This is a genomic window from Alteromonas portus, assembly GCF_005117025.1.
Lineage (GTDB): Bacteria > Pseudomonadota > Gammaproteobacteria > Enterobacterales > Alteromonadaceae > Alteromonas > Alteromonas portus.
Genome location: NZ_SWCO01000001.1, coordinates 1 through 57,671, shown reverse-complemented (window position 1 = coordinate 57,671; position 57,671 = coordinate 1). Strand labels below are relative to the sequence as shown.

49 protein-coding genes (1 of these 49 running past the window's edge) are annotated in these 57,671 nt (G+C 45.1%); 26 read left to right on the top strand and 23 right to left on the bottom strand.

Annotated elements, in window-relative coordinates; genetic code table 11:
* From rluA to E5672_RS00230, 5 genes are all read left to right on the top strand, one after another.
* Positions 1-201: the 3' end of a bifunctional tRNA pseudouridine(32) synthase/23S rRNA pseudouridine(746) synthase RluA gene (gene rluA / locus E5672_RS00250; RefSeq protein WP_136780416.1), read on the top strand. 516 nt of this gene lie to the left of the window's left edge; the window shows 201 of its 717 coding nt (coding positions 517-717); its start codon lies off the left edge, out of view; the stop codon is at positions 199-201.
* 152 nt (positions 202-353) lie between these two features.
* Positions 354-1,241, top strand: coding sequence for a DUF3530 family protein (locus tag E5672_RS00245; protein WP_136780415.1), 888 nt, complete (start codon positions 354-356; stop codon positions 1,239-1,241).
* Positions 1,242-1,383: 142 nt separating this feature from the next.
* Complete coding sequence (locus E5672_RS00240) at positions 1,384-1,707, top strand: hypothetical protein (protein ID WP_136780414.1); 324 nt, start codon at positions 1,384-1,386, stop codon at positions 1,705-1,707.
* Positions 1,708-1,807: 100 nt separating this feature from the next.
* Positions 1,808-3,154: an AmpG family muropeptide MFS transporter gene (locus tag E5672_RS00235; RefSeq protein ID WP_136780413.1), complete on the top strand. Its 1,347-nt coding sequence runs from the start codon at positions 1,808-1,810 to the stop codon at positions 3,152-3,154.
* Positions 3,155-3,269: 115 nt separating this feature from the next.
* Positions 3,270-5,447 (top strand): response regulator, encoded by a 2,178-nt coding sequence (locus E5672_RS00230; protein WP_240692118.1) that lies wholly within the window; start codon positions 3,270-3,272, stop codon positions 5,445-5,447.
* 13 nt (positions 5,448-5,460) lie between these two features.
* Here E5672_RS00230 and E5672_RS00225 read toward each other — a convergent pair whose 3' ends face one another.
* The 7 genes from E5672_RS00225 to rppH form a co-directional block, all read right to left on the bottom strand.
* The gene (locus E5672_RS00225; RefSeq protein ID WP_136780412.1) at positions 5,461-6,435 is read right to left on the bottom strand and encodes a sensor domain-containing diguanylate cyclase; all 975 of its coding nucleotides are present in this window, start codon (positions 6,433-6,435) and stop codon (positions 5,461-5,463) included.
* Positions 6,432-7,502, bottom strand: coding sequence for a response regulator (locus E5672_RS00220; RefSeq protein ID WP_136780411.1), 1,071 nt, complete (start codon positions 7,500-7,502; stop codon positions 6,432-6,434). Before E5672_RS00220 ends, E5672_RS00225 begins: the two co-directional genes overlap by 4 nt.
* A gap of 9 nt (positions 7,503-7,511) precedes the next feature.
* Positions 7,512-8,345, bottom strand: coding sequence for a thymidylate synthase (locus tag E5672_RS00215; protein WP_136780410.1), 834 nt, complete (start codon positions 8,343-8,345; stop codon positions 7,512-7,514).
* An 8-nt stretch (positions 8,346-8,353) separates the two neighbouring features.
* Positions 8,354-9,166, bottom strand: a complete 813-nt coding sequence (lgt, locus tag E5672_RS00210) for a prolipoprotein diacylglyceryl transferase (RefSeq protein ID WP_136780409.1) — start codon at positions 9,164-9,166, stop codon at positions 8,354-8,356.
* A gap of 4 nt (positions 9,167-9,170) precedes the next feature.
* On the bottom strand, positions 9,171-9,977 hold the full coding sequence (locus tag E5672_RS00205) for a sulfite exporter TauE/SafE family protein (protein WP_136780408.1): 807 nt from the start codon (positions 9,975-9,977) through the stop codon (positions 9,171-9,173).
* 3 nt (positions 9,978-9,980) lie between these two features.
* The gene (gene ptsP / locus E5672_RS00200; protein ID WP_136781018.1) at positions 9,981-12,272 is read right to left on the bottom strand and encodes a phosphoenolpyruvate--protein phosphotransferase; all 2,292 of its coding nucleotides are present in this window, start codon (positions 12,270-12,272) and stop codon (positions 9,981-9,983) included.
* Positions 12,273-12,382: 110 nt separating this feature from the next.
* Positions 12,383-12,925, bottom strand: a complete 543-nt coding sequence (gene rppH, locus E5672_RS00195; RefSeq protein ID WP_136781017.1) for an RNA pyrophosphohydrolase — start codon at positions 12,923-12,925, stop codon at positions 12,383-12,385.
* Positions 12,926-13,037: 112 nt separating this feature from the next.
* Here rppH and mutH point away from each other — a divergent pair, with 112 nt between their 5' ends.
* Positions 13,038-13,715, top strand: coding sequence for a DNA mismatch repair endonuclease MutH (gene mutH, locus E5672_RS00190; RefSeq protein ID WP_136780407.1), 678 nt, complete (start codon positions 13,038-13,040; stop codon positions 13,713-13,715).
* Between the two features lie 31 nt (positions 13,716-13,746).
* Here the strand turns inward: mutH and E5672_RS00185 are convergent, their stop codons facing one another.
* Complete coding sequence (locus E5672_RS00185; RefSeq protein ID WP_136780406.1) at positions 13,747-14,826, bottom strand: helix-turn-helix domain-containing protein; 1,080 nt, start codon at positions 14,824-14,826, stop codon at positions 13,747-13,749.
* Between the two features lie 59 nt (positions 14,827-14,885).
* Positions 14,886-16,391 (bottom strand): CYTH domain-containing protein, encoded by a 1,506-nt coding sequence (locus E5672_RS00180; RefSeq protein WP_136780405.1) that lies wholly within the window; start codon positions 16,389-16,391, stop codon positions 14,886-14,888.
* A 256-nt stretch (positions 16,392-16,647) separates the two neighbouring features.
* Between E5672_RS00180 and E5672_RS00175 the strand changes: the two genes are divergently transcribed.
* The gene (locus E5672_RS00175; RefSeq protein WP_240692117.1) at positions 16,648-17,250 is read left to right on the top strand and encodes a TIGR04211 family SH3 domain-containing protein; all 603 of its coding nucleotides are present in this window, start codon (positions 16,648-16,650) and stop codon (positions 17,248-17,250) included.
* A 130-nt stretch (positions 17,251-17,380) separates the two neighbouring features.
* On the opposite strand, the gene E5672_RS00170 is transcribed toward E5672_RS00175, so the two are convergent.
* The 6 genes from E5672_RS00170 to putA form a co-directional block, all read right to left on the bottom strand.
* Positions 17,381-18,709, bottom strand: coding sequence for a sensor histidine kinase (locus E5672_RS00170; protein ID WP_136780403.1), 1,329 nt, complete (start codon positions 18,707-18,709; stop codon positions 17,381-17,383).
* On the bottom strand, positions 18,703-19,440 hold the full coding sequence (locus E5672_RS00165; RefSeq protein WP_136780402.1) for a response regulator transcription factor: 738 nt from the start codon (positions 19,438-19,440) through the stop codon (positions 18,703-18,705). Before E5672_RS00165 ends, E5672_RS00170 begins: the two co-directional genes overlap by 7 nt.
* Positions 19,412-22,639 (bottom strand): efflux RND transporter permease subunit, encoded by a 3,228-nt coding sequence (locus E5672_RS00160; RefSeq protein WP_136780401.1) that lies wholly within the window; start codon positions 22,637-22,639, stop codon positions 19,412-19,414. The genes E5672_RS00165 and E5672_RS00160 overlap by 29 nt, the downstream gene beginning before the upstream one ends.
* Entirely contained in the window at positions 22,629-24,044 is a 1,416-nt protein-coding gene (locus tag E5672_RS00155; RefSeq protein WP_136780400.1) for an efflux RND transporter periplasmic adaptor subunit, read from the bottom strand. The genes E5672_RS00160 and E5672_RS00155 overlap by 11 nt, the downstream gene beginning before the upstream one ends.
* On the bottom strand, positions 24,041-25,471 hold the full coding sequence (locus E5672_RS00150) for an efflux transporter outer membrane subunit (RefSeq protein WP_136780399.1): 1,431 nt from the start codon (positions 25,469-25,471) through the stop codon (positions 24,041-24,043). Before E5672_RS00150 ends, E5672_RS00155 begins: the two co-directional genes overlap by 4 nt.
* Before the next feature lie 299 nt (positions 25,472-25,770).
* Positions 25,771-29,568: a bifunctional proline dehydrogenase/L-glutamate gamma-semialdehyde dehydrogenase PutA gene (putA, locus tag E5672_RS00145; protein WP_136780398.1), complete on the bottom strand. Its 3,798-nt coding sequence runs from the start codon at positions 29,566-29,568 to the stop codon at positions 25,771-25,773.
* 566 nt (positions 29,569-30,134) lie between these two features.
* Here putA and E5672_RS00135 point away from each other — a divergent pair.
* The 10 genes from E5672_RS00135 (at position 30,135) to rpoS (ending at position 39,741) form a co-directional block, all read left to right on the top strand.
* Positions 30,135-31,757, top strand: a complete 1,623-nt coding sequence (locus tag E5672_RS00135) for a methyl-accepting chemotaxis protein (protein WP_136780396.1) — start codon at positions 30,135-30,137, stop codon at positions 31,755-31,757.
* A 329-nt stretch (positions 31,758-32,086) separates the two neighbouring features.
* Complete coding sequence (locus E5672_RS00130; protein WP_136780395.1) at positions 32,087-33,802, top strand: TIGR03545 family protein; 1,716 nt, start codon at positions 32,087-32,089, stop codon at positions 33,800-33,802.
* A 98-nt stretch (positions 33,803-33,900) separates the two neighbouring features.
* Positions 33,901-34,191 carry a cell division protein FtsB gene (ftsB, locus tag E5672_RS00125; RefSeq protein WP_136780394.1) on the top strand — a complete coding sequence of 97 codons (291 nt, stop codon included), beginning with the start codon at positions 33,901-33,903 and terminating at the stop codon, positions 34,189-34,191.
* Positions 34,192-34,196: 5 nt separating this feature from the next.
* Positions 34,197-34,958, top strand: coding sequence for a 2-C-methyl-D-erythritol 4-phosphate cytidylyltransferase (ispD, locus tag E5672_RS00120; RefSeq protein WP_136780393.1), 762 nt, complete (start codon positions 34,197-34,199; stop codon positions 34,956-34,958).
* Positions 34,958-35,431, top strand: a complete 474-nt coding sequence (ispF, locus tag E5672_RS00115; protein ID WP_136780392.1) for a 2-C-methyl-D-erythritol 2,4-cyclodiphosphate synthase — start codon at positions 34,958-34,960, stop codon at positions 35,429-35,431. The genes ispD and ispF overlap by 1 nt, the downstream gene beginning before the upstream one ends.
* Positions 35,428-36,513, top strand: a complete 1,086-nt coding sequence (truD, locus tag E5672_RS00110; RefSeq protein ID WP_136780391.1) for a tRNA pseudouridine(13) synthase TruD — start codon at positions 35,428-35,430, stop codon at positions 36,511-36,513. The genes ispF and truD overlap by 4 nt, the downstream gene beginning before the upstream one ends.
* 81 nt (positions 36,514-36,594) lie before the next feature.
* The gene (locus tag E5672_RS00105; protein ID WP_136780390.1) at positions 36,595-37,230 is read left to right on the top strand and encodes a protein-L-isoaspartate(D-aspartate) O-methyltransferase; all 636 of its coding nucleotides are present in this window, start codon (positions 36,595-36,597) and stop codon (positions 37,228-37,230) included.
* Positions 37,227-37,805, top strand: a complete 579-nt coding sequence (locus E5672_RS00100) for a YqaA family protein (protein WP_136780389.1) — start codon at positions 37,227-37,229, stop codon at positions 37,803-37,805. The genes E5672_RS00105 and E5672_RS00100 overlap by 4 nt, the downstream gene beginning before the upstream one ends.
* 1 nt (position 37,806) lies before the next feature.
* Entirely contained in the window at positions 37,807-38,676 is an 870-nt protein-coding gene (locus E5672_RS00095) for a peptidoglycan DD-metalloendopeptidase family protein (RefSeq protein ID WP_205676459.1), read from the top strand.
* 72 nt (positions 38,677-38,748) lie between these two features.
* Positions 38,749-39,741, top strand: coding sequence for an RNA polymerase sigma factor RpoS (rpoS, locus tag E5672_RS00090; protein ID WP_136781015.1), 993 nt, complete (start codon positions 38,749-38,751; stop codon positions 39,739-39,741).
* Between the two features lie 117 nt (positions 39,742-39,858).
* On the opposite strand, the gene folA is transcribed toward rpoS, so the two are convergent.
* The gene (gene folA, locus E5672_RS00085; protein WP_136781014.1) at positions 39,859-40,365 is read right to left on the bottom strand and encodes a type 3 dihydrofolate reductase; all 507 of its coding nucleotides are present in this window, start codon (positions 40,363-40,365) and stop codon (positions 39,859-39,861) included.
* Between the two features lie 164 nt (positions 40,366-40,529).
* Here folA and E5672_RS00080 point away from each other — a divergent pair, with 164 nt between their 5' ends.
* Positions 40,530-40,895, top strand: coding sequence for a hypothetical protein (locus E5672_RS00080; RefSeq protein ID WP_136780388.1), 366 nt, complete (start codon positions 40,530-40,532; stop codon positions 40,893-40,895).
* Positions 40,896-41,098: 203 nt separating this feature from the next.
* On the opposite strand, the gene cgtA is transcribed toward E5672_RS00080, so the two are convergent.
* From cgtA to rplU, 3 genes are all read right to left on the bottom strand, one after another.
* Positions 41,099-42,265 (bottom strand): Obg family GTPase CgtA, encoded by a 1,167-nt coding sequence (gene cgtA / locus E5672_RS00075; RefSeq protein WP_136780387.1) that lies wholly within the window; start codon positions 42,263-42,265, stop codon positions 41,099-41,101.
* A 259-nt stretch (positions 42,266-42,524) separates the two neighbouring features.
* Entirely contained in the window at positions 42,525-42,782 is a 258-nt protein-coding gene (rpmA, locus tag E5672_RS00070; protein WP_012517170.1) for a 50S ribosomal protein L27, read from the bottom strand.
* Positions 42,783-42,797: 15 nt separating this feature from the next.
* Complete coding sequence (gene rplU / locus E5672_RS00065) at positions 42,798-43,109, bottom strand: 50S ribosomal protein L21 (protein WP_012517169.1); 312 nt, start codon at positions 43,107-43,109, stop codon at positions 42,798-42,800.
* 853 nt (positions 43,110-43,962) lie between these two features.
* Between rplU and ispB the strand changes: the two genes are divergently transcribed.
* Positions 43,963-44,937 (top strand): octaprenyl diphosphate synthase, encoded by a 975-nt coding sequence (gene ispB / locus E5672_RS00060; protein WP_136780386.1) that lies wholly within the window; start codon positions 43,963-43,965, stop codon positions 44,935-44,937.
* 206 nt (positions 44,938-45,143) lie between these two features.
* Here the strand turns inward: ispB and E5672_RS00055 are convergent, their stop codons facing one another.
* The 3 genes from E5672_RS00055 to E5672_RS00045 form a co-directional block, all read right to left on the bottom strand.
* Positions 45,144-45,860, bottom strand: coding sequence for a ZIP family metal transporter (locus E5672_RS00055; protein WP_136780385.1), 717 nt, complete (start codon positions 45,858-45,860; stop codon positions 45,144-45,146).
* Positions 45,861-46,050: 190 nt separating this feature from the next.
* Positions 46,051-47,382 (bottom strand): Xaa-Pro dipeptidase, encoded by a 1,332-nt coding sequence (gene pepQ / locus E5672_RS00050; protein ID WP_136780384.1) that lies wholly within the window; start codon positions 47,380-47,382, stop codon positions 46,051-46,053.
* 166 nt (positions 47,383-47,548) lie between these two features.
* On the bottom strand, positions 47,549-49,612 hold the full coding sequence (locus E5672_RS00045) for a transglycosylase SLT domain-containing protein (protein WP_136780383.1): 2,064 nt from the start codon (positions 49,610-49,612) through the stop codon (positions 47,549-47,551).
* 495 nt (positions 49,613-50,107) lie between these two features.
* Here E5672_RS00045 and fadB point away from each other — a divergent pair, with 495 nt between their 5' ends.
* Both fadB and fadA read left to right on the top strand, forming a co-directional pair.
* Complete coding sequence (gene fadB, locus E5672_RS00040; protein WP_136780382.1) at positions 50,108-52,258, top strand: fatty acid oxidation complex subunit alpha FadB; 2,151 nt, start codon at positions 50,108-50,110, stop codon at positions 52,256-52,258.
* 18 nt (positions 52,259-52,276) lie between these two features.
* Positions 52,277-53,440, top strand: coding sequence for an acetyl-CoA C-acyltransferase FadA (fadA, locus tag E5672_RS00035; RefSeq protein ID WP_024015658.1), 1,164 nt, complete (start codon positions 52,277-52,279; stop codon positions 53,438-53,440).
* 81 nt (positions 53,441-53,521) lie between these two features.
* On the opposite strand, the gene E5672_RS00030 is transcribed toward fadA, so the two are convergent.
* Positions 53,522-54,490: an integron integrase gene (locus tag E5672_RS00030; RefSeq protein WP_136780381.1), complete on the bottom strand. Its 969-nt coding sequence runs from the start codon at positions 54,488-54,490 to the stop codon at positions 53,522-53,524.
* A gap of 230 nt (positions 54,491-54,720) precedes the next feature.
* Here E5672_RS00030 and E5672_RS00025 point away from each other — a divergent pair, with 230 nt between their 5' ends.
* The 5 genes from E5672_RS00025 to E5672_RS00005 all read left to right on the top strand — a co-directional run bounded on the left by E5672_RS00025 (position 54,721) and on the right by E5672_RS00005 (position 57,454).
* A complete protein-coding gene (locus tag E5672_RS00025) occupies positions 54,721-55,029 on the top strand; it encodes a hypothetical protein (RefSeq protein ID WP_136780380.1) in 309 nt (102 codons plus the stop codon).
* Between the two features lie 274 nt (positions 55,030-55,303).
* Positions 55,304-55,576 carry a hypothetical protein gene (locus E5672_RS00020; protein ID WP_240692116.1) on the top strand — a complete coding sequence of 91 codons (273 nt, stop codon included), beginning with the start codon at positions 55,304-55,306 and terminating at the stop codon, positions 55,574-55,576.
* 718 nt (positions 55,577-56,294) lie between these two features.
* A complete protein-coding gene (locus tag E5672_RS00015; RefSeq protein ID WP_136780379.1) occupies positions 56,295-56,567 on the top strand; it encodes a hypothetical protein in 273 nt (90 codons plus the stop codon).
* 130 nt (positions 56,568-56,697) lie between these two features.
* Positions 56,698-56,922 carry a hypothetical protein gene (locus E5672_RS00010; RefSeq protein ID WP_136780378.1) on the top strand — a complete coding sequence of 75 codons (225 nt, stop codon included), beginning with the start codon at positions 56,698-56,700 and terminating at the stop codon, positions 56,920-56,922.
* 127 nt (positions 56,923-57,049) lie between these two features.
* Positions 57,050-57,454, top strand: a complete 405-nt coding sequence (locus E5672_RS00005; protein WP_136780377.1) for a hypothetical protein — start codon at positions 57,050-57,052, stop codon at positions 57,452-57,454.
* Positions 57,455-57,671 lie beyond the last annotated feature (217 nt).

The following is a 57,671-nucleotide window of genomic DNA, read 5'->3' as shown; positions in this document are numbered from 1 at the left end:
CATATGCTTGCTTTGGGTCACCCTATTTTGGGAGATAGACTCTATGCCCATGAAGAAGCATTATCTATGGCACCTCGCTTACAGCTTCATGCTGAAAGCTTGAGTTTTTCCCACCCAACACTAGGACATTGGCTGCAGTTTAATGTCACCATCCCTTTTAGTCCGTATTGCCCACCTCCGCTTTCAGAGCGCATTGAGTAGCCCTTAATGCGTCTCGGCCTTAATTAAACAACATTATTTTAGTTTTAAAGGGCGTTGCCGATAATCTTAATAGAACGAATTCGTTTATAAACTGATTTGATGCTGGCACAACTGTCCGTATCGAGGTGATAGTTAAAGGCATACCATTTTTTATGAAAAGGCACGCTCTCCTTTTAACCTTTGCATTGATTGTTTCGCTGCTGCCTATGACGGCTCATTGCGACTTTTTTACGGACGTAAAAAATGCTTATCTGCCAGGTGAAGTAAAAGCCCTTATGGTAGGCGAATTGGAAGCCCCAATCATTGAAGTTGAGTCAAAAACACCGCTTCCCTTAGGTGTTACTATCATACTTACCGAACCCTTTCCATCTAGCCTTACTTTGGCGCAAGGAAATAGCCTTGCTAACATGCTTGCTGAAAAAGGCTGGAACGTCATTATAAGCCCTTTCAACATGCCCAAAAGCTCGTCTAACGCTGAAACCAGTAGTGAACAGGACAGCGAAATGTTGACAGAGGAAGCCTCGTCACCGACTGAAACTGCGCTAGCCATTCACCCTCGAAGTAACCAGCTGACGCAATACCTCAACTTTGAAGCGGCAACAGAAGCCCTGACGTTGCAGCTCAACGCTTTAGATAATTATTTACAAGACAGAACCGGGTATCGAATGGTAATCGCGCAAGGTATGCTTGCTACCACTTACCTGTCTTCTATAGAAACACAGCCTAATTTACAGCCTGACACGTTTGTGGCTATTTCACCGTTTTGGCCAGAGGAAAATACAAACAATTTGGTGATTGATACCATAGCGAAAGCGAACTTTCCTGTGCTCGACCTCTCCCTTAGCGACTTCAATGACTGGGAGACCATCACCACAATGAAAAGAAAAATCAGAGCAAAAAATGAACTAAAGTTGCACTATAGACAAGTCATCCTTCCAAATAATTCTTTAATCTTTAGTATAAAAGAAATAGAAAAAAACCCAAATATTCATATGGTTGCAAATAGCACAATAGGTTGGACAAGGCATCTAGGCTGGTAATTCTCTCTTCTTAAGATTACGCTAAATTAACATCCAAAACAGTTACCTACCCATAATAATGTAAATAACGGGTCAATGCAGTCATTGGTAACGATGTAATGGACTATACTAATTTAAGCAAACAGAGACGGTTGAGTTACTCGTGAATGTTCAAGATTTTGTAGATAACAAAGCAAAACAGCTGTGTTTCTATTTGAGAGCATTTTGGCAAGGAGAGCTTCCAATCGAGGAAATCGAGCTATTCTTTTGGGATAGTATGGAAGAATGGGGACAAATTGAATGCACTCTAACACAGCCCTATACGCAAAAAGAGCGTGTCTTTTGGCATTTACTTCACCAAGTACACTACTGGAATGAAGAAAAATTGATAAACGATCAGTTTCTCGTCGATGAGTTAACTAACTGCGTTAATTTCCTTGAAGGTTTAGGGCACTGTCCTTTGGATTGCGTCGGTATCCGCCCCTAACTTCTACTCATTTACAGCGGTATACCCTCAATTGGGTTATAAACGTATCGCTTAAAAATTAACAATGCCCCCACAGTTTTATTGCTAAACACAATGGTTCATGGCTCAATACACTTTTGAGTCAACGCCGAAGGCCGAAGTATTGCTAACTGCATTAAAAACGTTCAATGACAAACGCTACTTATCCATTTTTCTTTTTGGCGTTTCCAGTGGCTTCCCTTGGATCATGATTGGTTCAGTTTTATCAGCATGGTTAAAAGATGAGGGATTATCGCGTTCGGCAATTGGTTTGTTCGGTATCATCTTCGCCACCTATTCATTTAATTTTCTATGGTCTCCCTTTGTCGATAAAATCAAACCGCCACTATTGGGGCAGCGACGAGGCTGGATTTTTTTGATGCAAAGCAGTGTCGTACTGCTGTGCTTAGCGATGTCGCAACTAACCACCGACCATGACTTATTTTACGTTGCATTAGTGGGTTTATTAATTGCCATTGCTTCTGCTACACAGGATATTGCTATTGATGGCTTTCGGATTGACTGTATAGAAAAAGATGATAAAGACGGGATGTCAGCCGCCTCATCGGTAGCAACCGCCGGTTGGTGGACAGGCTATGGCGGCCTTGGCGCTATTCCCTTTTTCTTGGCCGATCTAACGACTTGGTCATGGCCAAATATCTACTTATTGCTCGGCGCTATTATGGCTTTATTGGCCTGTGCAACCTGTTTTGCTAATGAACCGAATGTAGATAGAGAGGCCCTGCTTGGCCGCATAACGAATTCTCACGAAAATAACTCAGCTGTGCTCAACTGGTTAAGAACAACGCTTATTACGCCATTTTCTGAGTTCTTTAGCCGAAATGGCATTAAGCTGGCCGCTTCATTTTTATTGTTCATTTTTCTTTTCAAAATCGGCGAGGCATTTTTAGGCCGTATGAGCATTGTATTCTATAAAGAAGTAGGGTTTTCAAATAGTGATATTGCCACTTACTCAAAGCTACTTAATTGGTGGGTGACGATTGTCTTTTCACTGCTTGGTGGGTTAGTCAATATTCGCTATGGTATTTATCGAGGGTTGATGATTGCAGGGGTTGCCATGGCAGCTTCAAACCTTCTTTTTGCGCTTATAGCACAAACCGGACCTTCAACGTCATTACTAGCTATTACTGTTATTGTAGACGGTTTCACGGGGGCATGGAGCACTGTTGCTATGGTCGCCTTTATATCGCTTTTGTGTAATCGTGCTTTTAGCGCTACCCAATATGCCCTGATGGCCTCACTCAGCGTTGCGGGGAGGACGTTAGTCGCATCTAGTAGTGGCTTAGTTGTCGATAGTCTACAAGGTAACTGGAGTCTATTCTTCATTTTAACGGCGCTTATGGTAGTACCAAGCCTTTGTTTTCTATACTCTATCAGGCATCACATAAAACGCGTTGAAACGTCATAGTTATCTATCACCAACCATCTCACTTCCAATTAATATGACGTTATTTCCTTGCAAGTTAGCGTTAGTTGCCTACATTTAAGAAAGGCACTAACGCAAACACTTGCAAGGAAGAAAGTTGAGCCCAACTGATGCTGCCAAGCCGCAGCGTAAGCCATCAAAAAACGCCACGGCATTGACTTTTTCGAAAGTAAATACAATTGCCTTGTTTTTTGGCATCGTTATTATTTCCTTTTTGCTGATATTAATGAGCAAGCAACAATCTTTTATCACCCGTTTGACCCAGCACAGTAACCTGCAAAACCACTTACTTATTTCTGAACATAGAATAAATCAATTTCATTCTCAGGCTCAAAACACTAATCGCCTTCGTACTGCCTTAGAACATGAATTACACATTGCCTTTCAAGGGTTAAAACAACATATACAGAATGAGTGGGGGGAATATGAAACGTCTTCTGTGCTTTCTAGTGCTGCGTTTATAGACGCATATAAGGGTCTGGGCAGAGCTTCAGCACAAGAAACCGCACAAACAACATTAATGCTGCTTTATACGCTTATTGAACTCCCCCCCGCAGAGGCAGTTCGTTACATACAAAATGGCTTTAGTTTACTTCCCCTTTTGAAAACCTTACAGGCGGAGGAAAAGGCCTTAATACTCCGTATACAGTCGCTACGGCACAAAACGTTACTAACAACACTATTTGCCGCGATTACGTTGGTCCTATGGTATTTTATCGCATGGCTCTTTAATAAAAGCGCTTCCAGTAGACCATTGCGAAAACTACGTAAGTCAAAGCTAAGACTCGCTATCGCTGAAGATGAGCAAGATTTGCAGGATAAAGAGTTCTTACAGCTAATCAGCCATGAATTTAGAGCCCCGATTAGCGCCATAATCAGTGCCTTAGAGCTTATTCCTAATTTAGAAGATCAACGTAGTCGGTTGATTCAGCAAGCTGAGCAATCCAGTTACCGACTACTAAATTTAACCAACAACCTTACTGATATACTCAATAATCACATAGAGGATGACCTTCAACTTTCAAAAGTAGACTTGATCAGCTTGTTGGACGAATGCATATCTCCTTTTTCGGTTAGAATTAAAGACAAAAAGCTTGAGTTCAATATGCATTGCAGTCATAGCGTACCCAGCTATGCCGAAACCGATCCTATCGCCCTTTTCAAAGTCATTACGAATATTCTCGACAATGCCGTCAAGTTCACGTCTACGGGCCTGATCGACGTAACCGTCACAACGTTCGTTAAAAACAAGAGGGTATTTCTAATAATCATCGTAAATGACACCGGCATTGGCATTGATGATACTACCCAGCAACGCATGTTTGAGCGCTTTTACCGAGGCGAACACTCACAAAGTCAGCGCTATCCGGGAGCTGGGATTGGCTTATCAGTGGCCAAACGCAGTAGTGATAGACTTGGCGGTACACTTCAAGTCAACAGTACCGTAGGCGTCGGCTCAGAATTTAAGATATCACTTCCTATAAAGCCGTTAGAAGACTCACCTTCGGTGTCGTCTACCCCGTCGAATGCCAAGTTTGCGGTTGTCGACGATTTAGAAATATCAAGGCTGCACTTACAGTCAATCATTACTAAAGAAGGGTTTAGCGTGCGGACTTTTTCCTCTGGCGCTAACCTTCTGAACCTTCACGAAGAAGTACTTCAGTTCGCGGGAATCATTGCCGATTTGTATATGCCAGGAATGAACGGGCTTGAACTGGTAAAAACACTGCGTGCCATTTACGGCGAGCGAGTACCGCCGGTCATTGTACTATCGGCAACACCGGATATTGCGAATATCATAGCCAATAGTGAGCTACCAATTTATCAGAGCTTTGTTAAACCCATCGATAGAAACCGGTTTGTCGATGCTATTCATCAATTAACAGCAAGCAACGCCAAAATTATCAAAGATTTAGCTAAAGCCAACGTTTTGGTTGTTGAAGATGAACCGATTAATGCAGAAATGGTAGAGTACATGCTACAAAGTATGGGGCACGAGGTGACCGTGAGCTACACCGGGGACGACGCCATTAGCAGGGTTAACGAAACCGCATTTGACTGCGTATTGCTCGACATTAACCTGCCAGATATTAACGGCTTAGAAGTGGCAAAAATTATGAAAGAAGGGCACCCTAACCTTCCTATCATTGCGCTTACCGCTAACGCCCACAGAAACGACAAAGAGGCTTCCCTACAAGCGGGCATTCGCTATCACCTAGTAAAGCCAGTCACTTTTCAAGAGCTCAGAAACACCTTACGCCTTGCACTATCGTAGAAGGCCCCTCGACTTAAGCGTAAATGCAGTACTGGTTTCGGCCACCCTCTTTGGCTTTATAAAGGGCCTGGTCAGCACACTCCAGCCATGCCATTGCACCTTTAAAATCGGGCGAGAATTGCGCCAAGCCAAGACTAACGGTAAAAGTTATCGACTCACCATCGTGTTCAACCACCAAACGCTGTGCCAGTTGTCGAATTCGCTCTGCTACCGCTTGAGCATCTTCAACAGATGAATCGTTAAGTACAATGGCAAACTCCTCACCGCCATAGCGCCCTGCCAGGTCGGTCTCGCGCACACAACGCTTGATCAATGCAGCGAGCATTTTAATCACTTTATCGCCTGCTTGGTGACCGTAGGTATCGTTAATGCGCTTAAAGTGATCGATATCCAGCATAAGGGCAGTGCTCGGCTTATCTCGACGAACACACAGTTTGTGCATCTCATCAAAACGCTCTTGCCAATAGCGACGGTTATATAGCCCGGTTAAGCCATCTACTCGGCTTGCGGTTTTCAACTCTTCGTTAAGATGCTCCATACCCAGTTTGCCAAGCGCCTGCTCAGTGACATCGTACACCAGCATACAAAATCGCTCTACATGGCCATTTTTGTCCACAATTGGAAATACCGTGACGTTTTGATACATGAATTCTGCAGCGCAGGTTACCGGGCGGTTGCAATCGAATTTAAATAGATAGGGGCGCTGCTCCCAGATAATAAATACCGGGCTTTTCAAATTAAATACGGGGTCAACTTTGGTTTTAAGCCATCTTTCTTCTATTTCAGGAAAGTGGGTGAACAGGCTGTCTCCAATAATAGCTTCAGCTTTTTTGGCACCATGGTTCTCTAAAAATTTGTTCCATACTTGCACGTTGAAATTGCGATCTAGTACCGCAATCCCAACTTCGATTGAATCGAGTAACTCAGAAGGTATATATGATGAGCCAATGTGCGCGTCGGCACTACTTATATCGGTTGGAGCATTCATAGACTTTCCTTGTCCTGCGTTACTAGGCCGTCATTGAACAATCGGGCGTAAATGTGATTCATTGCGTCGCCGGGAAACAGCAGTAAGAGGTCAAAAGCGATATCCTTTGATTTGATCGCATAACCAATTTCAATGGCCATTAATTTGCCCCAGCGCTGCACGTTATCACTTAAAAGCGTCGATAACCCTTGATGCTGCCCCAGTAATACGGGATGCGTATGGCTAAAGGCGACGTTAAGCTGTTCTGACAAACCGTTTAAACAAGCACCTATAAGAATATTTGAAACATCCATAAGGGCTTCAAGAGCGAGCTTATCTGAAGATGCCGACGGCGGGTACTTTAATAACTCTACAATATTCTGAGAGTTAGTATCATTAAAGATAACCAAAGCCTCACCGCTTATTCCCTCGCTAATAAACCCTTTTGAGACCGCTGAAACACTGTCGTTACGATTAATTTCAGCAATCGCCATCGACAGTTCGTTGCTTTCAATTAAGTTTACGTTTGGTATGGGTAAGTCGATAAACTCGCCAAGCAAGGCAGCAAGATTTTCACCCGCACGTCCCATGGCAATATTCACCATTTCACGGCATGCGTCTAACTGGTCTTCTTTACTTGTTGGGGCATTGGGTTTATCAGTACTGGCTTCATGCTGCGCCTGCGCTTTTTTCAAACGAGCGCCAGAAGAGTGACGTTCACCGCTATAAATACCGTACGATGATAAGATGTTACTAAGCTTGTCGTTATCTATCGGTTTTCGAATGAAGTCCAATGCACCTAGAGCAAGCATTTTTTCTCGCGCTTGTGCTTGAACATCGCCGGAAACCACTACCACTAAACATGGCAAATCCTGTTGACGGATAGCTTCCATGGTTTGATAGCCATCCATCACCGGCATGTTTAAATCGAGAAAAACCACGTCGCCTTTGCCTTGCCGAATAAGCTCAAGGGCTTGTTCGCCATTCTCTGCAAAGGATATATCTACGTCCCAGCCATCAGGAAGGCTACGCGCCATCTGCCTTCTTGCGAAGCCTGAGTCATCGCAAATCAAGATTGGAGTACTCATGGTAACTCCTTAAATAGCTACAGGGGCTTTAATGTGTGGGTGAGACTGGTAGTTTTTAAGCGTAAAGTCATCGAAAGAGAACCCAAAAATATCTTTAATCTCTGGGTTAAGCTCCATAGTTGGTCGCTCAAACGGTTCGCGACTAAGCTGCAACTCTACCTGTTCAAGATGATTTGAGTACAGGTGCGCGTCACCTAAAGTATGGATGAAATCACCTGGCTCTAGGTCACACACTTGGGCCATCATCATGGTTAGCAGGGCGTAGCTTGCAATGTTAAATGGCACGCCTAAGAAAATGTCGCCGCTACGCTGATAAAGTTGGCAACTAAGCTTACCATCTAGTACGTAAAACTGGAAAAGCGTATGACAAGGAGGTAGTGCTTGCTTGCCCATCGCTGCATTTTCTTTTGGTGAATAGCTAGTATCCGGCAACACCGCAGGGTTCCAGCCGCTAACGATAAGACGACGTGAATCAGGGTTATTTTTAATTTGCTCTACCACTTCGGCAATCTGGTCAACTGAGGTACCGTCACCGCGGTCCCAACTACGCCATTGATGGCCATATACAGGGCCAAGCTCGCCTTCATCGGTAGCCCATTCATCCCAAATTTTTACGCCATGCTCTTTTAAATAGGCGATATTTGTTTCGCCTTTTAAGAACCAAAGTAGTTCGTGAATGATTGATTTGAGGTGACATTTCTTTGTTGTCACCAAAGGGAAGCCTTCCTGTAAATTAAATCGCATCTGATAGCCGAATACACTTAACGTACCTGTACCAGTTCGATCTTCCTTTTTCACACCCGTATCACGTACATGGCGCATTAGAGCGAGATATTCTTTCATCGTTATTCTTATATTTTTTGCTGTTCAACATGGTCTTTTCCGCGCATGTATGCACGGACTATTAATCCTATTCCTAAAGCTATCATAGGTAAACAAAGAAGTTGTCCTTGGCTTAGGCCCATTTGATATAAGCCAATATGTGCGTCGGGCTCTCTGAAGTACTCCACAATAAATCGGAAACTTCCGTAGCCAAGCAAGAACAAACCACTCACCGCGCCTACCGGACGCTTCTTGGCAGAATAAAGCCACAGAATAATAAAGAGTAATACCCCTTCAAGAGCAAACTCGTACAACTGAGAAGGATGACGAGGAATATAGCCCGCATTGGGGAAAATCACCGCCCAAGGTACGTCTGTGCTGCGCCCCCAAAGTTCAGCGTTTAAGAAGTTACCAATTCGGCCTGCACCTAGGCCAATGGGCACTAGCGGAGCAACGAAATCCCCTAAACGAAGGAAAGTGGTATTCATACATTTGGCGCGCCAGAATAAGGCTGCTAGTACCCCTAACAACCCGCCGTGGAAAGACATTCCGCCAGCCCAAATTTTAAATAGATACAATGGATCGTCGAGGAACATGCCAAACTGATAGAAAAGCACATAGCCTATGCGGCCACCCAAAATCACACCCACAAAGCTCCAAAAAAGCAGGTCACTTAACTGCTCACGGCTCCAGTCAGTTTGTGATAGGCGCTTCTGCGCCAGCAAATATGCGGCGATAAAACCAACTAAATACATTAAGCCATACCAGCGTACACTTAATGGACCGACACTGAAGATAACGGGGTCGATACTGGGAAATACCAGATAACTGCTCTGTTCCATTACTTTATTCAATTCCTAAAATCATTCTAATGCTTACCAAAACAAGTAAGCATGCCAACATTGCTTTTAACACGCGAACATTTACTCGCTGTCCAAGCTTCGCCCCTATATTCGCGGTAAACATAGAGGTTGCAACAATACCAGCTGTAGCGGGCAGATAAACATAACCCATACTGTATTCTGGTACGTCTATCTCACCCCACCCGGCTACAACGAAACTCGTGGTTCCAAAAACGGCAATAATCAGTCCGCAAAAGGCGGCACAGCCAATAGCCGCGCGTACATTAACACGAAACCATACCAAGGCTGGCACTAATAAAGCACCGCCGCCAATCCCCATAAGTGCGCTGAGCAGCCCTGCACCGCCGCCAACAGTGGCCAGAGAGCCTTTAGACGCTTCGTTTTCAGACGCTTTTTGCTTACCGAAAATCATTTGCAATGCAATTAATATAACCAAAACGGCGAACACATCTTTAAGCAATTCGCCTGAAATGTGACTTGCCACCTGCGCACCGATGATTGCGCCAAACGCAATGCCCAAGCCAGTATAGAGCACAATATGCTTTTGGATATTACCCAACTTGTAATGTGCAAAGGCCGACGACATGCCCGTGAAAATAATGGTAGATAAAGAGGTGGCAATAGCGACAGGCATCACGGTTTCAGTGGTCATACCCAGAAAATGGATAAGCAAATATGACAGCGCAGGTACGATAATTAAACCGCCACCAATGCCCAACATTCCAGCTAAAACTCCAACCACAGCGCCTAAAATCAGGCAGCTGACAATAATCACAGAAAATGGGTCCATTTTTTAAGCACCTGCTCGGATAAGGCCTCCCAGGCCCTTTGTTTCAAGATACTGATTCAAGTGCACAAAAACTTCTTCTTGGCTTACAGAAGTGAGGGCCAATGATAGTAACTGCTTGCATTCATCCAGCGTGACTTTTCGGATAAGCCAATTTATTTTTCTTAAGTTAAAGCCGTTCATACTCAAACGGCGATACCCCATCCCCATGAGCAGTAATGCGCCAGCAGGCTCGCCTGCAATTTCACCACAGATAGTCACAGGCACTTGGCTCTGATTGGCTTTTTGAACCACATCATAAAGCGCCCCTAAAACGGCAGGATGATAGCTATTGTAAAGCCCCGCCACTCTCGTGTTGTTTCTATCAACCGCTAATAGATACTGCGTTAAGTCATTGCTACCTACTGAGAAGAAATCAACATGCTTAGCCAATTGAGGTAGCTGATAAAGTACCGACGGTACTTCAAGCATGATACCCAGTTTTGGCTTATTGAGCGTTTGTCCTGACTCAGCAATTTCGTCAGATATCTCATAAAATGCCTGATTAATTAATCGCTTAGACTCCTGTACTTCACATACAGTAGAAATCATAGGCAGCATAATTTGTAAATTGCTCAAACCCACACTTGCTCGAAGCATGGCGCGAACCTGAACTAAAAATATTTCTGGGTGATCTAGGGTTAAACGAATTCCACGCCAGCCCAAGAATGGGTTTTCTTCATTAATGGGGAAGTACGGCAGGGGTTTGTCACCACCCACATCAAGCGTACGCATAGTAATGGGTAGCGAGGGCGCAGCCTCAAGAACTTGCCGATACAGTTTTACTTGCTCTTGCTCGGAAGGAAAACGCTCGCGCAGCATAAATGGAATTTCTGTGCGATATAATCCTACACCAGCCCCAATTTGTTCAGCATTAAGCTCGACTTCAGCTGAAAGACCCGCGTTGATGTATAAAGACATTCTACAGCCATCTATACTCTCGCACGGTTTATCAGCCTCTGCATCTATCTTTTCTGCAATGGCCGATTCTTCGTCAATCAGCTGAATAAACTCAGACTTGATGTTTCGCTCAGGCGAGACAATAACCTCACCTGAATACCCATCAAGCAGAATCTCTTTGTCTTCAAGTAGCGCGGGCGTCACATTTTGACACCCCATGACAGCAGGCACGCCCATGGCCCTTGCCAATATTGCGGCATGAGAGTTGTTAGAGCCACGAATGGAAATAATGCCTTTAAGCTTATCGCGCGGGAACTCGGCAAGCATTGGTGCCGAAACTTCATCAGCCACGAGAATACTGGCTTCCGTCACGGCCTTATCAGCAACTTTTTGCCCGTTCGCTTCATACAAGATGTTGGCTAGAATACGGTCTGACAAGTCGACGATATCAATAGCACGCTCTTGCATGTAAGGGTCTTCCATAGCCTGAAAACGCGCGGCGTAGCTTTCCACTACCATTTTCAGCGACGAAGCAGCGTCCCAACCTTGGCGGATCTTTTCTTCTACTTCTCGACCTAAACTGTTGGCATCTAGAAGGTGGTGGTAAAGCTGGAAGATGGATTTAACGTCATCAGGGATACCATCATCTAACCGATTCGATAACGCATCGACATGTCCTCGTGTAACTTCAACCCCTTTGCGATAGAGTTGAATTTGATCCTGAGGAGATTGCGTACGCTTTACGACCCAGTTTTTAAGGTTAATAGATTTGTCCGGAGACACTCCCTTGCCAATAGCAAGGCCAGGCGAACCCGCAATACCGCGCACATTTTTTTGACGGGCAGTATTGTCGTTCGTGTTCGATAACGTCAATGCGCCCCGGATATCTGCATTCGTAATTTCTAGCGCAAGTTGGGCAGCAAGCGTAACGAGGAAGGCCTCTTCATCTTCGCTAAAACGGCGCATCTGTGACTGCTGAAGCGTGATGACACCAAGTACACGCCTTTGATTGATAATGGGCGTACCTAAAAAGGCGTTGTAGTTTTCTTCTTTTACTTCTGGATAGTGTTTAAATCGTGGGTGGTTGTGAGCATTAACAATATTAAGTGGTTCTTCACGTTGGCCGACCAGACCAATAAGTCCCTCTGAAAAACCAATGCGTACCTGCTCTACTGCATCGGGGTGCAAACCGTCAGTCGCTTTAAGAATAAACTCTTGTGTGTCGTAATCGGCAAGATAAATAGAGCATGAATCAACACTGAGCGTGTGTTTAACCCGTGAGGCTAGCTTAAACAACGCAGTATCGAGTGCAGGAATTTGATTCATTTCCTGCACGATACGTTTTAACGTGGTTAACATTGCACCTTGCTGGCTTTGAGGGCTCACCGATTTATCCTCACGTAATCGCTTTTTACTCGTCGCTTACCGTTATACATCGCTACCATTCACACAATTTTCCATCGCCAACTTTAACCTCGCCGGCGTTTCTTACCGCGTTTGTGCGGTGCGGCATTTTGACGCTGTTGAGGACGATGTTGCGCTGCCATAACGACAGGTGAGAACTCCTTCATAACTCGTCTATATACATCACGTTTAAACGATACAACGTTCCTTATGGGGTACCAGTAGCTTACCCACCTCCAATCATCAAATTCAGGATGCCCTGTTTTTAGCACATTAACATCGCGCTCGTTGCAATCTAGCTGCAACAAGAACCACTTCTGCTTTTGCCCTATACAAACAGGGTTGCTGCCTTGTCGAATTAATCGCTTTGGTAGCTTATATCTAAGCCAGTTACGGGTCACACTTAAAATGGTGACATCTTTCGGTGTCAGCCCTACTTCTTCGTGAAGCTCGCGGTACATAGCTTGTTCAGCAGATTCCCCTTCATCAATTCCGCCTTGAGGGAACTGCCATGAATGTTGACCATAACGTCTTGCCCAAAATACTTGACCCATTTTGTTGCAAATCACTATGCCCACATTCGCACGGAATCCATCGGCATCTATCACATAGACTCCCGGGCACACTATACTTGTATATGTTTTCATTCTTCCACAAACTATGCTCCAATCATAGTCTTAATGTTCGCCATCGCTTTCAAACAGGAAATTAACCACGTTTATGCAGCCTCCATCGTCGCCACCTTCCTCGCCAGACAGTCTTTTAGCACGGTGTCACGCTATTGCAGGTTTAACCCTGGGGGAGCTGGCTGACATGGCCAATGTTGCCATTCCCGCTAATTTACAGCGTCACAAAGGATGGCCAGGCATGCTTATTGAAAAATGGCTTGGCGCCAGTGCGGGTTCTAAACCACAGCAGGACTTCCCCGAGCTTGGTATTGAGCTTAAAACCATTCCTATAGATGCCCACTTTTCACCGCTAGAAACAACCTATGTATGTTTTGCCCCACTCTTAATGACGCCTGGTATTACGTGGGAAACGTCGAATGTAAGAAACAAATTACAGCAGGTATTGTGGCTACCTATTGAAGGAGATAGAGCTATTCCACTAGCGCACAGACGTGTAGCAACTGGGTTTTATTGGCGCCCTAACAACGATGAAGATGCCCTTCTTAGGCACGATTGGGAAGAATTAGTGGAGCAGATCGCTACAGGACAGGTGGAATCTATTACTTCTCGACAGGGCGAGGCGCTTCACATTCGCCCAAAAGCGGCCAATGGTAAAGTGCTAACAGACGCGTTAGGACCAGAAGGACAGCGCATTAAAACTCGCCCCCGAGGCTTTTACCTGCGCAAAACCTTCACACATCAAATACTGCTCAATGCATTCGGCGGCTAGCGCATGTAAAACGCCTGAGTTTACGCTTTAGTTACCTTGAAGAGCCCGAATTTAAGTGCTTAACCAAATACTCACTTAAGAATTTTTCTGAATTTATGCCCATTCGTTTTGCCACAGCTTCAAGTTTAGCGTCGCTGCGAAGCAACACGTTTTTTGCGTACTCTAAACGGTAGTGAAAAATAAACCGTCTAAAGTTTTTCTTTTCAGTAAGTTGCAATGCCATGGCCAGCGATGTGGGGTCAATATCGGCTCCTTTGCAAAACTCGCTGAGCGTGAGGAATCGGGTTTTATACGCTTTTGATTCAATGGTATAACGCTCAGCTTTAGAAATAATACTACTTATCTCATAAGGCGTTACTTTGCCTTCATCAAGTCGTTCATAATCTAGTGGCGATGGCGCTGTGCGGCGAATAAAGGTCAAAGAAAACAATACCACTAACAAAGCACAGCCAATCATAATGTGATGAAAGCTCTCCCAGAAAGGTACGGGAAAAAACCCAAAGGTCGCGGCAGTAACAAGCAATATACTCATGAATGCAACCCCAACTAAACTTCCCATCACACCTGCCAGTTTAGGCATTTTCAAGTTTTTAATATCCACTGCTTGTTCTGGTAAATGCCTGTGATACATCTGTATGTGTTCAGTGATAAGGATACCTATAAGCAATACACTGAAACCCGTTAAAAGTGAGGCCAAATAGGCTGGCCACAACAATAAAGGCTCGCCGCTGGGTGACGATGAAAGCCACTGCTGTTTATCATCTACGGGAACTAGCAGTATGGTGCACTGAAAAAGTGCTGTCACAACCGTAGGCCACCACAATCGCTTTCTTGCGGTGGGGTAAGCTAATAGCATGGGTTTTATGGCGCGATAACAGCATGTTATAGCCACGACAGCGAACACATCTGATAAACCATACAAGCTGGCTAATGACGTCGCGTGTGCAACTCGCAGCCATTCATCTAGCATGAATAGAGGCCAGCAGACGAATGCCCCCACTAACCAGCGCATGCTGCTTAAATTAACCTTCTGAAAAAGCAGGCGCGCAAAACAGAACAAGTAAACGCCCAATAATGAATAAAGAAAGTAGTCATAGTAGTTTGAAGTCATTACCGCCCTTCTTCCTTGAAATAAAATTTGCTAACGCAATACGTATCTACTGACATGGTTTACCAATAGATTTCACGTTGCATAGCCACTGTGCGCGTTCGCTCCATAATTCGAATAAGCGTGCTGAGTTTCTCTGCTGTCCATTTACGCACCTCGTCATGAGAATCCACCTCGGCATCATCGATCGACTGCTTTAACATAAGCAACGCGTTCAATTCGTCTATACCGGTCAGCAAATCTAACCAAGGCGCGCGAAAATTACCACGCTCTTCAACAAACAAGTCGCCAAGTAAAAAGCCGCTCCACAGTGTTTGTCTTAGCATTACTTCCACTGCATTGTAATTGGCCGGCCCCATAGTTTTACTTAGCGGCATACTTTGCTGCACCGTTTGCCAACCTTGCGACAGCCATCCTTTTGCATGGTCGAGGACCGGGTGAGAATAACCCGTTGCCACTTTTTGCCACGGTTTATTTTGAATAAGGCTTATCGCGTGCAGTTTAATATCTGTAGCATCGTTATCGAAAAACAGTTTCTCAGGCTGATGGGCCTGCATTAGACCGGTCTGCCGCCCTTGCAGGTAACTTACTACCGCAGGGTGCTTGCTCAGTGTCTTGTTAAACATGCTTTTTTTCGACAGCAAGTAGCGCAAACTTTGTAAGTCGTCTTGCCAGCCCCATTTCTGCGCATGGGTCACCAGCTTTTTATGCAACGAGAGTAGCTCTGGGCATTGTAAAACGGGCAAATAAAGGGACACACTTTGAAGTAATAAACGCACGCTTTTCGCTACTTCAGCAAGCATTTTAATTGAGCCACTTTCGCAAAACACATGTTCGTGGTGCTGCCAATGCGCCAATGCAGTTTGAACGGCTTGGCAGAAAGCTTCTTCCGTTGTGGTGGTATCTTCAAGTGCAAGAAAATCTGGCAGGTGTCGAACTTTAGCGTTGAAACCATGCAGTAATTGATATCCCTGTGCTGCTTTCGACACATCACTAAGACGTACTGGCATATTGTCGTTTATCAGCACGGCCAAAGAAAACAAACTGTTGATATCACCCGATATCAACTCAAGCTCAATCTCATTAATAAGCGAACTGGCTTTGTCTGTACTTGCTTCGCCACAGTCCAACACAATTTCAACCATGCTCTCACCTACGCTAACCACATAGGCATTGCGCGTAAAGTGAGTACTAAATTGTTTAGATAAGCTCGCATTCTTAGATGCAATGTCCCAACCTTCGGGCCATACACCTGAGTCAAATAACGTGAGATCCGGTCTTGAATTATCAAGACTTACGTTATATTCCATGCGTTTGTGTAAGCCACCGCTTACCACCCCGTTTGTCTTTAGCGTTTGTTCGTATTCACCATTGTTACCACGAACGCGAAAGCCCATTTTATTGTTTTGAAAATCGAGCTTATCTGTATCGTAATAATCATTCTCAAGGCGCATTTCACGATGAGAGTTAACCTGAATACTGTGTTTTTCGAAAAGAGGGAGTACTCGTTGCGTAAACGCTTGGTGAGCATTGTCACCCGTTACAAATTTTAATTCTATTTCTGACATGGTTGCGCTAAGCACAGCTTATGATGCTGACACCTTACCTTTGTCGCTCACTTTTCGCAATGCTGGTGGTGTTAAACGAGCCGCTTTAACTAAACCCGCTCGGCTACAGCACTGTTTCGCCATAAAAGAGCTTCCATTTAGACCGAAATTCGCACATCAAAGACCAACCGGCCTTAGACAAAAGTGGAACAAACTTGCCTTTATCGCGGTCAACCAATACCATCTTCACGTTTTAAATTCTAAAATTGGACTTCATATGATTCGAAAGTGGTTAGCAGCAGCCCTTATTGCATGCTCTTTTCAAGCATTTTCGCTACAAGATACCGCTGATTTAGAAGCGTCTTCTTCGCATTACATAAGAGATGACTTGTTTATCTTTATGCATACTGGACCTGGTCGTAACTACCGTATTCTAGGTTCAATTGAAGCAGGCACACCTATTACTGTGCTTGCACGCGATAACGATGCTGAATTCACGCAAATTACCGACAACGAAGGTCGCGAAGGCTGGGTTGAAAGCCGCTTTGTGTCAAATACCATGTCGCAGGCAGAGCAATTGCCAATCGTTAGCGAGAAGCTGGCTGAAAGCCAAAGCGCTCTGCAAACAGCGCAATCAGAAAACGCAAGACTTCGCCAACAGTTAAACGACGCGCGTCAGCAAGTATCGAAGCTGACAACCACTAGCGAAGAACAAGCTTCAGAGATAACCCGTCTTACCGCTAAAGTAGATAGTGCGAATAAAGATGAATTGGTTACCTGGTTTACACGCGGTGGTATGGTGGCCGGTGTGGGTATTTTACTGGGTGTAATGCTGACTTACCTTCCCAAGCGCAAACGCAGAAACAGCGAATGGATGTAGTGTAAAACTTATATTGGACCCGATAAAACAAAAAACGCCGATGTGAGTATCGGCGTTTTTTATTGGGCTTGTTTCGGCAAATGAATTGAAAGTTACAAAGACCAGGCTTTTCGCAAATTACATGCACGTGCTAGCGCAGCGTAAGCACAACCCTACAGCCTTTCGTCACACAATGAACATTACCTTGATCATCACGTGCTCCTTGGTCTGACACCCGCTCGTGTGTATAACCCCATTTAAGCTTTGTACAAAGTTTATCTATCAGTTTTAGTCCTATACCAAAACCGCCATCCAATTCATGGTTATTCGGCTCTGATAAAGAAGTGCCCTCATCTTCCCGGACCTCTTCGTTCAGTACGGTAAGCGTTGTACCTTTAAGACTAATGGTGACCTTTCCTTGATGAGTATGCTGGTACGCATTCCTGATGACATTTCCTATCACTATTTCACTGGCGGTTTTCGGAAGCATTAATTCACATTCACATAACTGCAGTTGTACGTAAACGTTTTTACCTGACAGCAAATACATCAAATCATCACTCAGTACTTCAACCATGGTTTTTAGGTTAAGCTTTTCTTCGGGTAGGGCTACCTCTTCATTTCTTCCTAACCATAGTAAAGTTTCCGTTAAATCTGCCATGGTTTTTGAAGCGTGATCCACCCGCGCAAGTGCATTGTTGGCTTTAGTATTTTCTTTATCAATAACTCTGTGCAGTAGCGCTGCACTACTTCTAATTACGGCAATAGGCGTTCTAAGCTCGTGACTAGCATGATTAACAAATTCCCGTTCTCTATTGAGAGTCGTGCGCACGTTTTGCAAACTACCATGTATCATCTCAGCGAGCACATTGAGCTCTTTATAGCGAAACGTTGGAATAGGCTTATCGAGCTCTTTTTCATCAAGCGATGCGGCCCAGCGTTGCAATGATTCAATAGGTCGAGACACACTGCGCATTAAAAAAAGCAACGCGACTGAAAATGAAACAAGCGCGACAACACCTATTATTGCGCTGTAAATCATGTGATTAATTCTAAAGTGTTTCTTACCTTCAGAAGGGGGCGCTAAAAATATTTGTGTCACATAGCGTTTGCTCCCATCATCTAACGGGACTAATACGGCAAAGTGAGCTGAAATAGGACGAGAAAACCAGTCAGGTTTGTTGATATCTTTCAATAATGAATACGGGGTAAAGCTTTCTTTAAGAAACCGTTGTTTTACTTCTTCAGGCAAATCTTCGTAGTTGGCGTAAACATGCAGGTCGAGTATTTGCACATGATTGCTATTGCCAAGGTCAGTGCTTTGTGCAGCCCGAATCATGGTGTTTCTTAACATGCCATCCATACCGTCAAAAAAGCTATCGCTGCTTTGTATCGAAAAGAGCACGATAACTACAGCAGCCAAACTTAATAGCGACCACAAGACATAGCGTCTTAAGCTTATGCGCAGGCCGTTTACCATCCGTCCGGTTCCTTATTATTTAGCGCTTGTGCGCTTACACTGTCTACTGAGCTTGATGGGTTGGGCTTTAATGCTACACAAAACCCTGTTCCTGCTACTGCTTTTACCTCAATATTGGCACTTGCTTGTACTAGTGATTTGCGCAGATTGTGAAGATGTACCTTAAGCGCATTACTCTCTGGTGCATCTTCTCCCCATACCGCATCAAGAAGGCGCTCTCGTGGCACCACTCTTCCTTGCTGCTGCAACAGGGTCTTCAACAGCGTAAAAGACGTGGGACTTAGTTTAACAGGCGCAGTATTTACGCTTGCTGTCTCACTCCCCACTTCCACGCTTACATTACCGAAGTTCAGCTTTTTCACTTGCGATGAACGTCTATTCGCCAAGGCAAAAACCCGGGCGACCAGTTCAGGCATGTCAAACGGCTTTACTAAATAATCATCGGCCCCTTTTTGAAATCCTTCTAGCTTGTTTTCTAGCTGATCACGGGCGGTGAGCATAATAATAGGCGTATCGTTGCCATCATCGCGCACCTTCTCGCATACGCTTAAGCCATCAAGTCGCGGTAAATTAATGTCTAGAACCACAACATCAAACGAATGCTTTTGAATAAGAGACAGCGCGGCTACGCCGTTTGAAGCGTGGTCACAAACCATGTCTTCAAGCTCTAAATAGTCGATAATGTTGCCTGCCAGGCCCATATCATCTTCCACTAGTAACACGCGTATCATTAACCGTTCTCTCCACTAAGGGTTTAACTAAATGCTTTGCCATTAAACGGCTTACATCGTCATAAATTAACAGTAATGCGGGTATTAATAAAAGTGTGATGACGGTAGCAAACAAAATACCATACCCCAGTGATGCGGCTGCCGGGATCAAGAACTGTGCTTGTATCGAGGTTTCTCCCAATATAGGGTACAAACCGACAAACGTGGTTATGGAGGTAAGTAACACGGCACGCAAACGACTGGTGCAGGCTTCTATAACCGCCGCTTCTACCGACACACCTTCTTCTCGCAAAGCATTAAATCGTGAAACTAACAGCAAACTGTCGTTAACCACTACCCCGCTAAGGGCCAAAATACCGTTTAGTGAAAGCAGGCTTATCATTAGTCCATTCGACCAGTGGCCGATGATAGCTCCGACAATACCGAAAGGGATGGCGGTCATTATAATAAGCGGCTGTACGTAGGATTTAAGCGGTATCGCTAACAACGCAAAAATAGACAGCAAAGCTAATATAAACACGCTCTGCATAGAGCTTTGCGTTTCAGCTTGCTGTTCGGCTTCACCGGCAAAATAAAGCGCCAAGTCTTGGTACTGGCGTTCCAACTGAGGGACAAACTCACTATTAAGATAATTCACCAGTTCTGTAGAAGTAATAACATCACTATCCACCGACGCGCTTACCGTTAAGGCCCGTAGACCGTCTATACGTACCACCTGTTTTTCTTGTACATCTTGAATAACGTTAGCCACTACAGAAAGCGGTACTACGGTGCCATCGTCCAGACGTACCTGTGTATTCATTACATCAGACGGGTTCATCCTGTCTTTTTCAGGATAACGCACCCTAACTTTTACTTCGTTTTTATCGCGCAGGTAGCGCTGAACAATCTCTCCACCAAATGCTTTTAACAGCTGTTGCGATAGGCTTTGGGTATTTAATCCCAGTGCACGCCCTTCAGGGGTAAGTTCAAAACGCATCATGGCTTCACCGGGAGTTAGTGAACTCTCAACTGCGTATACGCCGTCAATGTTGTTGAGTACCTCAACAAAGGCATCATTAGCTGCCGTCAGTGTATCGTCGTTGATGCTTTTAATTTCAACATTAAACCCATCAACCATTTCTCGTCTTGAGCGTATTTTGAGGCTTTTTACGCCTTCTAGATTGCCGGTTAAGGCATTCCAGCGTGCCGACAATTCATCAAGAGAATAAGAGGAGTCTTCATCAAGTGAAATGGTGATTGTGCCGCTTTGGTCGCCACTCGCCGTCACTTGCAAACTGCTGATACCACTTTTATCTGCGCCGTTTTCTTGGGTTAATTGGCGGTCTGCCTCAAGCGCATTTTTCTCTAGCAGCATTAAGTTGCGTTCGTTTTGCCCGTAGCTAGCATCGCTGTAAAGCGACATATTGGCCGATACGGTGTCGCCCTGCATACTAGGGAAGAAACTTACTCTTACCACCCCCGTTAGCGGTAAGCTAACCACCATGACAAACAAAGCAACAAACAACAGTACGGCGGCATAGCGGTAGGCTACGGCAACTTTCAACACGCGCTGATACACGCGGTAGTTAAACCACTGAAGCCCACCATCTGCTTTTTGCTGCACTTTATTCCATACGCCACCTAAGCCCCTTCGCGCTTTTTGCTTGGTTGGCAAATGGGCTAAGTGGGAAGGCAGAATGAGCTTCGATTCCACTACCGACAGCAACAAACACAAAGTAACAATAGTGCCAAACTGGGAATAAAGGGTACCTAAGCCACCCGATACGTTCGATAGCGCGAAGAAGGTAGCGACTGTGGTCAACACCCCAAACAGTGTAGGAACCGCCACTTTATGAGTACCTAAAATAGTGTTTTGAAGCGTATCGCCGTGCTGCTTACGCGTGGCGTACACGCTCTCCCCCACCACCACAGCATCGTCCACCACAATGCCAAGGGCCATGATAAAACCGAATGTGGTCATTTCGTTTAGCGTCATTCCCGTATAGCTGTCGGTCATGAAGTACAGAGTGCCAAAGAAAATAAAGGGCAAGCCAGCCGCCACCCAAAATGCCACGCGTAAATTAAGAAATACGGCAAGAGTAACAAACACTAACACAATGCCCATAAGCGCATTGCTGGTAAGTAACGCCAAGCGCTCGGTAATAAGTGTGCTTTTGTCATACCAGGTTTCAAGCTCGACACCTTCAGGTAGCAAGCCTTTTTCGTGCCACGCATCCACTACTTCGTGAGCCTGCTGTACGATTTTGGTTACGTCACCATATTCATCCATAAGCACCTGGATACCATACCCATTTGTGCCGTTGTAACGCGACAAGTGATAGCTATCATCGGCAAACATGTCTCGCACTGTAGCAACATCACCAACGGTGAGTATGACGCCATTACTATCGGTAATTAGAGGAATGTCGGCAAAATCTTTCGCCCAATAAGACTGCTCAGAGGCTTTTAAACGAATCACTTTTTCTTTGTTGCGCAAGCTGGTTGTAAGCGCGGTATTCGATTCTTGGTTAACGGCATCAGCTACGTCTGACAGCGTTAATCCGTAGGCCTGAAGCTTACCTTCGTCTATTTCAATAGACATCATAGGGTCTACAAAGCTGCCGGCGCTGACTTCCCTGATGTCCTCTTTTGCCAGTAAATCTCGCTCTAATTGCTCCCCTAAATACTGAAGCGTAGCATGGTCTACATCACCATAAAGCTGCACCCAAATAGCATGTTCTTGACGACGCGCTTTGCTGATAACAGGGTTTTCAGCATCTGACGGGAAGTTAGAAATACTGTCTACTTCGGTTTTAATGTCGTTGAAAAGTGTGTCTAAATCGTATTCGGTTTCCTTTTCTACCTGCACACTTGCGCCGCTGGCGTTCGAGGTAGACGTAATTCGCTTAATCCCCGGGATCGCCTCAAGAGCGGATTCAATTTTAATGGCAATCCCTTCTTCGGCTTGTTTGGGGTCACCGCTATCATATGTCATTGAAATGGTCACGAAACGAGGCTCCATGCTTGGAAACGCCTCTTTGCGGATATCGTTCATTGAAACTAAGCCAAGCACAATTAGGCTGATCATAAGCAAATTAGCTGCCACCGAATTTTGTGCAAACCAAGCGATAATTCCTCGAGAACTTTCCCCGTTATGTCTATTACCCTTAGGCTCTTCGCTGCCGTCAAATGGCTCGCCTTCTCGATTATTTGTCACTGGCTTGCCCTCCTGTTTGCCCTTCCACCACAGGCAGTACTTTAGTATTCACCAGATAGCTGTTTAGAGGACGTGCAACCACCAGCGCTTGATGCAATTCGCCAGCTTGCTCAGGCATGCTACCCCCGCTTATTTCGGCCCCAACATTACCCGTAATGTCACTGATTTTTGGCGGGGTGATGTAGGCATAGCCTTCGCTTTCGAACAGTACCGAAGGCGTAAATTTTGCTAACTGTCCGGTAGATGGCATTACTAACCATACTTCTTGCTTTTGCGAGATAGCGGAAGCCGGCAGTTTCCACACATTGTCGAGCAACCTTCCTTCAATATCTGCCTGCACAAAGCTTCCAAATAAAAGAGGCGTTGATTGCGCCAGCGGCTTCTCAACTACCGCTATGGCGTTACGCTGACGAGTGGTATCGCTTTGATGCCATTCAGCGCGAATAATACTGGCTTCCCATGTATTTCCCGTGGTGGTATCGGTAAGCGTTACTGCCCAGTTAAGAGGCACATCACCAGACAATTGCGTTTCAGCACCAGTAGGTAATTGAGCCCATTGACTAGGTGAGAGACCAATAGCAACTTCGGCGATATCTGCAGAATAGAGTGTGGCAACAGCACTGCCAGCTTGAACATAGCTCCCTAGCGCAATGTCACGGCTGACCACCAACGCGTTAAAAGGGGCACGTAACGAGGTAAAAGCCAAATCTCGCTTTGCTGAGCTTACACTTTGCTCTGCTTCATCCAGAGTGGCTTGGGCGGCTTTTAGCTGTGGTTCACGCAGTACTAACGCCGATAAAGGTTCACCATCAAGCCCTGAGCGTGTCCATTCATCTTTCGCTTGAATACCCTGTAATCGTTCTTCTTCTAGACTTACCACAGCCGCTTGATAGGTAGCATTTGCACTTGCCAACGCCTGTTGGTAGCTGGTGTCATCAATACGTGCCAATACGGTGTTGTTAGGCACCAATGCGCCAGTTTTAAAAGACGAAGATATATCAGTAACTTGACCACTAACCTGAGCGACTAAGCTCAAACTATCTTGAGGGACAACCTGACCATACCCTTTCACTCTTGCGTTGTAGCTATCGGCGGTTACGCTAATAACGCCCACTTGAGCCAATTCCGTCAGTTGGGCACTGCCCTTTTGCTGCGTTTTTTGGGGACGGGGCATACCACTACTAGACAAATCTCCCCTTGGTGGACGCTCTCCCTGTGCAGGTCTATTTCGCTGGGGGCTTTCTTCTGGCTGCTCAGTATCAGCGGGTAACGAAGGCGAAGACTTTGATGTGGTCTGCGGTTTTGCGCCGGGATGTTGGGCGCCCATATTCATCATGGTATACATAACCGCTAGCGCAATACTTGCGGCGGCAAGTAAAGTTACAATAATTCGTTTGTTTCTCATTGTGACACTCCAAGGCCAAGGGCTAGGCCTAAGTCAATTCGGTTTTGTAGTTTCTCGGCGTAAAGCTCTACTGCCTGAGCTTGTAGGTTAAAACGCGTGTCATACACGGATAGTAAGTCCAAAATATCAGCGAGGCCTTGCCGATATTGACCTTCAAGGGTAGAAACACTGCGTTCTGCGTTGGCAAGCGCTACGTTGGTGTGACTAATTCGAGCACTCAATGCGGTTTCGCTATCCAGCGCATTTTGGGTTTCCTGTACCGCCGTTAATAGCGTCTCGCGATACTGCCACCAAGCGTTAGCTGAGGTTAACTTTGCATCTTCAATTTGCGCCCTTAAAGCGCCGCCCTGAAACAGTGGCGCAGTCATCTGCCCAAGCAAACTCCATAAAGGGTTAGTAAACAAGGCTTGTGAAGGTGTAGAAGCACTGTCAGAAAGTGATGCAGACAAACTAATACTTGGCAGCAGGGCTTTATAAGCCACATCTACTTCGAACTCTGTTGCCTTTAAAGTATAAAAGGCCGCCTGAAGGTCGGGTCTACGCGCTAGATCTTGTTTGGGCAAAGTTGTCAGTGGCAATAACACATCGGGAAAACTAACTTGAGTGTTAAGTTCATTTAGCGATTGATCTTGCCTGCCTAAGAGTACGGCCAACGTGCGCTTTGCTGATGACAATGCATTTTCATATTGGGCAATAGTAGCGCGGGTATTTGCACTGCTAGTACGTGCGGTATCTAGGTCGTCCAAACTTCCTAGACCGGTGCTATAACGCTTTAAAATAACGGCCTCGTTATTTTCCAGTACCAACAGCCGCTCTAGTTCAATATTTAATAACTGTTGCTGAGTGAGTACGTCGATATAGCTTCTTATTACATTAGCAACCAAAGAGTCTCTTGCAGACTGATAGCTGGCTCTGGCACTAGCTGCATCAAAGCTTGCTGCGCTTATTCCATCGCTAATTTTTTGCCATAAGTCCAGTTCCCAACTCACGTTCAAGCTAGCGCTATAGCTCGGATTGCTTGTATTTAAGTTGGTAGATGTGCTGTCATTACTCGTTTCACTTTTTGATGCAGAGAAACTTGTGTCAACATTCAGGTTTCTGTCTGCTTTTGCACTATCAATGGCTACCTGTGCTTTTCTAAGCGTTATTAACGACTGCTGTAGACTAGCATTAGAAGACAAGGCTTCATCAATGTAGCTTGCTAAGTGAGGTAGCCCCTTAATATCAATGACATCGGTTAATGACGTATTTGAATTCAAAGCCAATGTTTGCGCTGACTTTTGTTGCTCCAGTTGAGACTGCCACACAACGTTATTTCCCGTTGTCGACGATGCCGTTTCGCTCAACGTTCTGTCATCAGTACTTGTGCATGCAGACAGCAAAATGCAAAGGGTAATACTATTTACCGTCAGTTTTATCTTGCCCATTACTCGTGCCTATTGCTTAGCGCGTAGCTTACACTTGGAGTACTACGCACAACTTTTTTAAATTAACTGGCACTAGTATTTCAAACGCAGGGTTAAGGCTCGGTTAAGAAAAGGGGAAATAGAAGAAGGAAGGAAAGAGAAGAGAAGAGAAGAGAAGAGATTAAGAAATTAATGGAAAAGTAACGGGCTGAAATTAGAAAGGCCAGCGTAACGCTGGCCTTTAACTGGAATCTTGTAACACTCGCTACTTTAGTAAATAGCTATTCTGTCTAGGAACTACTTGCAACAAGTATTACCGCTTATTCATCGTCTTCGACCAAGGTCATCAGCGATGTGTTACCGCCTGATGCCGTAGTATCGATACTGATGGTTTTTTCGGTCATCAAACGCTGAATAAGGTTGTCATTATATTCAGCTGTGATAACCGGCAAGATAGCCCCTTCGCGAGATGACAGCATTGCTGTAATACGCGCAGTACGCTCAGTACCAGAGTCGACCACAACGCCAGATAAATCTTCATCCATTAGCAAGGTATCTAGATGCGCAAGACGCGCTACTTGGAATAAGCCTTTTGGTGCGCCAGTTGATTCAAACTTGTTTTGAATTTCAACGGCTTCTTCATAAAAGATTTCAGACACAACTGATACTACCGGGTTACCCGTTGATAGCGCGGTCACAATAGACAGTAACCAGTATTCAAAGGTTACTTCTTTATCGGCAAAACACACTAAGATCCCGCGAGGCTCCAGATAAAGCTTGTTCGATTCACCTGTTGGTCCCGGCAAGGTTTGTGGCTTGGCAAGCTTGCGTTCAACACTGGTTAACTGCTGGCGCGCCGTCGCAAGCGTACGGTTCAAGTCATCAGCAAGCTCATCAACAATGTCTACTTTCGCAATTTTTGCCAGAAGCTGACGTACCATAGAAATACGGTCATTCAACGGCGTATGACGCCACTGCACTTCTACCGCTTTCGCTTTATCCATCATTACGTGCGCGCGCTCGGCAATCTTTTCATCACCTACAAGTGCTGCATCGGTCCCGTCTACATCATCAATGTGCGATGGCTTAGGTGTGGCACGCTCCATCATTAAGCGAGGCAGATAGTTAGGGCCACCCGCTTTTGGACCTGTACCAGACAATCCACGTCCACCGAATGGCTGAACGCCAACAATAGCGCCAATCATGTTGCGGTTAATGTACACGTTACCCGCGCGGCTCTTCGCTGCTAGCTCGTTGGCACGCTCTTCAATACGCGAGTGAATGCCCATAGTCAGGCCGTAACCTGTGCCATTGATTTGCTCTAGCACACTATCAAGGTCTTTCGACTTAAAGCGAACAATATGTACCACAGGGCCGAACACTTCTTTTTCAAGCACATCAATGTTCTTGATTTCATATAAGGTCGGCGCAAAGAAAGTACCGTTTTCAAAGCCTGCTGGCATTTCATTGCGATAAAGCAGCTTAGCTTTATCTTTCATAAACTCTTGGTGATCGGTTAGGCTCTTAAGCGCCTTCTCGTCAATTACAGGGCCTACATCGGTAGCAAGCTGCGTTGGGTCACCAACGGTAAGCTCTTTCATGGCGCCGGTTAGCATTTCAATAAGATCATCAGCAATTTCGTCTTGTACGAACAATACGCGAAGTGCTGAACAGCGCTGACCGGCACTTTGGAAACCAGAGTGGATCACGTCATCAACTACCTGCTCTGGCAGTGCAGTTGAATCAACAATCATACAGTTTTGACCGCCCGTCTCTGCAATCAATGGCACCTGTTCGCCACCACGTTCTGCAAGTACTTGAGAAATTAACGTACCGGTTTGCGTTGAACCTGTGAACATTACCGCGCTAATGCGCTCGTCTGGTAGAAGGGTTTCGCCCACTTCTTTACCAGGCGATACAATAAGTTTCAGTGCGTCTTCTGGCAGCCCTACCGAGTGCATAATATCTACCGCGCGCTGCGCAATAATGCTGGTTTGTTCAGCAGGCTTAGCAATAACCGTGTTACCTGTTACAAGTGCCGCTGCCACTTGGCCTAAGAAGATGGCTAGTGGGAAGTTCCACGGACTGATACAAAGCACAACACCACGAGGAAGTAAGCGTTGATCTTCAGCAAGCTCTTCTGCACGCGCCGCGTAGTAGCGACAGAAATCAACGGCTTCACGCACTTCATCAATACTGTCTTGCGCTACTTTACCGGCTTCACGCATACAGATAGCGATAAGCTCAGCCATGTGGCGCTCAAGCGCATCTGCCGTTCGATTAAGTATTTCAGCGCGCTCGCTTACATCGCGTTTAGACCATGCTTCAAACCCAGCTTCGGCTTCATCTAATGCCTTGCGCATATCATCAGGCGTAGCGTAATGGTGATAACCTACCACGTCGTTGTGGTTAGTTGGGCTAAGTACCGCTGTCGCACCTTCTGGCACTTCACCGGTCACTTTGTAGTAATCCTGCCAACGTTCAAGTTCGTGTTTAAGCGCCGTTACCGCATTGGTGTCGGTTAGGTCCAGACCACGGGAGTTATCGCGCTCTGGCGCATACAGCCCACGTGGGGTTTTGATTAACTTGTTATAACGTACTTTCAGGCGTTGTGTTTTTTCTACCGGATCTTCAAGCAAAGACTCAACCGGTTTTTCATCATCAACAATAGCGTTTACGAACGACGAGTTCGCGCCGTTTTCAAGAAGACGACGCACTAGATAGGCCAATAAGTCTTCGTGTTCACCTACAGGGGCATAAACACGGCACTGAATCTTATCCTGTGTTACCACCTGATCGTAAAGGGTATCGCCCATACCGTGCAGACACTGGAACTCAAAACCTTCTTTGTCGTCACCAGCAAGCTCAACAATCACAGACGCTGTATAGGCATTGTGAGTGGCAAACTGCGGGTAAATGGTGTCACGATACTCAAGTAGACGGTTCGCACAGGCATGGTATGACACATCTGTTGACGACTTACGGGTAAATACAGGGAACTCTTCAAGACCCGCTTGTTGAGTAAGCTTAATCTCAGTATCCCAATAGGCGCCTTTAACCAAACGCACCATTAGCGGACGACCTACCTCAAGGGTAAGTTCACGTAAGTGTTCGATGACGTGGATTGCGCGTTTTTGGTAGGCCTGAACGGCCAAGCCAAAGCCAGTCCAACCATTTAGGTCTTCATCGCGAAATACGGCTTCAATAATATCTAAAGAAAGCTCTAAACGATCAGCTTCTTCAGCATCTACGGTTAAACCGATATCGTATTCTTTCGCCATCATACACAGCGCTTTTAAGCGCGGCGGAATGTCTGCCATGGCGCGTTCGCGGTGAGAAAACTCAAAGCGCGGGTGAATAGCGGAAAGCTTTACCGATATTCCCGGTGAACGCTTAGGCCCACGCCCGTTAGCCGCTTTACCGATTACTTTTATGGCTTTTACGTATGCATCGTAGTAACGCTCAGCGTCGCGCATAGTACGTGCGCCTTCGCCTAGCATATCGTAAGAATATACGTACCCTTTGGTTTCTTTCTCTTTGGCGCGCTCTACCGCATCTTCAATGGTTTCGCCCATAACGAACTGACGGCCCATAACGCGCATAGCAATATTCATAGCACGGCGAATAACAGGTTCACCCAAGCGGCCAAGGGTTTGTTTTAACAAGCCAAACTGTTCTTTCTTGCGCTTATCAGCATAGTTCACCATGTTGCCCGTGAACAACAGGCCCCACGCCGACGCGTTAACAAATAACGACTCTGAATTCCCCAAGTGAGGTGTCCACTGTCCTTGAGACAGCTTGTCACGAATAAGCTCATCTTGAGTGGCTTTGTCTGGAACACGCAGCAAGGCTTCAGCCAAGCACATCAATACCACACCTTCTGCTGTAGATAGCGAGTATTCATTTAGTAATGCGTCAACACCACCGTGCCCTTCTTGTTCTCGGCGAATTTGAAGTACCATCTTACGAGCCCGTTCCCATGCGCGGCTTCGCGCACGCGGGTTAACCTCTGCGATAGGAAGAATTTGATCCACAGCCACCGATTCACTAATGCGATAGTAATCTCTTATGCGCTGGCGTAGGGGTGAAGTTGTATGAAGCGTGTCGTTAATGAGCATTGCAACCCTTTCATAGAAATAGCTGTAATAAAAAGCGTTCCCGCCGTGTAAGACTGCCCACGGTCACATGGAAGCGGCTAAAAAACAAGCAAAGTCGGAACCCTGCGTTGACCTGTCGTACTTCTTTTAACTTTATACTTTTGGATGAAGATCACGACTGGGCCAAATTTGCGCGGATGGTAGCACACAAAATTGCCCTGCCAAGCCCCCGCTCACAAAGTTTTTCAGTTTCTCTGTCAAGCTACGTAGTCAGTGCGTTGGATGACATTTTACATGTCGCTGAATCGCCTCTGCTTTTCACTGCATCAAGTATTTCGCTAAGAGAACTTAAGTCATCAAACCGACTCCCACTCGCTAACTGAGCGAGTGTTGAACACCTATAGATTATCCCAGCGCGACGGGCCACACATTTACGCCCGTCTATCCACAAAGGCAATTGTAAATATTCGTGCTCTGCTTTTTCGTCTTCGCAAGGCCTGCTTATTTTAATTTAGGCTTTAAAGTAGAAATTAAAAAACCGTCTACACTATAAAAAAACAAAAATATAAATAGATAGGTATTTGCCAATGTGGTTACGAAAATTTAGTTTAATTCAACGTTTGGGCATTATTGTTGGGCTAATTACGCTGCTGTTTATATTGCTAACAGCAGTTGTATTAAACAGGCACTACGAAGCATTGAAGCAAAAGTCTTACGATGAAAACCAGCATCTTGTTGAAGTGGTTCATACCATGCTTGGTAGCTTTGAAGCGCGTACCGACGTAGATGAGGCTACCGCTAAACAACAGGCGCTAGAGGCGGTAAAGGCGCTGAGGTATGACGGCAGTAACTACTTTTGGATTCAGGACCAAACCCCGTCTATGGTTATGCACCCCATAAAGCCCGCGCTAGATGGTAAGGACCTAAGAACTTTTAAAGACGGGAACGGCAAAACCTTTTTTATTGAAATGGCGCAAAAAATCAAAGCGAACGGTGATGGTTTCGTTGATTATGTCTGGCCCCTTCCCGGCGAAGAGACCCCTACCGATAAAATTTCTTATGTGAAAGAGTTCAAGCCGTGGGGCTGGACGGTGGGTTCGGGCATATACCTTACCAATCTCGAAAAGGAATTTTCCCATCTTCGAAACCTAATTGTAGTGTTTTGTTTGGTTAGCGTCGTACTGGTTGTGGTACTGGTATATGTGATAGGCGGAAGCATTGTAAAGCCTGTTCAAGAAGTAACAGAGCGCATGAAAGATATTTCTCAGGGAGAGGGCGATTTAACGCGTTCCCTTCCTGAGAGCGGTCAAGATGAGATCACGCGTTTAGCCCGTTATTTCAATGAGTACACCGATAAAATGCGTCAGTCCTTATTGGGTATTCGCGAAAATATCAGTTCACTCACACAGCAAGCAGAACTCGTGGAAACGTCTAGTCAAAATAGCAATGCGCAAGCGCAGACACAGAACGAGAACATGCTACAAGTCGCCGCAGCAATGGAGGAAATGACAACACAAATTAACGATGTCAGCAGTAATGCTGACTCTGCGGAAAAAAGTACCATTAGCGCTCGCGGCAATGTTCAAAATGGCGCAGCGGTGGTTGATAGCACGGTTAAAGACATTCGTTCACTCACATCGGATATAGAAAGTGTAAGTACTGTGGTTACGGAACTTGCTGCGCAAACAGACAGTATTGGTGCTGTATTAGACGTTATTCGCGGTATTGCAGAACAAACTAACTTACTGGCACTTAACGCCGCTATTGAAGCCGCTAGAGCAGGCGAGCAAGGGAGAGGCTTTGCTGTAGTCGCGGATGAAGTTCGCACGCTAGCAAGCCGAACAGGTCAAAGTACCGACGAAATTCAAGCCATGATAGAAAAGCTGCAAAGCAATGCCAGAAGCGCAGTAGATGCGGTGAAGGTAAGCCAAACTGCGTCAGCCCAAACAGTGGATAATGCCATTCAAGCAAACCAAAACTTACAAGAAGCTGACCGTTTGATGACGGAAATAGCGGATATGAGTAGTGAAATTGCAAGAGCTACTGAACAACAAGCGGAAGCGGCTACAGAAGCCAACATGCGTATAAACGCACTATCTGGCGCAGCCGATAGTAGTTTGAAAACGGCAGATGAATTAGCCGCAGCTAGCGAAGCACTAAAACGCAGTTGCTTAGCGATTATGGATATAGCAAACCGCTTTAAGCTGTAAACTTTTTATCTTTTGAGGCCTGATAGACGAGTAAACGAGATTTCTCGTATTCAGGCCTTCCCTTTACTGCTCTTCCTCTCTTTAACCTACTCTACCTTTTTTGCTATCGTCGTCATTTAATAGAAAACTAAACTTTGTTGCTATTTGGTGCTCTTAGGCTATTAGTGGTTCGCTCTACGTATGGAACAAAAGGTCTGAGTGCATTACACTCAGACACACTAAAAGTCGCTACGCGCCGATTTCCGCTTTTTAATTGGCTTTTCCACTGGAATTAAGTAGTAACTTAATTGCTCGCAACGTTAGACACGCATCAAATCAAGGAGTTGAATATGAGTAGTGGTTCAAGGGGTAAGCCTATCTTATTATGGGTTGTTGGTTTTTTCGTATTGCTATTCTTGGTGTACTTTTTATTCGCCAATACCATTATTAAGTCCATCCTTGAGTCAAAACTAGGGGAGTCCTACGGGGCTGAGGTGAATATCGACGAGTTCGACCATTCGCTTTTTCCAACAACGGTAACGCTAAAAGGTATTGCGCTAACCAACCCCACAAAGCCTACTCACAACCAAGTTTTTGTAGGTGAGGCCAATGCGGATGTTGAGCTTAAACCCCTGTTAGATGACCAAGTTATTGTTAATAATCTTAATTTGCTTGAAGTGCAGTTCGATACACAGCGTGCGTCTGAAGGTGAAGTGTATCGCATTCCTGAACGTTCTCTGTCGTTTGACGAAATTAAAGCAAAAGCCAAAGATGCCGTGCCTACGGTTGATGAGCTGCTTGCTCGTAACCCGCTAAAAACCACTGCCGCCGTTGAAAATGCAAAGGCGGCTTACGAAACCTATGGCAAAGGCCTTAAAGACGACTATGAATCTTTGCCTGATAAGTCGCGCATTGAGTACTACAAAACGCAGGTGGCCCAGCTAAAAGAAACAAACTACAAAGATCCGCAAGCTCTGGTTCAGGCGAAGTCTTCGTTTGATAAATTAAAAGAAGAAATGCAGGCAGACCGCGCACTAATTAGCAGTTTCACCGAAAAGGCAAGCGATGCCAAACGAGCCCTAAGCGAAAGTGTTGAAGCACTTAAAAAAGCGCCACAAGAAGATTACGCGTTGCTTAAGGGAGTGATTGCAGGCGATCAAGCCGCCCTTTCTCAAGTAACCTATTTTGTATTTGGTGACAAAGCGGCGGAATACACTGAATATTTAATGGCCGCAATGCAAATTGTTATGCCACTTATTCAAGGTGAAGAAAAAAGTGAAGCGCCTACTGAAGTACCGTCAATTTTAGTGAAAGAGGCCAATGTATCGGTGCTTTGGCAAAATGAATCTATCACCAGCAAATGGAATAATATTACAAACGTTCACGAAGTATTCGGTAACCCCACTACCTTTACTATTGAAGCTGCGGGCGAGTTATTAAAGTCGTTTACTTCTAGCGGTGAATTCTGGATTGACGGCAACGGTGTTGATGCCAGCCAAGTCTGGCAACTAGCCTGTGTGAATATGTCTAACATTTCGTTTAGCGGTAATGAAACGTTAAATGCGGTGCTTAAATCAGCGCTGATGAAAACTAATGGGTCGATGAAAGTTACAGACAACATGCTTACTGGTACGGGCGAAGTTGACCTTCAGCAGCTTGTTATGGAAGCTACGGGTACCAGTGACATTACCAGCGCTATAGCTCAGGCACTGCAAACCTTAAGTAGCTTGAACATGACTATGTTGCTTGATGGGACCCTTTCAAACCCTGGCTTTAATATTAAATCAGACCTTGATAACAAGTTAGCACAAGCGGCGCTTTCCCAGCTAACCGCCAGCCAGAAAGACAAGCTTGATGAATTAAACTCTAAACTCAACAGCATGATAAGTAGTGAACAGTCGCTGTTATCTGGCGAACTTGTTGACGTTAACAGCATGCTAAGCGCTGCCCAAGGCGACAGTGCTGCTCTGCAGGAACTACTGCAAGCTCAGCTTAACAATGTTGTTGAGCAGCAAAAAAGTAAGCTGTTTGATAAATTAAAGGGGAAATTAGGTCAAGGTGAATAATGCGCCTTTGACTCGACGCTGCTTCGCGGCATAATAAGACACGGCAGAAGCTCAGCGCTTCTGCTTTTTTCCGCTTAACCACATTGTCAGGTGAATCTGTGTTGCAAGGTAAATGGCTTCCCATTGTATTGATAGTACTGCTTGGTCTACTGCAATACAGGCTATGGTTTGGAAAAAATAGTATTCCCGATTATTACAACCGAAAACAAGAAGTTCACACTCAAGCCCTTCAAAACGCTAATTTAGCTCAGCGCAATGCATTACTGAAAGCTGATATCAGCGATTTGAAAATTGGCTTAGAAGCCATTGAAGAAAGAGCGCGTAACGAACTCGGTTTAATTAAAAAGGGAGAAACCTTTTATCGTATTTTGCCCGCAGATTCTAAGTGAAGAAAATGACATCGCCCCGCGTTGTTGCGGTTATCCCCGCAGCCGGAGTTGGCAGCCGTATGCAGGCTGACCGCCCAAAGCAATACCTAACCCTAAATGGTAAAACTATTCTTGAACACACGATCGATGCGCTGCTACATCATCCGTTAATTGATGACGTGATTGTAGCAATAACCCCAGGTGATGCGTACTTTGATCAATATCGGTTACGTGAAAAACCTATTCACGTTGTAGATGGTGGAAAGGAACGCGCTGATAGCGTATTGAACGGTCTTATGTCACTTGGCGAGAACGATTGGGCACTGGTCCACGATGCGGCCAGACCTTGTATCGAGGAGAGCGATATTTCCGCGCTGCTCGAACTAATAAACAGTGATGAGGTTTCTGGCGGTATTCTAGCTACCCCTGTTCGTGACACCATGAAGCGGGTCAAATCCTCAACAAATGTTATTTCTCATACTGAGGACCGAGACGGTCTTTGGCACGCTTTGACGCCTCAACTTTTTCCAGCAAGGTTACTAAAACGCGCTCTGCAAAATGGTTTATCACAAGGCGCCAATATCACAGACGAAGCGTCAGCCATGGAGCTTGAAGGCTACAAAGTTGCCATGGTAAATGGAAGCCCGGCAAATATAAAAATAACGCATCCGGCGGATCTTCCTTTGGCAGAATTTTATCTTAAGCAAAAATTTAGCGCGCAAGGCCAGGACGCTCAAAACTACAGCGCACAAAGCCACAGCGCTATAAATCAAAAGGCACAATCATAATGCGAATTGGACACGGATTTGATGTACACAAGTTTGGCGGTGAGGGCCCCATCACAATAGGTGGCGTCCGCATCGACTATGAACAAGGTCTTTTAGCCCACTCAGATGGCGATGTTTTACTACACGCACTGTGTGATGCAATGCTTGGTGCAGCAGCACTTGGTGATATTGGCAAGCACTTTCCTGACACAGACGACGCTTACGCGGGTGCAGACAGCCGCGTGCTGCTGCGTCACGTTGTCAATGTAGTAAAAGAGAAAGGCTACAGCTTAAGCAACGCAGATATGACCATTGTGGCGCAAGCACCTAAAATGGCGCCGCATATTGCTGCTATGCGTGAGATTATTGCCCAAGACTGCAACGTAGCGCTTGACGACATTAACGTAAAAGCAACGACCACTGAAAAGCTAGGCTATACAGGCCGCAAAGAAGGCATTGCCTCTCACGCCGTTGTTCTACTGGAAAAATTATGAAGCCTTTACACACTGACCACTGGCAGTATTATTTCGCAAAACCTGTATCTACCGGTATTTTTAAATTCCAAGCCGACGATTTCCAAGTTGTCGAGGATTTAGGTTATACCCCGTGTGGTGAAGGTGAGCACCAGTTTGTGTTTATTGAAAAAACCAACACAAATACTGCATTTGTCGCTGAACAGTTAGCTCGTTTCGTTAACCTTCCTTTGCGCCAAATAACCTATGCTGGTCGCAAAGATAAATATGCGGTAACGCAACAGTGGTTTGGTATTCACGCGCCGGGTAAGCCTGACTTCGACTTCAGCAACTTTGAACTGGAAGGCGTTAAAGTGCTTAAGCAAATACGTCACAATAAAAAGTTGCGAACCGGTCAGCTTAAAGGCAATCATTTTACTATCACCTTGCGACAGGTATTACACCCTGAGGCTATTGAAGAGCGCCTTCAAGAAATTCAACAACACGGTGTGCCAAATTATTACGGCGAACAACGCTTTGGCGTTATGCGCTTGAATGATATGGGCGAAGTGCAGCGCGGAGGCAACCTGGTCATGGCCGAGCGGATGGTAAACGGAGAAACCATTAGACACCGCAACAAACGCTCCATGGCGCTTTCGGCACTGCGCAGCTGGCTATTTAATGAAATGCTTTCGGCTCGTTTGGAAAAAGAAGCATTCGATAAGGTACTTAGCGGCGATGCTTTGGTGCTTTCAGGTTCTAACAGCTTTTTTATTAACGACGGTGCTGACGGCTCTGAGCAGCAACAGGAAGCACAACATCGTTTCGATGCTAAAGATGTATGCCCATCAGCGCCTCTTTGGGGTAAGGGAAACCTTGTTACGAAAGCTGACGCGCTGACTTTAGAAGAGACGGTTGCCACACAAAACAGTGAAGTTATCGACTTTTTAAGCCAATGCGGGGTCGAACAAGAGCGCCGAGCGATAAAAATTTGGCCTTCACAGCTTGAATGGCAGAGTAAGGGTGATACATTTACTATCTCGTTTGCGCTTCCAAGCGGCTGTTTTGCAACCTCAGTCCTTAGAGAATGCGTGGAGACCTTATCCCCCATTAATCGGGTTTAAAAAGTATTGATAAAAGTGTAGCGCGCAACAGACTTAACCTCGCGTAGCTGTGAATAAAAATAAAGGAAAGTACGCAACATCATGAGAGCTTCTAGAAAAGGAGACGCGTTAGCACAACTGCTTTATAACGAGGGAATACGTTCGCAAGCAGTACTGAACGCCATTGCAGGTACGCCGCGGGAAAGCTTTTTACCCGACGCGCTGAAACACAAGGCTTATCAAAATACGGCGTTGCCGATAGGCCAAGGCCAGACTATTTCGCAGCCTTACATCGTTGCGAAAATGACAGAGTTGTTGCTAGGTAGTCCCAACAAACCCGAGAAAGTGTTAGAAATCGGTACGGGATCTGGTTATCAAACCGCTATTCTTGCGCAGCTTTTTGCCAAAGTATTCAGTGTTGAACGTATTAAATCATTGCAGTTCCAAGCGAAACGTCGAATGAATCAGCTTGACCTTCACAATATTGCAATGAAACACGGCGATGGTTGGAAAGGCTGGGCATCGAAAGGTCCTTATGATGCTATTATCGTCACCGCCGCAGCCGCAAGCCTTCCGCAAGACTTGTGCGATCAGCTTAAAGAAGGCGGACGACTGATTATTCCCGTTGGCAACGAACAACAGTCGTTGCTGTGTATTGATAGGATTGAAGGTGAACTGAAAACATCGACCATTGAATCGGTACGATTTGTTCCCCTTGTAGCAGGAGAGCTAATGTGAAGCTTTTTGAGCCGTGTTATGACATGGCATTACGCTGGGCGAGACATCGTCACGCTACCAAATATTTAGGTGGGTTAAGCTTCTCTGAGTCAGTGTTCTTCCCTATACCACCTGACGTTATGCTTGCCCCAATGGCATTATCGCAACCTAACAAGGCATGGAGATTTGCCTTCATTACCACAATTGCGTCTATTTTGGGTGGTGTTGCAGGATATTGGCTTGGTTATTTTGCTTTTGATGCATGGCTAGCTCCGCTTATCGAGAACTGGGGATATACCCACAAAATAGACACGGCAATGCAGTGGTTCAAAGACTACGGCGTATGGGTGGTTTTTCTCGCTGGCTTCTCCCCTATTCCCTATAAAATTTTTACTGTAAGTGCTGGCTTCTTGCAAATGGCCTTCTTACCTTTTGTCCTTGCATCGGCCATTGGGCGAGGCGCCCGCTTCTTTTTGGTTGCAGCACTCATGCGTTGGGGTGGCGCAGCAATGGAACAAAAATTAAGGCAGTACGTAGAAGTGCTTGGATGGGCAGTTGTCGTACTAGCAGTACTCGCTTATTTACTATTGCGATGACATGCGTAGCCCCCATGTTTACATAGCGTTTTTGTTATATATTTGTGTACTCATTGGAGGCTGTGCAGGAAGAACTGCGCCTGCCCCTGTTGTTCTGCTAAATAGTCAAGTTGCAGACGGAAGCGAAGAATACACAAAAAAAACCTATAAAGTGCAACGGGGGGATACCCTTTACGCAGTAGCTTGGTACACCGGGAATGACTATCGCGATTTAGCAAAATACAACGACTTATCAGCCCCTTACACTATTTTCCCCGGTCAAATATTAAACGTATCGCCTCCGTCAAATGTGGCTGTAGCTCCCGTAAAAACTGAGGTTAAGACCAAACAGTCAACAACTCCGACCACCACAAATGTAGACAAAAGTTTGGTTGACCGCCCATCACCACAAGCGTATCGTGAAAGTGAAAAAGTTGTTAACCCACAAAAAGTTACAACTGTCAAGAAGCCGTCACAAAGCGTCAAAAAACAAGCGCCGACAAGTTTCCCAGACAAAGTACAAAAGTGGGTTTGGCCTGCGGAAGGAAAATTAATTGGTACCTTCAGTCAGTCAGAGTCAGGCAACAAAGGAATTGATATCGCTGGTGCCAAAGGCAGTAAAGTCGTTGCAGCAGCAGATGGAAAAGTTGTTTACTCAGGGAGTGCATTAAGAGGTTACGGTAATTTAGTAATAATTAAACATACCGACACCTTTCTAAGTGCTTATGCCTACAACGATACTATTTTAGTCAAAGAACGAGAATGGGTGTCGGCAGGGCAGCAGATTGCGACCATGGGTGACAGCGGAACAAATTCGGTAAAACTTCACTTTGAAGTTAGGTATAGAGGGAAATCGTTAGACCCTATGAAATACCTGCCAGTATTAAAATAATAAAAATAAATAATAATAAAAAAAGACAAAGGAGAAACGTCATAAGGTAAACCTTGTAGCAGGAGATTCATGATGGGTAAGTCAAATAAAGCCTTGGAATCAAAACCGCAAGATGACTTAGATGTCATCGATATGCCAGCTGATATGAAAGCTGACGAAACCTTAACCAACGACGCTGACTTAGAAAATGATGATGCCATTTTCAGTCAGGATGACCAACCTAAAAACCTAGATGCCACACAGCTTTATCTAGGCGAGATTGGTTTTTCACCACTGCTGACCGCAGAAGAAGAAGTTTATTTTGCGCGTCGCTCACTGAAAGGCTGCGAAGCCTCTCGCAAACGTATGATCGTAAGCAACCTTCGCCTTGTTGTTAAGATTGCTCGCCGTTATAACAACCGTGGATTAGCACTTCTAGATTTAATTGAAGAAGGTAATTTAGGGTTAATTCGAGCTGTTGAAAAGTTTGATCCTGAACGTGGGTTCCGCTTCTCAACGTACGCCACATGGTGGATTCGACAAACCATTGAACGCGCTATTATGAACCAAACGCGTACCATTCGTTTGCCCATTCATGTAGTGAAAGAACTAAACGTTTATTTGCGTGCTTCTCGTGAACTTTCACAAAAGCTTGATCATGAGCCAACTGCTGAAGAAATTGCAGCAGCCCTTGATAAGCCTGTTGAAGACGTCACTAAGATGCTACGCCTAAACGAACGCATTACCTCTGTTGATACACCTATCGGTGGAGAGAATGATAAAGCACTCCTCGACATTATTGCTGATGAGAAAGAGTTTAGCCCTGAAGAGAGCTTACAAGACTCAGATATCAAAAGTAATATTGTTACTTGGCTTGAAGAACTAAACCCTAAGCAGCGCGAAGTACTTGCTCGCCGATTTGGCCTTATGGGATATGAACCTTCAACTCTTGAGGATGTGGGTGCAGAAATTGGCTTAACACGTGAGCGTGTGCGTCAAATTCAAGTGGAAGCACTTCGCCGTCTTCGCGATATGCTGGGTCATCAAGGTCTTTCACTAGAGAACTTGTTCGACCAAATGAAGTAGCTTCTGCTCACATTGTAGAGTAAAACGTAAATGCCAGTGTTGTGCCGCTTTTAAAAAAGCGTTTCAACACTGGCATTTTTTATTCTAACGTTGAAAAAGTTTAGCGGACTCCAGCCCCTAGTCTTGTTGGTTTCTTACAAGCGTGACAAAGGTATAAGGATGCGCGTTTTTTTCATCAGTATCATGCTCTTCACGGGATATTTCCGTCCAACTTGCATTTAATTCATAGTCTGGAAATTTGGTATCTCCATCAACGGTCAGATCGATATGAGTAAGATACAAAGTATCCGCTTTATCTAAAAATGACTGATAGATAGTGCCGCCACCAATGATCATTACTTCGTCATTCTCGCCACTTTTATTACTTAATACTTTTGCGACCTCAAATGCCGATTCTGGCGAGTCGACCACAGTAGCGTCAGATAAGCTGTAATCTTCATTACTCGTGATCACAATATTCGGCCTACCCGGAAGCGCCCTACCGATTGATTCATAGGTTTTGCGACCCATTATGACAGCCTTGCCCAAGGTGATAGCTTTAAAATGCTTCAAGTCAGCGGGTAAATGCCACGGCATATCATTGTCTGCACCAATAATTCTGTTTTTTGCCATAGCTGCAATCATCGCTATCTTCATTTTTTAACCTTCACGCTGAGTTCTTTTTTATGCAATGAAGTATATCAACTTCGAAAGAAAAAAGCGTCCGCTCCACAATCATGCAAATAAAAACCATTATCATTTGCAATAATTAAAAAGATACTCTAGTGTAGAGTCAGGAGGTGGCTACAATGCTAATAAATTACTTATGCCCTAAACATGCTGACTGGGTCTATAGCAATCCAGAGCAAGCGCTTCACGTAATGGCACGGGATGAAATGCAAGGCACCATGCTGATGCAGAGTGGTCAGTTAAGTGAAGCAATCCCTTATCTTGGATGCGCATTTGATATCGCTGTTATTTTGCTTGAAGTTGACGGCGGCGAAAATAGCGCGATGACGGCCAAAATTATGAATTTAACCAGCTTACTTGAAGAGATTTATTTCCACTTAACACTTCCTCATCATAGAAACGCCATAGTAGACAGGGCTCATGCGGTAATAAGAGCGTCTAATAGTGTTGCAAACAACACCATACCAATGCGCTTTACCGTATAAAAATGGTTTGCGCTGCATGAAAAAAGCTCGCACTTTGCTTTAACAAATATGCGAGCTTTCTATTTTTTACAACGGTTTATTTACGTCAAACTATTACCGATACAAACACGATGCTAATTGCCTTCGGTCTTTTCTTATCGGTTGTTGCTTAAGTCTGTTTTTCAACCGCTGACTCTCAGAGATTGTTTCTCAACGACTGTTTCTCATCGACGATACTCAACTTCCACGTCGTAATCGTCCTCGTCCCAGTCGTCGTCATCTAGGTCGTCTTCAAACTCATCATGAGCTTCAAGTGTATTCTTGTGGTAAGTGTCCCACTTGAATTCCACTTCTTTCTTCTCTTCTTCCTCTTCCAGTTCTGCTGGGAGGGTTTCGATGAAGTCCATAATGTCGTTACACAAAGGATCTAGGTTCATCTTTTGGAACGCAGATATTTGATAAACTGGGCCATCCCACTCTAATGCGTCAATAACATGCTGACAGCGCTCTTCGGCTTCTTCTTCAAGTAGCAAATCGACTTTATTAAATACCAACCAACGAGGCTTTTCTGCCAACTTAGGGCTGTATTTTTCGAGCTCTTCAATGATCGCTTTTGCGTGTTCGGCAGGATCGGTTTCATCAACAGGGAAAATATCAACCACGTGAAGCAAGATACGACAACGCTCTAAGTGCTTTAAGAAGCGTATGCCTAATCCAGCACCATCCGCAGCACCTTCAATCAAACCGGGAATATCAGCAACAACGAAGCTGCGCTGTGAGTCTTGACGAACTACACCTAAGTTAGGCACAAGGGTGGTGAACGGATAATCAGCCACTTTAGGCTTAGCTGCCGATACAGAGCGTATAAAGGTTGATTTACCTGCGTTAGGCATACCAAGTAAGCCCACATCGGCTAGAAGCATAAGCTCTAGCTTAAGGTTGCGAATTTCACCTGGTGTACCATTGGTCTTTTGACGTGGGGCGCGGTTCGTACTGCTTTTGAAGCGAGCATTACCTAAACCGTGAAAACCGCCTTGTGCCACTTTAAGCTTTTGGCCATGACGAGTTAAGTCACCCAATACTTCACCAGTATCGCTATCGGTAGCACGTGTACCCACTGGCACCATTACAGTGAGGTCTTTGCCTTTCTTACCGATACAGTTGCCGCCTTGCCCATTTTGGCCGCGCTCAGCCCGGTGAAAACGCTCGAAGCGATAATCGATCAATGTATTTAGGTTTTCATCGGCTTGTAAGAATACGCTGCCGCCGTCACCACCGTCGCCACCGTCTGGGCCACCTTTAGGTACGTATTTTTCCCTTCTAAAGCCAATGGTACCGTTGCCGCCGTCACCGGCTTCAACGCGAATTTCAGCTTCATCTACAAATTTCATTTATCACTCCGGGCTGTAATGCCGTGGGTTATTAACTTATTAATGCGAATACTAAGTTTACACCAAATTGCGCATCAGCGCTTTTGAGTCTGCTCAGCATTCTAAATAATTGAGAAGTAAAACCTTGCTCAGCGCTAATTCATTTTCAAAATGTAAACGCTATTAATTGAGAACAGAAAAAGAAAGAAAGGTTTCACAAAACAAAAAACCCCGCAAGCGCGGGGTTTTTCTAAGCCTGTTCGGCGAGAAGCTTTCGCGCTTACTCAGCTACGATGCTTACAAATTTACGGTTCTTCGGTCCTTTAACGTCGAACTGAACTTTACCGTCTTTTAGTGCAAACAACGTGTGGTCTTTACCGATACCCATGTTGTCACCAGCGTGGAAACGAGTACCACGTTGACGAACAATGATGTTACCAGCAAGAACAGATTCACCACCAAAGCGCTTAACACCTAGGCGTTTACTTTCTGAATCACGACCGTTTTTGGTACTACCACCAGCTTTTTTGTGTGCCATGTGTTCGTGCTCCTATTATGCGTTGATACCAGTGATTTTCACTTCTGTGAACCACTGACGGTGACCCGCTTGCTTACGAGAGTGCTTACGACGACGGAACTTAACGATTTTTACTTTATCGCCACGACCGTGTGTAACAACCTCAGCAGTCACCTTACCACCAGCAACGATTGGTGTGCCGATTTTTACGTCGTCACCGTTGCTTACCATTAAAACTTTGTCAAATTCAACCGTTTCGCCTGGGGCTACTTCGATTTTTTCAAGACGAACGGTTTGGCCTTCGGCCACACGGTGTTGTTTACCGCCACTTTGGAAAACCGCGTACATAGTTAACTCCGCTCTGCGTCCACTGACGCTTCAATTCAAAAAACAGGGCGCGAATTGTACGTGAAACATCCGTAAATCACAACCCCGATTCGCAGAAAAATAGATTATTTTTCCAACATGGGGCGAATTATGCCCCAATTGCTTATTTGATGCAGCTTCAAATGCCAAAAAACCGTTAAAAAATCACAATTTTTTCGTTAAATCAGCAAAAAACTATCAGTGTGGGAAGAGAAAAGTAGCCGTAATACAGGTTAAGTTTGATGGAAAACGGCATCTCAATTGTATGAGATCCGTTAGCCAGATCGCTAACGGATCGACAACATACTACTACGATCAAACGTTCAGATTCCGACTTAATTGTCACTACATTCGCTTTGAGTATAGTGCTGGGGTTGTTCGTATAAGCGATGATCAGATCTCAAGTATGGATCGCTTCAACATTTGGGCGTTTTATTGTTGATGTGAAATTTCGATCTCCGTCGCCCATTTTCATTTTTTTCTTGTGCAACAAAATCAACCTAGCAGTACCGCTCAACTTTCTTGCTTAAACATCAAAAAATAGCGCTTTGACATGAAAAATTGACAAGAGCACCTATAATCAGAGGTAATTGAATGGATTCGCCCGATTTGGAACCAAAACGCTTGAACAAATACACTGCAAAGAACGGAATTTCGATGGTGGATTACATTTCGACTAATTTCACTTTCGGTTTAACCGTATTTAAGGAATTACGCGTAAATACGTTAAGCTGTCATTTTTTAAGACAATTTGGTGGATAGTACTGATGATTAAGGTACAATCGCCACCAATAATTGCCCAAGACGATAAGAGTAAGTATTTATTGCCATGCCTATGGATATAGATTCAATCCGCGCCCTGTCTAATGATGATATGCAGGCGGTAAACCAGCTGATTCAACAACAAGTCGACTCTGATGTTGCCCTTATTAATCAGCTTGGTTTTTACATAGTAAACAGTGGCGGCAAACGCTTACGCCCACTTCTTACCGTGTTAAGTGCGCGGGCAATGGGTATTAATAATAATGATCACCACACGCTTGCAGCAATTGTAGAGTTTATTCATACCGCTACCCTGTTACACGACGATGTGGTTGACGAGTCGACCATGCGCAGAGGGCGCGAGACTGCAAATGCTATCTTTGGTAATCAGGCATCGGTATTGGTAGGCGACTTTCTTTATACTCGCTCTTTCCAAATGATGGTAAGCCTAAAACGCATGCGCGTTATGGAAATACTGTCGGAAGCCACAAACCAAATTGCAGAAGGCGAAGTGTTGCAGTTGATGAATTGTAACGATGCCAGCACTACAGAAGCCCGCTACTTTGACGTTATCTACGGCAAAACAGCGCGTTTGTTTGAAGCTGCTACACAGTTAGCGGCTGTGCTGACCGACCAAAATGAGCACATTGAACACGCCATGCAAGAATACGGCAAGCACCTGGGTACTGCCTTTCAGCTAGCTGACGATATTCTGGACTACATGGCTGACAGTGAAGAAATGGGCAAGAATGCTGGCGACGACTTAGCTGAAGGTAAGCCTACGCTGCCATTGTTGTACGCTATGTGGCATGCAAAAAATGACGACGACAAAGCGCTTATTCAAGAAGCCATTGAACAAAGTAATGGCCTACCACACCTCACGCGTATTCAAGGTATTATGGAAGAAACCGGCGCTTTGGGCTACACACGTGAATGTGCACAAAAAGAAGTGCAAATGGCCATTGATAGCCTTAACGCTATAGAAGACTCTGAATATAAAGAAGCGCTTATTGCGCTGGCACATATTTCAATTGAGCGTACGAGCTAATTACCCTTAAATGGTATGAAAAGGCGTGTTGTAACCAATACGCCTTTTTTTGTGGGTAAAACCTGGATAGCACTTAAAACGTAGGCTTCAAACTTGTCGATACACAAAATGTTTTCGAAGCTCTGACAAGCCAATTCAATAAAGCACTTTCTCTGCGCTGATTCATCATGAAAACAAACGTTTAGGCTAAGCGCATTTTTTATAAGCTACCCTTCAAGCATAAAGCCGATCAGGCCTACTAAGAAGCCAAGAATACCGCCAAGCGGAGGAAGCCAGTGATTTTCCATGCGAATTTGCGGAGCAATATCCTGAAACACTGAATAAAGGATACCACCTGCAGCAAACAACATGATCCCACTCATAACCACTGGGAATTGGGCTAAATAATAAAAGCCTAGCAAACTGAACAAGGGGCCAAGTAGCGCCATCAAAACAAAAATGACAATGAGTTTATTGCTACGTTGTTTGTTTTTGGGCAACATCTCTCTGTAGGCATTAAACCCTTCAGGTAGATTTTGAACCGCAATCAATAGGCCTAACAACATAGTGCCACCGCCTAATGCTGCCGTAGTACCAAGGGCGATAGACTCAGGCACAAAATCACTGAGCATGGCGGCTAACTGGCTGCCTGCGGTTTTCTTTTTCGCCAAATAAATGTCAAGGGCCATAAAAGCTAAAGCACCACCAACAAAGCACATTATGGCCGCCAATACCGATACGTCTTTTATACCCTCTGGCACAAGCACAAGACCCACCGCCGAAATAAGCGCCCCTGCTCCTAACGCCAAAATCCCGTGACGTAACTCTTTTTCCAGCCACTTAGGTTGAATACCCTGGTAAGTCGCTAAAATAGCGCCAGCAGGCATCGCTAAGCCTGCTACTGTTGCCATTATCAGTAAACCTACTATATCGCCTTGTGCCATAAAGACTCCTTTCTAGCCATTGCTTGTACATCTCCCTATTGATTACTACACACAGCACCATTGGTTTACAAATAAATGTAAATTTCAGTACCTTTTCTACGCATTCTACACGCGTAACGAAAAAGAGCAGCCTAAGGCTGCTCTTTGCATTCATGACAATGGGTTGTGTTAGCGATACACAAATAATCGATTAATTTAAATCTAAATCTCGGGTCATGTTCTCGTTCTTGTCACGATGCACAATAATGTTGTCTTCAATGCGAATGCCGCCGAAGGGCTTGTATGCATCAATGGTATTCCAGTTGATGTACTTAGACGCAGGCGTTGCTTTAAGGTCGCGCAATAGGCTATCGATGAAGTATAAGCCCGGCTCAATAGTAAACACTTGGCGCGCTTCTACCATACGCGTGCAGCGCAAGAACGGGTGATCGTCAGGAGCCGGCTTAGGCGTGCCTCTGTCATCATTAACTAGACCGCCTACATCGTGCACTTGTAAACCTAAGAAGTGACCAATGCCATGCGGGAAGAATGTACGCGTGATCCCCAATTCCACGATTTCTGGCGGCGTTAGGTTCACCATGCCGGTGTCGTGAAGAATTTGCGCAATACCATCGTGGGCTAACAAGTGAATGTCTGTGTAGGCGACCCCAGGTTTTAACGAATCAACTAAGGTCAGCGTTACCTTATCTACCGCTTGAATAAGGTCGCGAAACATTGCTGAATTCTGAACACCGTCTTGAGCATAAGTACGTGTAATATCTGCCGCATAGCCATGATAATTCGCACCCGCATCAATCAAAAACGAACGCGATTCTTTTGGCGCTACGGTATCGCACTGCATGTAATGCAGAATTGAAGCATGCTCGTTAAGTGCCACAATGCTGGTATAAGGCACATCGTTATCGCCCTGTCGACACGCAGAGGCATAAGCTAAATTAATGTCGAACTCGCTTTTACCATTGCGAAAAGCTTGCTCTGCCGCTTTATGACCTGCCACCGCCAGTTTGTTAGCTTCACGCATGCAGTCTAGTTCGTAATCGGTTTTATAAGCACGTTGATAGTGCAAATAATGCAACACGCGGTCTGGGTTTACATTGTCAAAACCCAATGCTTTGGCTACTTCAATATATTCGCCTACATAGGCAAAACGGCTTTTATCGTAAGGCAGAAATTTCTCTACCGCATCGGCCTGCTGAAGTAGTTTAATGTCGAAGCTGTCAGTCCAAAAGTCATTTGGCTCTGGTGGCACTTTGTGCCAGAAATCTTCAGGACGATAGAAAATAAGCGTAGGCTTGTCTACCCCGTTTACCACCAGCCAACAGTTAGGATTATCAATAACAGGCACCCATGCTTTGAACTGCGGGTTCACCTTAAATGGGTAGTGATTATCGTCTAAGAAAAGGCGCTTGCCCTGCCCTGAGTGAATAACTAACCCGTCTAGCCCTTCTCGCTGTAACGCTTCGCGAGTTCTAGCTTGAAGCTCTTCGATATGCTGTTGGTAGGTTGCTTTATGTTGCGACATAGCCCCTCTTATCTTTTTAGTCGTTAGATGGAGCACAGTGTATCACGAGGCCAACATAACGTGCATGCTGGCTCAGACCGCTGTACTGTTGTTTACGTTAAGTTTCCCATACTGGTAAATAATAACGTATTGAAAGGCGTACCCTTATACGCCTAACCTTTGACAACTATCGCGGCGCTAGTTGCAATGTGCCAGTTACCGGATGTGTACTTACCGCATCAGCCGATGGGATCATATCGCGGGTAAGTTGAGGGAAGATATTCTCGTTTCCACCTAGCTGCTGGTCGTAAATATGCTGATAGGCCATCACCGCTTTCACATACGCACGGGTTTCTTTATAGGGAATATTCTCAATCCAAATATCTACGGGTAGCGCTTCATTTGCAGGCAACCATTCCAGCACTTTGCGCCAGCCAGCGTTATAAGATGCCGAAACTAACACAGGGTTATTGTCTAGTTTATCCATCAAATAGCGAAGGTACTGCACCCCATATTCAACGTTATCATTTACCTGAAAAAGTGTATTTCGACTTACTTTCTCTTTTGCTACATAGCGTGCTGTTCCCGGCATTAGCTGCATCAGACCTGCCGCACCTACAGAAGAAATAGCGTCGCTTCTAAACGAACTTTCGCGGCGTGCAATGGCCATAGCCAGCGACTTCGAAATGCTGTATGCCTGTGACTTTTCACTAAACACATCGTTAAAAGCCAGCGGGAATCTGCGCTCAACATCGTCCCAATAGCCGCTTCTCGCAAAACTAGTGATAGCCTGATCGTACAAGCCCCACTCGTAGGCCAAAATGCCCGCATCGGTGACTTTAGATTCGGGCAAATGGGAAAGCAAGTAATACCATTCTCTACGCGCTTCTGTGGTTCTGTCTAACCTGAAAAATTCAACGGCACGCATGGTAGCAGGTGTTTTTGCGACACTGGCTATAGCTGCCGTGTCTCTTGGCGCTGGCGTATGCGCAAGCGATGGAATTTCGCCTACATGTGCACTTGCCATAAAGCCATAGTAATGGCGCTCTTGCGCAAGCTCTTTATAAAGCACAGTAGCCTGCATAGTTTGTCCAAGCGCTTCTAAAGCACGGGCTTTCCAATAGCGATAGTTCTCTTCCTGTTGTAGGTTAACAGGGGCGTTATCAATAACATCAATCACTTCCTGCCACTTTTTCATGCGCAATAAATAGGAAACATGCCATAGCTTTACGTCTTCACTGGCGCCCTTTACATCAGCAAGTTCTAGCCAATGACGCGCTTGAGGAAGCCGGTCTAGCGTGTAGCTAAGCGCTATCGCTCTTCGCATCACGTGCTGCTGTGCTTGTGAAAAGATGTTCTTGTCGTTGTAACGGTTAAAAACTGTGCCTGCTAAATCGGGGTTTCTCCATGCAAGTTTTTCTACCGCCCATACAATGACCTCCGCTTCATGGGATGTATTTTTTAGCGGGAAGAGCGCCGTTTTGTTAACGCGGCTGGTGTCACGGGTTACCGATAGCCACGCATCCGCAAGGTATTGCTTATCACTGGGTAGTTGGCGCTTAAGATAAGAAATAATACTTCGGTTATCTTCTTTCGCAGCAATCTCAATACGCTTTATCACCATTTCTGGTGTCATCATGCCCGCTTTTTTCCACTTAGCAAAAAGCGGATCGCACTCGTCGGGTTGCGACTGCCCATGAAGCCAAAGGGCATCAACTTCTGGCAATATATCTTTCTCGCTTTCACCCTCTTTTAACCGGTAATTAAGTGCAATACAGGTTAGTCGCGCGCCCATGCCGGGGCGATAGTTTTCTAAAAAAGTACTGCGGTAGTCATTTTTAGCGAGGTAGTTAAGCCACTTGTAGCGCACCCCGTAGCTTACCGGCTGACCGTTAAAGTCTTCTAGAAACTGTTTAACATCGCGCTTTGTCTTTATCGACATGGTGCGTTCAAGCTTAAGCCGAAGCAGATAAGGATAAAGTGGGTAGTGCGCTAACTCATAAATGTCGTCATCAAGGCGTTCTACATTTCGCTTAGAGTACGTTAATAATTTCTTTTCAACTTCTAAGTAACGAGCCCGGTCTTTTTCGAAAATATCATTGGGAAGCGTTAATGGCTGTGTAGCCCAAGCGCTGATAGAGAAAAGTGAAGATAATGAGAAAACAAATGCCCCCACAACAATGTCAGACAATTTATTATCTTTTGCCAGCGAGCGCTGGCCTAACCACGAACTAAAATAAAAACCAGACACAATAGAACTCCTACCCTGCTCTACACTCGAACGCTTATGAGCGCTGGCAACTTTGCCGAATCGAGCTGATTGTAAAATGTTGCTGAAAAGCAGCATTGCGACTGACCCACAACGTTTGTTTGATAAACGAAGGGAAAATTTTCAGCCTGGCTCCTTGCCAAAGAAGATGTTGTGCCAGCTGTCGTTAGCTATGCTTTACAAACATAGTTGACATGATTGTAGATTATTCTTTTGCTGGATTGGCGCTTTGCGCCAATAACGCTCATTATACAACCACCAATGCCGAAATGAAGCTTGAATTCGATATTTGCACTTGAATTTAAGTCATCGGACCACTACCTTAGACAAATTGAAACGCTTGTTTGATTTTTTGTTGAAATTTTGTGTGGCTTTGTAAAGAATCTAGCCACCCTAACGCGTTAGTGAATGCATACGACCCTACAAATTAGTTGGATTACTTCACTAACATCCTGGCCAATGCCGAAGGAGATGATAATGATATACACAGGCAAAAGTCTTTCCGTCAGCCTGTTAGATGACGGCTTTGCTGAGCTGGTATTCGACGCCGAAGGTTCAGTAAACAAGTTCGACCGCCAAACAGTGAGCGAACTTGACGAAGCAACTCAAGCCCTGCTTGCGAAGGGCGATGTTAAAGGCTTAGTAGTACGCAGTGCAAAACCTGCATTTATCGTGGGTGCTGATATCACAGAGTTCACTGGCCTATTCGCCATGGACGATGCCGAAGTACTACAGTGGGTTGCTAATACGTCACAAGTATTCGACCGCTTCGAAGACCTACCTTTCCCTACTATTGCTGCAATCAATGGCTTTGCGCTAGGCGGTGGTTGTGAAATGGCATTGGCGTGTGACATGCGTATTGCTGACACTACCGCTTCCATTGGTTTACCCGAAGTTAAACTAGGCCTAATGCCTGGTTTTGGTGGTACGGTTCGTTTACCTCGCCTTATTGGTTCAGACAATGCCCTTGAGTGGATGACCACAGGTCGCGACAGAAAAGGCGCGAAAGCCTTGGCTGAAGGCGCGGTTGACGCCGTTGTTGCACCAGAAGCGCTAGTTGAAGGCGCGCTTTCAATGGTGAAAGACGCCGCTGACGGTAAGTTTGACTGGCAAGCACGTCGTGCGGTTAAGAAAGCCCCACTACAGCTTAACAAAAACGAAGCTATGATGAGCTTCAGTACTGCTCAAGCTATGGTATTTGCGCAAGCTGGCAAACACTACCCAGCTCCGCACAAAATGGTTGAGACTGTTCAAAAAGCAGCGGGCCTAGACCGTGAAGGCGCACTTAAGCTTGAAAATGAAGGCTTTGTAGCGTTAGCGAAAACTGACGCAGCGAAAGCGCAAATTGGTATTTTCCTTGCCGACCAGCTAGTGAAGAGCAAAGGTAAAAAGCAAGCGAAAGCAGCGACTAAGCAATCTAAGCTTAACGCTGTGCTAGGCGCAGGCATCATGGGCGGCGGTATTGCATACCAAAGCGCCGTGAAAGGCACGCCAGTTATCATGAAAGACATTAATCAAGGTGCACTAGACCTTGGCCTTTCTGAAGCAGCAAAAATTCTTGGTAAAGGCATGCAGCGCGGTAAAGTAGACGCGGCCAAAATGGCGCAAACACTTAACGCTATCACGCCTACCCTTGAGTACAGCACACTTAAAGATGCAGACCTTGTTATTGAAGCGGTTGTAGAAAACCCGAAAGTAAAAGGTATTGTGCTTAAAGAAGTAGAAGACAATGTAGCGGACGACGCTATCATCTGTTCAAACACCTCTACTATTTCTATCAATCAGCTAGCTGAAAGCCTAGACAAGCCAGAGCGCTTCTGTGGTATGCACTTCTTTAACCCAGTGCACCGTATGCCGCTAGTTGAGATTATTCGTGGCGAGAAAACGTCTGAAGAAACCATTAATGCAGTAGTAGCCGCTACCCTTAAAATGGGCAAAACCCCAATTGTGGTTAACGACTGCCCAGGGTTCTTAGTAAACCGCGTATTGTTCCCATACTTTGCGGGCTTCAGTAAGCTACTTATCGACGGCGCTGACTTCGTTGCGGTTGATAAAGTAATGGAAAAAATCTTCGGCTGGCCTATGGGCCCTGCTTACCTAATGGACGTTGTGGGTATCGACACGGGCGATCACGCAGCAGACGTAATGGCTGCGGGTATTCCAGAGCGTATGGCTCGCCTAGACAACGACCCGGTAACTCTTTTCTACAAAGAGCAGCGTTTAGGTCAGAAGAACGGTAAAGGTTTCTACAACTACGGTGTTGATAAGCGCGGCAAGCCGTCTAAAACACCTGCAGAAGAAGCATATGCTTTAATGGCGCCACACGTAGCTGAGAAGACTGACTTTGAAGCAGACGACATTATTGCACGCCTTATGATCCCTATGGCAAACGAAGCAATTCGCTGCCTAGAAGAAGGCATTGTAGATAGCGCAGCTGAAGCAGATATGGCGCTACTTTACGGCTTAGGTTTCCCTCCATTCCGCGGTGGTATTTTCCGTTGGATTGAAACCATTGGCTTGGCGAACTTTGTTGCTATGGCAGACAAGTACGCTGAACTTGGTCCAATTTATCAGATCTCAGACGGCGTTCGTGAAATGGCCGCTGCTGGTAAATCCTATTTCGCATAAGACCCGGAGGAAAAACTAATGAAAGAAGTGGTCGTAATCGATTGCGTACGTACCCCTATGGGTCGTTCAAAAAACGGTGTTTTCAGAAATGTGCGTGCAGAAGACCTATCTGCTGCGCTAATGACCGCGCTATTAGAGCGTAACCCTGGCGTAAACCCAGCGGAAATTGAAGACATCATTTGGGGCTGTGTTCAGCAAACTAAAGAACAAGGCTTCAACGTTGCACGTAACGCGCAACTACTAACACAAATTCCACGTACAACTGGCGCGGTAACGGTAAACCGTTTATGTGGTTCATCAATGCAAGCCCTTCACGATGCGACAAGCGGCATCATGAGCGGTCGTGGTGACATTTACATGATTGGTGGTGTTGAGCACATGGGTCACGTACCGATGAACTACAACATCGACTTCCACCCTGGTCTTGCTAAGTACACGGCAAAAGCGTCGGGCATGATGGGTATGACTGCCGAGCTACTTGGCCGTCAAAACGGTATTACTCGTGAGCAACAAGACGCATTTGGCGCACGTTCGCATCAGCTAGCGCACAAAGCACACCTTGAAGGCCGCTGGGCTAACGAGATTGTGCCTGTTGAAGGTCACGATGCGAACGGCGTATTAAAGCTAATTGACTACGATGAAGTAGTTCGCCCAGAAAGCACAGCTGAAAGCATGGCGGCACTTCGCCCAGTGTTTGACCCAGTAAACGGTACTGTTACTGCGGGTACATCTTCTGCGCTGTCTGACGGTGCATCAGGTATGCTACTTATGTCAGCAGACCGTGCAAAAGAGCTTGGCCTAACGCCACGTGCGAAAATTCGCGCAATGGCTGTGGCTGGTTGTGATGCGGCAATTATGGGTTATGGCCCAGTGCCAGCAACACAAAAAGCCCTTAAGCGCGCTGGCCTTACTATGGACGATATCGAACTTGCTGAGTTTAACGAAGCGTTCGCAGCGCAGGCGCTATCGTGCATTAAGCAGTTAGGTTGGATGGACCACCTAGATACTAAGATTAACCTTAACGGTGGTGCAATTGCACTTGGTCACCCACTAGGTTGTTCTGGTTCACGTATCTCGGGTACGCTTATCAACCTAATGGAATCACAAGACGTAAGCCTAGGCTTAGCGACAATGTGTATTGGTTTAGGCCAAGGTATTGCTACCGTATTTGAGCGTGTATAAGCGTTTGAATAAGAGGTTTTAAAGCTAAGTTTTCAAAAGGGCCTTCGGGCCCTTTTTTGTTGGTTTTAATCAGTTTTCAGATTACTTCAAAACACGAGATAAAGGACTTACCACCCCCTGCGCACCTTGCTGAAGCACGTGAGTATAAATTTGCGTGGTCTTTACGTCTGAATGACCTAACTGTGTTTGCACCGTTCTAATATCAGCGCCCGATTGTAGCAAATGGGTTGCAAAAGAGTGGCGTAGCGTATGAGGCGTAACTTTCTTTTTAATGTCACAAGTTTTTGCCGTGTTTCGTATCGCTTTTTGTATACTCGATTCATCAATATGATGTCGTCGCACCCTTTTACTTTCAGGATCGACAGATAATCGAGAAGAGGGAAATAAATAATGCCAGCCTAACTCTCTGGGCGCGTTTTTGTATTTCAATCGTAACCGATGAGGTAGATAGACGCCTGCGTATTTGGGGTTTTCTAAATCAGCCGCCAAAAAGTTTTCTACCATAGCGATTTGTCGAGTAAGACCGGGCTTTAGTTCCGCAGCCAAGGTAACAATGCGATGCTTACCGCCTTTCCCATCCCAAATGCGAATAGCGTTGTAGTCAAAATCGATGTCTTTAACTCGTAGCCTAACCGCTTCCATTAGCCGCAAACCACTTCCATACAATAAAGATATTGGTAACTTCAGGTTGGCAGGAATTTGCTCAAAAAGAGAAACGACCTCTTCCTGCGTTAATACAACCGGAAGCTTAGCTTGCCTTCGGCTGGCAACAAAATTGAGTTCGCACGAAAGTGGCCTTTCCAATATATCGCGATACAAGAACGCTAGTGCATTTAGCGCGCTAGCCTGAGTGGCTGGCGCCACATTTTTAGCGTTAACTAAGTGAGACAGAAACACTTCAACTTCTTTATCTCCCATGTCAGATGGGTGCCGATTGTTGTTAAAGCGAATAAAGCTAATGATCCATTTGCTATAGAGTTCTATCGAACGCTTCGCATAGCGACGGTTGTGCATATGCTCTATCACCATTTGCATGAACATTGATTTCATTTGTCTAAATTTTATTACTGTAAATAAAAACAGAATTGCGGTTTTTAACCCGACCGTAAAATAAAAAGGAAAGATTCCGTACTTAAGTTCAGTATTTTCAGATACAAAGTGTAGGTTATTGATGAAAATGTATTTACGTGCGAAAGTGATAAAATTATAAATGTGATATATGGAAATTATCCGCCTTGCATAAAGGATTTTTTCCTTACACTAAATTGTTAGGTGCCACCATGAGCATTAAACATTTGGAGCTTTTAAGAAAAGCTTTAGAAAGAAAAAAGTGGCAATTCGTTCAAGAACTACCTGGCAATGATTATGAAATTTCCGGTTACTGGGAATTTGCTAGGCCAAACGGAAACCCAAAGCTTCTGCTAGCATTTGAAGGCCTAGACGACATGAGTACACTCACCATCGAAAACGCGTTTGGGTGTCATGTCGTTGGACAAAATGAAATAGGTTTGTATTTTGGAAAAGTGGGTAAGTCTTTTTCCGAGGAATTAGATAAATTCTTACAGGAAGTTTTAAAAAGTGTCACCTAACAACCCAATAAACTCACTCACTTCGTTCGCTGGGACGCATACACGCGGGGCGGCTTCGCCATTATGCCCCACATGTCTGCGCCCGTTATTGGAAAGTTATAAGGCGTCAGCCTAAACTGCGTTTGGCTTTATAAAAATCTTAGCACAACTGCCCTCACCTGTTTTCATTAGCATCGCTCTGGCTTGTGATAGGTTTAAATCCGCCGCTTTCAATTCAAAGGTTGCGCATTAGGCGCTTTATCGCCAAGTTATTATTCGACGTCAACAAGCGCCAATGCGTTTGACAGTTCAAATGGCGGCTAGCTTCAGTCAAATCAAAACCGTCACTGCACAGTCGTTTTTCTTGTCTGTGTTAACAATCAATCGTATGCTGGCTTCATCAGTTTTTAAAAAGACCAAAGGAACTGGCTCTGCTTATAACAAGGCGCTTAAGACCACTCCCTTCGGTCGCTCGGACGCATTTACGCGGGGCGGCTTCGCCATTATGCCCCACGCAACTGCGCCGCTTAGCTTAATGTTATATTCTCGAATGGAAAAGGAGAATTGATATGGATGTAAATAATTCTAAAAGCTTCAAACTCGTAATATTTATTTTGTCGGTCTTACTTTCTGGTTTTGTCCTAAAGCTTGCAGGATTAGACGCTTCGCAGGCCAATATCGTTAAGCTTTCCAACTTCTCCCTTCCAATTTTTATAGTCTTCGGCATTTGCGTTAGCTGGACTTACAACTCAATCCATTTTTTGACAGAGCGCTTTTATCAAAAACGAACATAACAACCCAATCAACACACTCACTTCGTTCGCTGGGACGCATACACGCAGGGCGGCTTCGCCATTATGCCCTACGTGCTTGCGCCCGTTATTGAAAAGTTTTAGGCGGTTGTTCCCTACCAAATCGATTTGCTAGTTCATTTGTGACATTCCAACCGATAGGTTGTTTCGCTAGGTCGTTATGAATCTCGTTGCTCTACTTGCTTTATCGGTTGTATCAGCTCGTGTTTCTATTTGTGCAGCCGCGTTACATCTAGCATTTCGTACAATGTTGTTTTATCGTGGATTTATTAAATTTAAATCAGCGGTTTGTTTGGCAATCGGTGGCGGCAAAGCCGCGTGCGTTCAGTTGCACGCCTAACAAAACGCTTAAGTCGCAACCCGCTACGCGGGTCGCTGGGACAAATACACAATGCGGCTTCGCAATTATCGCATTGTGCATTTGCCCCTTAGCTTAGTGTTATATGCTTTGAAATCTCATAGTAAGGATGAAAAATGAGTACATTTAGTTTTAATAATGGACGTATTGAAGTAGAAGGTAAGGTACTAGCTGATAATCTCGAGGGGCAGCTGAGTATGTATCAGACTGGTTCACTGAAGCAATGGGGCGGTCATTTCGACTCTTCTGACTTTAGCCTTATTGAAAACCGTGAAAAAAAGTTCCTCATCATTCCTGGTCAAATTAATGGAATGGTAGTTTTCACAAATTTTAACGGTGACACAATTACATTTAAAGGCTCTGGTAATCCCAACGCTGGCAGCATATAACAATCACATTAAGTCGCTCGCAGGCTCGCTGGGACAGTAACACGTGGGCTCTGTCGCTTCGCTCCAAATTTTAGCCCACGTATTACTGCCCCTTATGTGGGTGTTAGGTTTTTAAAAGGAAAGATTTATTATGGAAGCGCTTTTTGGAAGTTTTACTATTCTCATTCAAATATCATTATTAATTTTATGGTTACTCGTTCCTATTTTTATCTTCCTCATTTCTAAGCGCGTAAAAGAAATGCGAGATATGGCACGAGAGTCTAAATTTGCGGTTAAAGAGCTAAACGCGAATATTAAATACCTTAAGCGTAAATTATATGAGGAGAAGGATGAGCAAGATGGCTCAACTCTCTAGGCAAATTAAACACAAACCTAACAACCCAATAAACTCACTCACTTCGTTCGCTGGGACGCATACACGCGGGGCGGCTTCGCCATTATGCCCCACGTGCCTGCGCCCGTTATTGAAAAGTTAGGTGCCTATGAAACCATTCTGGCTATTTTTTACTGCTGTGATTTCTAACAACGCGATGTCCAGAATATTTATTTGTCAGCAACTACCGACAGAACATGTGATTGAATCAGACATTCTCATCAAATCACATGATATAGGTTTTGGGTTTCAATATATCTTAACAACTCCAAAGACATTCAAAGGATTAGAATTCGAGTCTGCTGTAGTTCAGGAATTGAATGGTGACGATATAAAGTTATTCTTTTCACCTCACATGACGGGTACAGATGAGGAAATGGACTTATCCAGCGTTATGATTTCCCATAAAAAGTTAACAAATACAAAATTATATGTAGATTATGGAAATACATGTAGTGGATCTGGATATCGTGTTATTTACACGCTTTCTCCTTTAGAAATAGAGGATTACTAAGCCACCGTGAAAGCACCTAACAATCGCATAAACTCGCTCGCGGGCTCGCTGGGACAAAAACACGTAGGCTCCCTTCGCTTCGCTCTGTATTATAGCCTACGTATTTTTGCCCGTTATGCGGGCCGTTATATGACTGGGAGAATTTAAACAATGGATGTAATTTGGATTACGCTGGTTGTTCTCGGGTTACTTAATATATTTGTAAGTGTATTTCTCT

What these genes read in the sequence shown, in the direction of transcription:
- lgt (WP_136780409.1), bottom strand. Translation starts at nt 9,166, where the DNA reads ATGGAACAGAGCAGTTATCTGGTATTTCCCAGTATCGACCCCGTTATC.
- E5672_RS00030 (WP_136780381.1), bottom strand. Translation starts at nt 54,490, where the DNA reads ATGAAATCAATGTTCATGCAAATGGTGATAGAGCATATGCACAACCGT.
- E5672_RS00135 (WP_136780396.1), top strand. Translation starts at nt 30,135, where the DNA reads ATGTGGTTACGAAAATTTAGTTTAATTCAACGTTTGGGCATTATTGTT.
- ispF (WP_136780392.1), top strand. Translation starts at nt 34,958, where the DNA reads ATGCGAATTGGACACGGATTTGATGTACACAAGTTTGGCGGTGAGGGC.
- E5672_RS00180 (WP_136780405.1), bottom strand. Translation starts at nt 16,391, where the DNA reads ATGTCAGAAATAGAATTAAAATTTGTAACGGGTGACAATGCTCACCAA.
- E5672_RS00185 (WP_136780406.1), bottom strand. Translation starts at nt 14,826, where the DNA reads ATGACTTCAAACTACTATGACTACTTTCTTTATTCATTATTGGGCGTT.
- E5672_RS00170 (WP_136780403.1), bottom strand. Translation starts at nt 18,709, where the DNA reads ATGGTAAACGGCCTGCGCATAAGCTTAAGACGCTATGTCTTGTGGTCG.
- E5672_RS00015 (WP_136780379.1), top strand. Translation starts at nt 56,295, where the DNA reads ATGAGTACATTTAGTTTTAATAATGGACGTATTGAAGTAGAAGGTAAG.
- E5672_RS00025 (WP_136780380.1), top strand. Translation starts at nt 54,721, where the DNA reads ATGAGCATTAAACATTTGGAGCTTTTAAGAAAAGCTTTAGAAAGAAAA.
- E5672_RS00105 (WP_136780390.1), top strand. Translation starts at nt 36,595, where the DNA reads ATGAGAGCTTCTAGAAAAGGAGACGCGTTAGCACAACTGCTTTATAAC.
- putA (WP_136780398.1), bottom strand. Translation starts at nt 29,568, where the DNA reads ATGCTCATTAACGACACGCTTCATACAACTTCACCCCTACGCCAGCGC.
- rpmA (WP_012517170.1), bottom strand. Translation starts at nt 42,782, where the DNA reads ATGGCACACAAAAAAGCTGGTGGTAGTACCAAAAACGGTCGTGATTCA.
- mutH (WP_136780407.1), top strand. Translation starts at nt 13,038, where the DNA reads ATGCAGCCTCCATCGTCGCCACCTTCCTCGCCAGACAGTCTTTTAGCA.
- E5672_RS00155 (WP_136780400.1), bottom strand. Translation starts at nt 24,044, where the DNA reads ATGAGAAACAAACGAATTATTGTAACTTTACTTGCCGCCGCAAGTATT.
- pepQ (WP_136780384.1), bottom strand. Translation starts at nt 47,382, where the DNA reads ATGTCGCAACATAAAGCAACCTACCAACAGCATATCGAAGAGCTTCAA.
- E5672_RS00215 (WP_136780410.1), bottom strand. Translation starts at nt 8,345, where the DNA reads ATGAAAGAATATCTCGCTCTAATGCGCCATGTACGTGATACGGGTGTG.
- E5672_RS00220 (WP_136780411.1), bottom strand. Translation starts at nt 7,502, where the DNA reads ATGAGTACTCCAATCTTGATTTGCGATGACTCAGGCTTCGCAAGAAGG.
- E5672_RS00225 (WP_136780412.1), bottom strand. Translation starts at nt 6,435, where the DNA reads ATGAATGCTCCAACCGATATAAGTAGTGCCGACGCGCACATTGGCTCA.
- truD (WP_136780391.1), top strand. Translation starts at nt 35,428, where the DNA reads ATGAAGCCTTTACACACTGACCACTGGCAGTATTATTTCGCAAAACCT.
- fadA (WP_024015658.1), top strand. Translation starts at nt 52,277, where the DNA reads ATGAAAGAAGTGGTCGTAATCGATTGCGTACGTACCCCTATGGGTCGT.
- E5672_RS00175 (WP_240692117.1), top strand. Translation starts at nt 16,648, where the DNA reads ATGATTCGAAAGTGGTTAGCAGCAGCCCTTATTGCATGCTCTTTTCAA.
- rpoS (WP_136781015.1), top strand. Translation starts at nt 38,749, where the DNA reads ATGGGTAAGTCAAATAAAGCCTTGGAATCAAAACCGCAAGATGACTTA.
- ispD (WP_136780393.1), top strand. Translation starts at nt 34,197, where the DNA reads ATGACATCGCCCCGCGTTGTTGCGGTTATCCCCGCAGCCGGAGTTGGC.
- E5672_RS00010 (WP_136780378.1), top strand. Translation starts at nt 56,698, where the DNA reads ATGGAAGCGCTTTTTGGAAGTTTTACTATTCTCATTCAAATATCATTA.
- E5672_RS00095 (WP_205676459.1), top strand. Translation starts at nt 37,807, where the DNA reads ATGCGTAGCCCCCATGTTTACATAGCGTTTTTGTTATATATTTGTGTA.
- folA (WP_136781014.1), bottom strand. Translation starts at nt 40,365, where the DNA reads ATGATTGCAGCTATGGCAAAAAACAGAATTATTGGTGCAGACAATGAT.
- cgtA (WP_136780387.1), bottom strand. Translation starts at nt 42,265, where the DNA reads ATGAAATTTGTAGATGAAGCTGAAATTCGCGTTGAAGCCGGTGACGGC.
- E5672_RS00020 (WP_240692116.1), top strand. Translation starts at nt 55,304, where the DNA reads ATGCGTTTGACAGTTCAAATGGCGGCTAGCTTCAGTCAAATCAAAACC.
- rplU (WP_012517169.1), bottom strand. Translation starts at nt 43,109, where the DNA reads ATGTACGCGGTTTTCCAAAGTGGCGGTAAACAACACCGTGTGGCCGAA.
- E5672_RS00005 (WP_136780377.1), top strand. Translation starts at nt 57,050, where the DNA reads ATGAAACCATTCTGGCTATTTTTTACTGCTGTGATTTCTAACAACGCG.
- fadB (WP_136780382.1), top strand. Translation starts at nt 50,108, where the DNA reads ATGATATACACAGGCAAAAGTCTTTCCGTCAGCCTGTTAGATGACGGC.
- ispB (WP_136780386.1), top strand. Translation starts at nt 43,963, where the DNA reads ATGGATATAGATTCAATCCGCGCCCTGTCTAATGATGATATGCAGGCG.
- E5672_RS00080 (WP_136780388.1), top strand. Translation starts at nt 40,530, where the DNA reads ATGCTAATAAATTACTTATGCCCTAAACATGCTGACTGGGTCTATAGC.
- E5672_RS00235 (WP_136780413.1), top strand. Translation starts at nt 1,808, where the DNA reads ATGGCTCAATACACTTTTGAGTCAACGCCGAAGGCCGAAGTATTGCTA.
- E5672_RS00130 (WP_136780395.1), top strand. Translation starts at nt 32,087, where the DNA reads ATGAGTAGTGGTTCAAGGGGTAAGCCTATCTTATTATGGGTTGTTGGT.
- ptsP (WP_136781018.1), bottom strand. Translation starts at nt 12,272, where the DNA reads ATGTTAACCACGTTAAAACGTATCGTGCAGGAAATGAATCAAATTCCT.
- E5672_RS00165 (WP_136780402.1), bottom strand. Translation starts at nt 19,440, where the DNA reads ATGATACGCGTGTTACTAGTGGAAGATGATATGGGCCTGGCAGGCAAC.
- E5672_RS00205 (WP_136780408.1), bottom strand. Translation starts at nt 9,977, where the DNA reads ATGGACCCATTTTCTGTGATTATTGTCAGCTGCCTGATTTTAGGCGCT.
- E5672_RS00055 (WP_136780385.1), bottom strand. Translation starts at nt 45,860, where the DNA reads ATGGCACAAGGCGATATAGTAGGTTTACTGATAATGGCAACAGTAGCA.
- E5672_RS00245 (WP_136780415.1), top strand. Translation starts at nt 354, where the DNA reads ATGAAAAGGCACGCTCTCCTTTTAACCTTTGCATTGATTGTTTCGCTG.
- E5672_RS00150 (WP_136780399.1), bottom strand. Translation starts at nt 25,471, where the DNA reads ATGGGCAAGATAAAACTGACGGTAAATAGTATTACCCTTTGCATTTTG.